Annotated in this window: 50 protein-coding genes, 2 pseudogenes and 1 riboswitch (1 of these 53 only partly in view); of the genes and pseudogenes, 26 read left to right on the top strand and 26 right to left on the bottom strand. The window is 65.7% G+C overall.

Features of this window, described 5'->3' with window-relative positions:
• Positions 1–125: 125 nt before the first annotated feature.
• The 3 genes from G4G28_RS04460 (at position 126) to G4G28_RS04470 (ending at position 2,862) form a co-directional block, all read left to right on the top strand.
• Positions 126–1,232 carry an S-(hydroxymethyl)glutathione dehydrogenase/class III alcohol dehydrogenase gene (locus tag G4G28_RS04460; protein WP_182990995.1) on the top strand — a complete coding sequence of 369 codons (1,107 nt, stop codon included), beginning with the start codon at positions 126–128 and terminating at the stop codon, positions 1,230–1,232.
• A 126-nt stretch (positions 1,233–1,358) separates the two neighbouring features.
• Entirely contained in the window at positions 1,359–1,991 is a 633-nt protein-coding gene (locus G4G28_RS04465; RefSeq protein WP_182990996.1) for a hypothetical protein, read from the top strand.
• Positions 1,992–2,568: 577 nt separating this feature from the next.
• Complete coding sequence (locus tag G4G28_RS04470) at positions 2,569–2,862, top strand: antibiotic biosynthesis monooxygenase (protein ID WP_182991716.1); 294 nt, start codon at positions 2,569–2,571, stop codon at positions 2,860–2,862.
• Between the two features lie 146 nt (positions 2,863–3,008).
• Here the strand turns inward: G4G28_RS04470 and G4G28_RS04475 are convergent, their stop codons facing one another.
• Both G4G28_RS04475 and G4G28_RS04480 read right to left on the bottom strand, forming a co-directional pair.
• On the bottom strand, positions 3,009–3,428 hold the full coding sequence (locus tag G4G28_RS04475) for a hypothetical protein (RefSeq protein WP_182990997.1): 420 nt from the start codon (positions 3,426–3,428) through the stop codon (positions 3,009–3,011).
• Between the two features lie 368 nt (positions 3,429–3,796).
• A complete protein-coding gene (locus G4G28_RS04480) occupies positions 3,797–5,602 on the bottom strand; it encodes a DUF885 domain-containing protein (protein ID WP_182990998.1) in 1,806 nt (601 codons plus the stop codon).
• A gap of 249 nt (positions 5,603–5,851) precedes the next feature.
• Here G4G28_RS04480 and G4G28_RS04485 point away from each other — a divergent pair, with 249 nt between their 5' ends.
• The gene (locus G4G28_RS04485; protein ID WP_182990999.1) at positions 5,852–7,210 is read left to right on the top strand and encodes a serine hydrolase; all 1,359 of its coding nucleotides are present in this window, start codon (positions 5,852–5,854) and stop codon (positions 7,208–7,210) included.
• 87 nt (positions 7,211–7,297) lie between these two features.
• Here G4G28_RS04485 and G4G28_RS04490 read toward each other — a convergent pair whose 3' ends face one another.
• Both G4G28_RS04490 and G4G28_RS04495 read right to left on the bottom strand, forming a co-directional pair.
• Complete coding sequence (locus G4G28_RS04490) at positions 7,298–7,687, bottom strand: hypothetical protein (RefSeq protein WP_182991000.1); 390 nt, start codon at positions 7,685–7,687, stop codon at positions 7,298–7,300.
• Between the two features lie 84 nt (positions 7,688–7,771).
• Complete coding sequence (locus G4G28_RS04495; RefSeq protein WP_182991001.1) at positions 7,772–7,936, bottom strand: hypothetical protein; 165 nt, start codon at positions 7,934–7,936, stop codon at positions 7,772–7,774.
• A gap of 474 nt (positions 7,937–8,410) precedes the next feature.
• Between G4G28_RS04495 and G4G28_RS04500 the strand changes: the two genes are divergently transcribed.
• The 3 genes from G4G28_RS04500 (at position 8,411) to G4G28_RS04510 (ending at position 15,171) form a co-directional block, all read left to right on the top strand.
• Positions 8,411–10,486: an outer membrane beta-barrel family protein gene (locus G4G28_RS04500; RefSeq protein WP_229507891.1), complete on the top strand. Its 2,076-nt coding sequence runs from the start codon at positions 8,411–8,413 to the stop codon at positions 10,484–10,486.
• Between the two features lie 338 nt (positions 10,487–10,824).
• The gene (locus G4G28_RS04505) at positions 10,825–12,978 is read left to right on the top strand and encodes a histone H1-like repetitive region-containing protein (RefSeq protein WP_183108083.1); all 2,154 of its coding nucleotides are present in this window, start codon (positions 10,825–10,827) and stop codon (positions 12,976–12,978) included.
• A 111-nt stretch (positions 12,979–13,089) separates the two neighbouring features.
• Positions 13,090–15,171, top strand: a complete 2,082-nt coding sequence (locus G4G28_RS04510) for a M13 family metallopeptidase (protein WP_182991003.1) — start codon at positions 13,090–13,092, stop codon at positions 15,169–15,171.
• 217 nt (positions 15,172–15,388) lie between these two features.
• Here G4G28_RS04510 and G4G28_RS04515 read toward each other — a convergent pair whose 3' ends face one another.
• Positions 15,389–16,042, bottom strand: coding sequence for a PEP-CTERM sorting domain-containing protein (locus G4G28_RS04515; RefSeq protein WP_182991004.1), 654 nt, complete (start codon positions 16,040–16,042; stop codon positions 15,389–15,391).
• Positions 16,043–16,542: 500 nt separating this feature from the next.
• The gene (locus tag G4G28_RS04520; protein ID WP_229425455.1) at positions 16,543–17,040 is read right to left on the bottom strand and encodes an SRPBCC family protein; all 498 of its coding nucleotides are present in this window, start codon (positions 17,038–17,040) and stop codon (positions 16,543–16,545) included.
• Between the two features lie 491 nt (positions 17,041–17,531).
• On the opposite strand from G4G28_RS04520, the gene G4G28_RS04525 reads away from it, so the two are divergent.
• On the top strand, positions 17,532–19,844 hold the full coding sequence (locus G4G28_RS04525; protein ID WP_182991006.1) for a UvrD-helicase domain-containing protein: 2,313 nt from the start codon (positions 17,532–17,534) through the stop codon (positions 19,842–19,844).
• A gap of 229 nt (positions 19,845–20,073) precedes the next feature.
• On the opposite strand, the gene G4G28_RS04530 is transcribed toward G4G28_RS04525, so the two are convergent.
• From G4G28_RS04530 to G4G28_RS04565, 8 genes and pseudogenes are all read right to left on the bottom strand, one after another.
• On the bottom strand, positions 20,074–20,799 hold the full coding sequence (locus tag G4G28_RS04530; RefSeq protein WP_182991007.1) for a DNA alkylation repair protein: 726 nt from the start codon (positions 20,797–20,799) through the stop codon (positions 20,074–20,076).
• Positions 20,796–21,305: a hypothetical protein gene (locus tag G4G28_RS04535; RefSeq protein WP_182991008.1), complete on the bottom strand. Its 510-nt coding sequence runs from the start codon at positions 21,303–21,305 to the stop codon at positions 20,796–20,798. Before G4G28_RS04535 ends, G4G28_RS04530 begins: the two co-directional genes overlap by 4 nt.
• 99 nt (positions 21,306–21,404) lie before the next feature.
• Positions 21,405–22,253: an ankyrin repeat domain-containing protein gene (locus G4G28_RS04540; RefSeq protein ID WP_182991009.1), complete on the bottom strand. Its 849-nt coding sequence runs from the start codon at positions 22,251–22,253 to the stop codon at positions 21,405–21,407.
• An 84-nt stretch (positions 22,254–22,337) separates the two neighbouring features.
• Entirely contained in the window at positions 22,338–22,763 is a 426-nt protein-coding gene (locus G4G28_RS04545; RefSeq protein WP_182991010.1) for a hypothetical protein, read from the bottom strand.
• A gap of 46 nt (positions 22,764–22,809) precedes the next feature.
• Positions 22,810–23,031, bottom strand: a complete 222-nt coding sequence (locus tag G4G28_RS04550) for a hypothetical protein (protein ID WP_182991011.1) — start codon at positions 23,029–23,031, stop codon at positions 22,810–22,812.
• A 16-nt stretch (positions 23,032–23,047) separates the two neighbouring features.
• Positions 23,048–23,818, bottom strand: coding sequence for a BPSS1780 family membrane protein (locus G4G28_RS04555; RefSeq protein ID WP_229425456.1), 771 nt, complete (start codon positions 23,816–23,818; stop codon positions 23,048–23,050).
• A 12-nt stretch (positions 23,819–23,830) separates the two neighbouring features.
• A pseudogene (locus G4G28_RS04560) lies at positions 23,831–24,788 on the bottom strand (homoserine kinase).
• Positions 24,789–24,899: 111 nt separating this feature from the next.
• A complete protein-coding gene (locus tag G4G28_RS04565; RefSeq protein WP_229507892.1) occupies positions 24,900–25,427 on the bottom strand; it encodes a DUF2782 domain-containing protein in 528 nt (175 codons plus the stop codon).
• A 200-nt stretch (positions 25,428–25,627) separates the two neighbouring features.
• Here G4G28_RS04565 and polA point away from each other — a divergent pair, with 200 nt between their 5' ends.
• Positions 25,628–28,372 (top strand): DNA polymerase I, encoded by a 2,745-nt coding sequence (polA, locus tag G4G28_RS04570; RefSeq protein ID WP_182991014.1) that lies wholly within the window; start codon positions 25,628–25,630, stop codon positions 28,370–28,372.
• Between the two features lie 56 nt (positions 28,373–28,428).
• Positions 28,429–28,821, top strand: a complete 393-nt coding sequence (locus G4G28_RS04575; RefSeq protein WP_182991015.1) for a VOC family protein — start codon at positions 28,429–28,431, stop codon at positions 28,819–28,821.
• Between the two features lie 68 nt (positions 28,822–28,889).
• Here the strand turns inward: G4G28_RS04575 and G4G28_RS04580 are convergent, their stop codons facing one another.
• The 3 genes from G4G28_RS04580 to G4G28_RS04590 all read right to left on the bottom strand — a co-directional run bounded on the left by G4G28_RS04580 (position 28,890) and on the right by G4G28_RS04590 (position 30,921).
• On the bottom strand, positions 28,890–29,672 hold the full coding sequence (locus G4G28_RS04580) for a VPLPA-CTERM sorting domain-containing protein (RefSeq protein WP_182991016.1): 783 nt from the start codon (positions 29,670–29,672) through the stop codon (positions 28,890–28,892).
• 145 nt (positions 29,673–29,817) lie between these two features.
• On the bottom strand, positions 29,818–30,006 hold the full coding sequence (locus G4G28_RS04585; protein ID WP_182991017.1) for a hypothetical protein: 189 nt from the start codon (positions 30,004–30,006) through the stop codon (positions 29,818–29,820).
• 21 nt (positions 30,007–30,027) lie between these two features.
• On the bottom strand, positions 30,028–30,921 hold the full coding sequence (locus G4G28_RS04590) for an SPFH domain-containing protein (RefSeq protein WP_182991018.1): 894 nt from the start codon (positions 30,919–30,921) through the stop codon (positions 30,028–30,030).
• 180 nt (positions 30,922–31,101) lie between these two features.
• Between G4G28_RS04590 and G4G28_RS04595 the strand changes: the two genes are divergently transcribed.
• The 4 genes from G4G28_RS04595 (at position 31,102) to G4G28_RS04610 (ending at position 34,760) form a co-directional block, all read left to right on the top strand.
• Entirely contained in the window at positions 31,102–32,190 is a 1,089-nt protein-coding gene (locus tag G4G28_RS04595) for a tartrate dehydrogenase (RefSeq protein WP_182991019.1), read from the top strand.
• Between the two features lie 116 nt (positions 32,191–32,306).
• Positions 32,307–32,930 (top strand): GIN domain-containing protein, encoded by a 624-nt coding sequence (locus tag G4G28_RS04600; protein WP_182991020.1) that lies wholly within the window; start codon positions 32,307–32,309, stop codon positions 32,928–32,930.
• A gap of 233 nt (positions 32,931–33,163) precedes the next feature.
• Positions 33,164–33,997 (top strand): dienelactone hydrolase family protein, encoded by an 834-nt coding sequence (locus G4G28_RS04605; protein WP_182991021.1) that lies wholly within the window; start codon positions 33,164–33,166, stop codon positions 33,995–33,997.
• 55 nt (positions 33,998–34,052) lie between these two features.
• Positions 34,053–34,760 (top strand): lipase secretion chaperone, encoded by a 708-nt coding sequence (locus G4G28_RS04610; protein WP_182991022.1) that lies wholly within the window; start codon positions 34,053–34,055, stop codon positions 34,758–34,760.
• A 16-nt stretch (positions 34,761–34,776) separates the two neighbouring features.
• On the opposite strand, the gene G4G28_RS04615 is transcribed toward G4G28_RS04610, so the two are convergent.
• A complete protein-coding gene (locus G4G28_RS04615) occupies positions 34,777–35,784 on the bottom strand; it encodes an AraC family transcriptional regulator (RefSeq protein ID WP_182991023.1) in 1,008 nt (335 codons plus the stop codon).
• Positions 35,785–36,229: 445 nt separating this feature from the next.
• Here G4G28_RS04615 and G4G28_RS04620 point away from each other — a divergent pair, with 445 nt between their 5' ends.
• A complete protein-coding gene (locus tag G4G28_RS04620; RefSeq protein ID WP_229507893.1) occupies positions 36,230–37,432 on the top strand; it encodes a DUF4382 domain-containing protein in 1,203 nt (400 codons plus the stop codon).
• Positions 37,433–37,527: 95 nt separating this feature from the next.
• Here the strand turns inward: G4G28_RS04620 and G4G28_RS24680 are convergent, their stop codons facing one another.
• A complete protein-coding gene (locus G4G28_RS24680; protein WP_202033872.1) occupies positions 37,528–38,160 on the bottom strand; it encodes a PEP-CTERM sorting domain-containing protein in 633 nt (210 codons plus the stop codon).
• Between the two features lie 250 nt (positions 38,161–38,410).
• On the opposite strand from G4G28_RS24680, the gene G4G28_RS04630 reads away from it, so the two are divergent.
• The 3 genes from G4G28_RS04630 to G4G28_RS04640 all read left to right on the top strand — a co-directional run bounded on the left by G4G28_RS04630 (position 38,411) and on the right by G4G28_RS04640 (position 40,783).
• Entirely contained in the window at positions 38,411–39,295 is an 885-nt protein-coding gene (locus G4G28_RS04630) for a dienelactone hydrolase family protein (protein ID WP_182991025.1), read from the top strand.
• A 161-nt stretch (positions 39,296–39,456) separates the two neighbouring features.
• Complete coding sequence (locus G4G28_RS04635; protein WP_182991718.1) at positions 39,457–40,191, top strand: ZIP family metal transporter; 735 nt, start codon at positions 39,457–39,459, stop codon at positions 40,189–40,191.
• Between the two features lie 49 nt (positions 40,192–40,240).
• A complete protein-coding gene (locus tag G4G28_RS04640; protein ID WP_183108085.1) occupies positions 40,241–40,783 on the top strand; it encodes a putative glycolipid-binding domain-containing protein in 543 nt (180 codons plus the stop codon).
• 194 nt (positions 40,784–40,977) lie between these two features.
• Here G4G28_RS04640 and G4G28_RS04645 read toward each other — a convergent pair whose 3' ends face one another.
• From G4G28_RS04645 to G4G28_RS04660, 4 genes are read right to left on the bottom strand one after another with little or no spacing between them, the layout of a single operon-like run.
• Entirely contained in the window at positions 40,978–41,838 is an 861-nt protein-coding gene (locus G4G28_RS04645; RefSeq protein ID WP_183108086.1) for a sulfurtransferase, read from the bottom strand.
• A 6-nt stretch (positions 41,839–41,844) separates the two neighbouring features.
• The gene (locus G4G28_RS04650) at positions 41,845–42,780 is read right to left on the bottom strand and encodes a DMT family transporter (protein WP_182991027.1); all 936 of its coding nucleotides are present in this window, start codon (positions 42,778–42,780) and stop codon (positions 41,845–41,847) included.
• Complete coding sequence (locus G4G28_RS04655) at positions 42,780–43,688, bottom strand: DMT family transporter (RefSeq protein WP_229508057.1); 909 nt, start codon at positions 43,686–43,688, stop codon at positions 42,780–42,782. The genes G4G28_RS04650 and G4G28_RS04655 overlap by 1 nt, the downstream gene beginning before the upstream one ends.
• 9 nt (positions 43,689–43,697) lie before the next feature.
• Positions 43,698–44,798 carry an aromatic ring-hydroxylating dioxygenase subunit alpha gene (locus tag G4G28_RS04660; protein ID WP_182991029.1) on the bottom strand — a complete coding sequence of 367 codons (1,101 nt, stop codon included), beginning with the start codon at positions 44,796–44,798 and terminating at the stop codon, positions 43,698–43,700.
• A gap of 458 nt (positions 44,799–45,256) precedes the next feature.
• Here G4G28_RS04660 and G4G28_RS04665 point away from each other — a divergent pair, with 458 nt between their 5' ends.
• From G4G28_RS04665 to dxs, 3 genes and pseudogenes are all read left to right on the top strand, one after another.
• On the top strand, positions 45,257–45,517 hold the full coding sequence (locus G4G28_RS04665; protein WP_182991030.1) for an exodeoxyribonuclease VII small subunit: 261 nt from the start codon (positions 45,257–45,259) through the stop codon (positions 45,515–45,517).
• Between the two features lie 5 nt (positions 45,518–45,522).
• Positions 45,523–46,406 (top strand): annotated as a pseudogene (locus G4G28_RS04670) (polyprenyl synthetase family protein).
• Complete coding sequence (gene dxs / locus G4G28_RS04675) at positions 46,407–48,281, top strand: 1-deoxy-D-xylulose-5-phosphate synthase (RefSeq protein ID WP_183108088.1); 1,875 nt, start codon at positions 46,407–46,409, stop codon at positions 48,279–48,281.
• A gap of 500 nt (positions 48,282–48,781) precedes the next feature.
• Here dxs and G4G28_RS04680 read toward each other — a convergent pair whose 3' ends face one another.
• From G4G28_RS04680 to G4G28_RS04690, 3 genes are all read right to left on the bottom strand, one after another.
• Positions 48,782–49,372: a C39 family peptidase gene (locus G4G28_RS04680; RefSeq protein WP_182991031.1), complete on the bottom strand. Its 591-nt coding sequence runs from the start codon at positions 49,370–49,372 to the stop codon at positions 48,782–48,784.
• Between the two features lie 42 nt (positions 49,373–49,414).
• Positions 49,415–50,161 carry a hypothetical protein gene (locus G4G28_RS04685; protein WP_183108089.1) on the bottom strand — a complete coding sequence of 249 codons (747 nt, stop codon included), beginning with the start codon at positions 50,159–50,161 and terminating at the stop codon, positions 49,415–49,417.
• A gap of 493 nt (positions 50,162–50,654) precedes the next feature.
• On the bottom strand, positions 50,655–51,356 hold the full coding sequence (locus G4G28_RS04690; protein WP_182991033.1) for a 2OG-Fe(II) oxygenase: 702 nt from the start codon (positions 51,354–51,356) through the stop codon (positions 50,655–50,657).
• A gap of 134 nt (positions 51,357–51,490) precedes the next feature.
• A riboswitch (cobalamin riboswitch) is annotated at positions 51,491–51,709 on the top strand.
• Positions 51,710–51,876: 167 nt separating this feature from the next.
• Between G4G28_RS04690 and G4G28_RS24685 the strand changes: the two genes are divergently transcribed.
• The 5 genes from G4G28_RS24685 to G4G28_RS04700 form a co-directional block, all read left to right on the top strand.
• The gene (locus tag G4G28_RS24685; RefSeq protein WP_202033720.1) at positions 51,877–52,065 is read left to right on the top strand and encodes a hypothetical protein; all 189 of its coding nucleotides are present in this window, start codon (positions 51,877–51,879) and stop codon (positions 52,063–52,065) included.
• Entirely contained in the window at positions 52,065–53,480 is a 1,416-nt protein-coding gene (locus tag G4G28_RS25270) for a cobaltochelatase subunit CobN (RefSeq protein ID WP_229507894.1), read from the top strand. Before G4G28_RS24685 ends, G4G28_RS25270 begins: the two co-directional genes overlap by 1 nt.
• Positions 53,481–53,698: 218 nt before the next feature.
• A complete protein-coding gene (locus G4G28_RS27400; protein ID WP_267875282.1) occupies positions 53,699–54,727 on the top strand; it encodes a cobaltochelatase subunit CobN in 1,029 nt (342 codons plus the stop codon).
• A complete protein-coding gene (locus G4G28_RS27405; RefSeq protein WP_267875271.1) occupies positions 54,727–56,250 on the top strand; it encodes a cobaltochelatase subunit CobN in 1,524 nt (507 codons plus the stop codon). Before G4G28_RS27400 ends, G4G28_RS27405 begins: the two co-directional genes overlap by 1 nt.
• A protein-coding gene (locus G4G28_RS04700; RefSeq protein ID WP_183108090.1) for a MotA/TolQ/ExbB proton channel family protein crosses the window boundary here: on the top strand, positions 56,247–56,279 show its 5' portion. 411 nt of this gene lie beyond the right edge of the window; 33 of the gene's 444 nt are visible here — the first part of the coding sequence; it begins with the start codon at positions 56,247–56,249; the stop codon falls past the right edge of the window. Before G4G28_RS27405 ends, G4G28_RS04700 begins: the two co-directional genes overlap by 4 nt.

Genomic DNA, 56,279 nt, shown 5'->3' on the forward strand with positions numbered 1-56,279 from the left:
TTTGTGCAAATGCAGCAATTCTTGCCTTGCGGGCAAGACTGCAGGGATCGTTCCGGCTTGGTATGATGGCAAACTCGCGCGGCGCCGTGCCGCGTCCATCCATCCCATGTCACAGGAAATCCCACATGAAAACCAAGGCAGCGATTGCATGGAAGGCGGGCCAGCCCTTGAGTATCGAAGAAGTCGATCTCGACGGCCCGCGTGTCGGCGAGGTGCTCGTCGAAGTCAAGGCGACCGGCATCTGCCATACCGATTACTACACGCTCTCGGGTGCCGATCCGGAAGGCCTGTTTCCCGCCATCCTCGGCCATGAAGGCGCGGGCGTGGTGGTCGACGTCGGGCCGGGCGTGACCAGCGTGAAGAAGGACGACCACGTCATCCCCCTCTACACCCCGGAATGCCGCCAGTGCAAATTCTGCCTGTCGCAAAAGACCAACCTGTGCCAGGCGATCCGCTCCACGCAGGGCCGTGGCCTGATGCCGGACGCCACCTCGCGCTTTTCGCTGGACGGCCAGCCGCTGTTCCACTACATGGGCACCTCGACCTTCTCGAACTACATCGTGGTTCCCGAGATCGCGCTGGCCAAGGTGCGCTCCGACGCGCCCTTCGACAAGATCTGCTACATCGGTTGCGGCGTCACCACCGGCATCGGCGCCGTGATCTTCACGGCCAAGGTGGAGGCGGGTGCGAATGTCGTCGTGTTCGGCCTGGGCGGAATCGGCCTGAACGTGATCCAGGCAGCAAAAATGGTCGGTGCCGACAAGATCATCGGCGTCGACATCAACCCGGCGCGGGAAAGCATGGCGCGCAAGTTCGGCATGACCCATTTCGTCAACCCCAAGGAAGTGCAGAACGTGGTGGACACGATCGTCCAGATCACCGACGGCGGCGCCGACTATTCCTTTGAATGCATCGGCAACGTCAACACCATGCGCCAGGCGCTGGAATGCTGCCACAAGGGCTGGGGCCAGTCGATCATCATCGGCGTGGCCGAAGCGGGCGCCGAGATCTCGACCCGTCCGTTCCAGCTGGTGACGGGACGCGAGTGGAAGGGTTCCGCTTTCGGCGGCGCGCGCGGCCGCACCGACGTGCCGAAGATCGTCGACTGGTACATGGAAAACAAGATCAACATCGACGACCTGATCACCCACCACCTGCCGCTCGAGCGCATCAACGAGGGCTTCGACCTGATGAAGTCGGGTGAGTCGATCCGCTCCGTCGTGGTCTACTGACTTACGCCGCTTTTCAAGTCGCACTGACGGCCTGTCCCGCGAAAGCGACCGTTTGTCGCACAGCGGGGGCAGGCGCCAGTCCCCTGTCTTACTCTTCTTCCATCGACAACCGTCCTGGAGAAGATCATGCAAGACACCCACCGCGCCTCACTTTCCCTCAAGCGCCCGCTGCTGCTGTGCGCCCTGGCCGCCGCCTGCGCGCTGCCCCTGCTGCCGGTCCAGGCGGGCGAAGGCATCCACGTGAGCCGCAGCCTGCAGGCCAGCGACGGCGGCGCACCCTACGCCGTGGTGCGCGGCAAGGACGACGTGGTGGCGGGCGAGCGCGCCGATAGCGCGCGCATCAAGGAACTCAGGCGCAGCATCAAGGGCGACTTCCTCTGGTTCCGCGACGGCGGCAAGGAATACGTCGTGCAGGACCCGGCCACGATGGGGCGCGTGCTCGCGGCCTGGGCGCCGCTGGAGGCGATCGGCGCGCGCATGGGCGGGCAGGGCGCCGAAATGGGCCGCCACGGCGCCGCCATGGGCTCGATCGGCGCGAAGATGGCGCTGGCGGCCATCACCTTCGACGGCGACAAGATGGAAGCACTCGGCAAGGAAATGGAAGCGGCGGGCAAGCCGATGGAAGCGGCCGGCAAGAAAATGGAAGAGCTGGGCAAGGAGATGGAGCGCGAACAGGACAAGGCCGAACGCGCCATGCGCGTCGAAATCCGCGATGCGCTCAGCAAAGGCACGGCCAGGCCGCTGCCGCTGCGCAGCTGACGACCCACCCAGCCGGAAGGCGGCCAGCATGCGCCGCCGTCCGTCCGGCGACACGGCCAGAGTGCGGCTGTCGAGATCCTGTGCCACCCAGCCCTTCCGCAGCGCCAGGCGCAGCAGCGCGGCACCCAGCGCACCGCCCAGGTGCGGACGGCGCTCGCTCCAGTCCAGGCAGGAACAGGCGAGGCGGCGCCGCTGCCGGCGCAAGCCTTCCACATCGATGCCGGCTTCCATGAACTGTGTCTCGCCTGCGGCCGACAAGGCATGGTTTCCGTTCGCATCCACACCCAGCCAATCCTGCTCGACGAAGTCGTCGTGCAGCGTCACCGCCAGTCTACCGGCCATGTGGTCGTAACAGGTGCGCGCTCGCCGTCGACGGGCTCACCTCCGCCACCACCGACGCGCTCGCACGCATGAACGATGGCGAGCACCACACGGCGCACAAGGCGGCGCTCAAACGGGCCCTGGATGCGGTCACGCAGGACGCGACCGCAGTGCGTGGCGCGGGTAGCGGTGCTGCTGGACGAGGGCGCGGGCGGCGCCGAGAACCGTTTCGTATGCCGATGGCCGGCAACGCTACCTGGACATTGCCGCCCAACTGAGACCTCGGCTGGAAGAAATCGACGGATTCGTATCGATCGAGCGCTTCCAGCGCCTGAGCGACCCTGCGAAAGTGCTGTCGCTCTCCTTCTTCCGCGACGAGGAGGCGGTCGCGCGCTGGCGCCGGCTGGACGCGCATCGCGCCGCGCAACGAGCAGGGCGCACCGAATTGTTCGCGGGCTACCGGCTGCGCATCGCCCATGTCGTGCGCGACTACGGGATGCACGACAGGGAACAGGTGCCGCCGTACAGCCGCGCAGGCGGGAGTGGATGAACGTGCCAACCACCGTTCGCAAGGACGCCGGCGTCGCCACGTAGGGTGGGCGCCCCGCGCCCACACAGCGATCGTTGTCGGCACCGACAACCTGGACCGATCATCTGGCTGCCAGCCCGCGCTACCGGGCGGGGAACCCACCGGCCTCAGCGTTGCGCCAGTGTCGACGAGATCACGATGACCTGGCCCAGCAGCGGGTTCGGCACATAGCTCATCACCATGTCCGTGCCGGAGCTGCCACGGTTGAATTCCATGGTCACGTTGCCGTCCCGTGAAACGAATTTGTCCGGCGAGACCGCGACCAGTCGAAGCGGGCGCTGGTTATCGATGCGCGCATTGATGTGGTCTGTACTGGTCTCCACGTTCAGGCGCCAGCCATTCGACATGGCATAGGCTCCCCCCACATTCTCTTCCTGCTCTGTCGTGAGCCAGACCGGCTTGATGGGCGCCGTCACCTGCACGGTCGACACCGGTGCCATTTCACGCGGATAGGGGAGATCCTGGGCGCCGGCACCGAAGGCCAGCCCGAGGAGCGAGGCGGAAAGCAGAAGAGGAAGGGGACGCATGATGATTCCTTTACAGAGCAGGAGGACGCTGTCACTTCCGGCGCGCCCAGGGCGGGCCGGGTCTCGACGAGTGCCGCGAAGCGGGCAGAGCGGATCGCGGGTTCCTCAGTCTAGGTCGCTTGATGGCCAGTACAAGCCAGGAAGGGACGACATCACGAAACAGTCTCGGTTTCGGAAAAAGCAGATCAAACGGACATGACACGGAAATGGCGGCATGGCCTCCCGTTTCGTATCATGCCGGCGTCCCGGCAGCCGGCAAAACAAAAGGCCGGGACACATGGCATCCCGGCCTTTCGACGCATGATGCCGGTTAGTGAGCGCTGATACCGACGTCAGCGATCACCACCGGGCTGGGGACCAGCCCGGCCTCAGCGCTGGGCGGAATGCGTACCCAGCAGCGACGGAACGAATTCCTCCATCACCGCCTTGCGCAACAGCTTCGGCGGCACCAGGCCCTGGGCCAGCACGAAGTCGTTGAATTTCTGGCGGTCGAATTTTTCGCGCAGTGCGACTTCCGCTGCCTGGCGCGTTTCCATCAGGCGCTGGTAGCCGTAGAAGTAGGAAGTCGCCTGGCCCGGCGCGCGGAAGGTGTAGCGCTGCATTTCCTGGGTCGCCATGCCTTCGGACAGGCCGACGTCGTTCATCAGGAAGCTCTTCACGCCGTCCGGGGTGATCTCGCCCAGGTTGACCATCGGGTCGAGGAAGGCGCGGGCGGCGCGCATTGCGCGGGCCTGCAGCGCGAACAGCTGGCCGTCGAGCGGCTCGTAGGGCTGCACTTCGGCCTCGGCATACAGCGCCCAGCCTTCGACGTTGACGCTGTTGAAAGCGAACACGGCGCGCGCGGTCGACACGCCGGTTTCGATCATCTTGGCGAACTGCAGTTCGTGGCCGGGACGCGCTTCGTGCGCCGTGATCGACCAGGTGCCCGACTGGTGGGTGAAGTCGTCGAACACCAGGCGCTTGCCGCTGGCGTCCGGCGGCATGCCGGTGGTCAGCACGAACTCGCCATATTCTCCGGTGTTGCCGATCAGGCGCGGTGGGCTCATGTGCGGCGCCGGCTGGGCCGCGTTCTCGGCCATCGAGGCCAGGCGGATCACGGCCTTGCGCTCTGGCAGGGTGACGATGCGCTGGGAGCGCGCCACGCCCTCGAGCGCGGCCAGGCGGTCGGCATACAGCGGCATCACCTGTTCGGTCGGGATCTGCTGTTTTTTCAGCTCGAGCATGACGGCGCGGTAGTCGGCATTCTTGAAGCCGCGTTCCTTCGCGATCAGATTGGCCGTGATCTGCATCTGGTTGCGGATCTCGGCGAACGAGGTCAGCGACTTGGCGATCAGCTCCTGCGGGCTGATGTCGACACCGAAGTTTTTCAGGTTGTCGGCATACACTTCCGGCGGCAGGCGGTGGTCGCTACGGGCGCGCGGCAGCATCTCCGTCTTCAGGCGCGCGTTGTAGGCGGTCAGCTGCTTTTCCAGCAGGTCGACACGGCTTTCCCAGCCCTTCAGTTCGCTCTTGGCGAACAGTTCGCGCATGCCCTTGATCAGGGTCGGGCCGTCGTTCAGCGCCTGTTCGACTTCGCCCTTGTAGGGCCCGATCAGGTTCTTGTTCGCCTTCAGGCGCTCCTGCAGGCGTTCCTGCGCCAGTTCCGTCACCGGGCGGTAGCCCTTGGCTTGTCCCGTGTACTTGTCGAGCCGGACCAGCAGCGCCTGCTGGCGCTCTTTCGGAATGCGCGGATCGAGCGTGGCGCGCACGACGCCGAACATCATGCGTGTCAGGTCAGTGAAGGGCATGAAGTACTTGCGCTCGAGCGCCGCGCTCTTCATCTGGTCTTGCGCCTTGTCGATCAGGATCTGCAAATCCTGCTTCACCTTCGGGTCGGTCTCGCTGCGCAGGCGCTTCTGCAGTTCGGCGACGGCCGCGCGCGTATCGCGGTTGATGGCGTCGAACTGGTCGCGCGACAGGTCGGTGATCTGTTCGTCGAAGCCGTCCACCCCGAGCGTGCTGGCCTCCTCGGGCGAATACCTGGCCATCACGTTCAGCAGCACTTTGGCGTTCGTGTTGCTCTTCGTGACCCAGGCCGGTTCGGCGGCGAAGGCGGGCAAGGACAGCGCGGCGGCCAGCAGGCCGGCGACGAGGGTACGGCTGAAGGGAAGGGTGCGGGGACGGGCGGGCAGCATGCGTTTCCTTTTGGTCGGGGCGTAGGGACAGGGCCGGACGCGCGGCGTACCGGCAGCGCGGCGCGTGGCGGCCGCGTGCATGAGTATGCCCTTTTTAGGAAAGTATTTGTGAATTCGCAAGCATGCCCGGGGAGTAGAGTCCATCCGCCAGCCAAGCCCTAACAAACGATTTGGCAAAAATGTTTGCTACGTTATAGTAAGTTTAATGCTAGAGTTCGGTAATCAAAATTACCATAGAAAGGAAGCTCCATGCGTTTGTTGGCCCTTGTATTGTCCTTGCTTGCCCTATGCACGCAGGCAAACGCCGATGAAGTGGATGACATCGTCAACGCCTACATGCAGCGCACCCATACGCCCGGGCTCAGCCTGGCGGTCGTGCGTGATGGCAAAATCATTCGCGAACAGGGCTATGGCCTGGCGAATGTCGAACACCAGGTGCCGGTGGGGCCCGACACCCTGTTCCAGTCCGGCTCGGTGGGCAAGCAGTTCACCGCCGCGCTTGTCATGTTGTTGGCCAGAGATGGAAAGCTGCAGCTCGACGCGCCGATTGCGCGCTACCTCCCGCATACCCCGAAGTCATGGAGCGCGATCACGGTGCGCCACCTGCTGACGCATACTTCCGGCGTGGGCGACCCGGAGAAGAAGGTCGACCTGCGCAAGGATTACACGGACACCCGGATGATCGCGCTGGCGGCCTCCATGCCCTTGCGTTTCCAGCCGGGCGCCAGATGGGAGTACAGCAATACCGGCTACCACCTGCTGGGCTATATCTGCAACCGGGCAGGCGGCAAGTTCTATGGCGACCAGCTGCGCGAACGCATCTTCGCCCCGCTCGGCATGAGCACGCGCATCATCAGCGAGCGCGACATCGTGCCGCACCGGGCCGCCGGTTACGAATGGCGCGATGGCCAGTTGACGAACCAGGAATGGGTGTCGCCGACGATGAACCGCACCGCCGACGGCAGCCTGTACCTGACGGCGCGCGACCTGGCCTTGTGGGACCTGGCACTGTATGACGACAAGATCCTCGATGCCGCCGCCAGGGAAGCGAGCTGGACACCGGTCAGGCTGAAGGACGGCGGCAGCTTCCCGTATGGCTTCGGCTGGGACCTGGCACCGGTGAACGGGCACCGGCGTATCGCCCACAACGGCTTGTGGCAGGGCTTTCGCAGCCAGTTCAGCCGCTTCGTCGACGACCGCCTGACCGTGGTCGTGCTGGGCAATTCGAGTTCGGCGCCGGCGGAAAAGATCGCCAGCCTGGTGGCGGCCCACTACCTGCCCGGCCTGGTGCCCCCGGTACTGCCCGATACCGACCCGGAAGCCAACGCACACGCTCGCGACATCGTGACGCACTTCGAACGTGGGGTGGCGCCGCCGCGCCTGTCGAAAGCGGCGCGCAAGCAGTTCACGCCGGAGTTCATGGCCATGGTCGCCCAGGACATGGGCGAGTTCGGCAAGATCGGCACAATCGAGCCGATCGAGCGCAAGGCCAAGGACAACTTGCGCCAGTATGCCTACCGCCTGCGTGGCGAGCACGATACGGCAGTCATGCGCTTTGCCGTGAACAAGGCCGGCGAAGTCGAGGCGATCGGCGTGTTCCCGGACTGAGGGCCAGCGCCGCCATGATTGCGGCACCTGTTTCAACCGCGGCCCGCGGCGTCCGGCACCGTCCACGCAGACGCGCGCGGCGCCGCCTCAGGTCGACGCGTAGGCCTGCAGCAGTTCGTCGCGGCGGCTGTGCGCCGAGATCTCGAGGAGGATGGTGCGCTCGAGCCTGACGGCGGGGTGGACCGCCAGGTTTTTCGCGTACCAGAACACCTCTTCCAGGGGCTTGTCGAGGTGCCAGGTGGTGACCACGAAGCCGTCGTCGGGAATCGCCTTGCCGCCGAAGCGCGCGATGTTGGCCCAGTCGACGGAGTTGTCCCAGGAGCTGCAGTCCGTGCCCCAGGCCAGCATGTACAGGCAGCCGGCGCGCACCAGCCACTGGCTCACCAGGGTCTGCCAGGCGGGCGTTACCTGCGCGTCGACGATGACGATGACGCGCGTCGGCACGTCGATCAGCGCGGGCGGCGGCGTTTCCGGCACCAGTGCAGGTAGCCGGTGGCGGGCGAGGCGAGGGGTGTGGCGCAGGTGGCTCGCATGGCGCGCACTCCGGGGCAGGCTGCCACTTTAGCGGCAGGCGTTGGCGCGCGCCAGCGACCGGGCGATCGAACAGGTAACAGCGAGCAGGGTGCCCGGCAAAGCGGATTTCATCATGCGCGAACCTCTGGAATTGGCAAACCTTGGCTTGATTTTACTGCTTGGAAACGCGCGAAAATTCACCAATTGTTTCATCTGCTTATGCAAAAAGGGTGTTGTGCGATACAAACCTGCCCCTTTCGAAACATTGCGTTACGAGAAATCGTTACCGTTCGGGGGTTAATTTGCGGCAAGTCCGTGCGACAATCCCTGTTGCTTAACACTCAGCATTCGCACGCCATCCATGCCGCATACACACCGTTCGCCGTCCCCGTCGCTTCGCGCTATCCCCCTGCTGCGCCCCTTGCCCTGCGCCGTTCTTGGCGCGCTGTTTTTGTCGGGCGCCGCATTGGCGCAGGAGGCGCCCGCTTCGGCGGTAGCGCCGGTGGCTCCGCAGGCCGGACGCCCGTATGCGCAGCGGCCGCCAGTTCGGGGCCTGGGCAGGCCACGACGACGGAGTGCGCCGCTGCCGCCACCCCGGCGGCGACAGCGGCCAACCCGGCGCCTGCCGCACCCGTCTCCACGGCAGCCACCCCGGCGCAACCCCGTGGCTCGCCCGACGGGCAGCCGGTGAACACGGTGTCGGTGACCGCCCAGCGGAGCGGCAACCGCACCGACCGCCAGGTCTATGACGTCAAGGCCGATCCGGCCACCGTGAGCGATACCGTCGCCGATACCCTCAACAAGGTGCCCTCGGTGGCGGTCGATGCCGATGGCGCCGTCACCCTGCGCGGCAAGACCAATGTCCAGATCTACGTCGACGGCAAGCCCTCGGCCATGATGCAGGGCGAGAACCGCGCCATGGCGATCAGTTCGATGCCGGCGGGGGACCTCGATTCGGTCGAGGTCATCAACAATCCGGGCGCCCAGTTCGGCAACGAGGGCGGCGGCGGTCCCATCATCAACCTGGTGATGCGGCGCGAGCGCCGGCCGGGCGGTTTCGGCAGCGTGACCGCCATCGCCGGCAGCGGCGGGCGGGCGGGCGTGAATGCCGCGGGCAGCTACACGACCGGGCGCATGAGCATCCAGGGCGGCGGCTACATCCGCAAGGAAGAGCGCCACGGCACCGGCGAAACCCGGCGCGAGCGCATCGATCCGCTGACCGGTGCGCGTGCGCACAGCAGCCAGGACACCTCCAGCGACGCGCGCCAGCAGACGGCCAGCCTGCAGGGCATGGTCAGCTACAACCTGGGCGACAAGGATGTGCTGGCCGCCGGCGCCAACTTCATGTCGCAATCGACCGAGGGCGTCTCGAGCGAGCGCTACCTCGGCACCAATACGGCCGGCCTGGTCGACAGCGACTATCTGCGTACCGGGGCGCGCGACGGGCGCAACCGCAATTACGGCGTCAGCGCACGCCTCGACCACAAGGGCGACGCGCCCAACGAAGTCATGAAATTCGACCTGCGCCTGTCCGGTGCGAGGATTGAGGGCGACGCGCGCTACGCCACCGACTACACGGTGCGCCCGCTGCGCGCGCAAGCCCCGCGCAGCCGCCTGGACAACCTGTCCGAGAACCGCATCGCCGACTTCACCGGCGACTATGAACTGCCGGGCGAGCACGGCACCTTCAGGGCCGGCTACAAGCTGGCGCGTACCAGCAATGTCTTCGACAACGCCTACTTCGACATCGACGCGCCGGGTGGGGCCGAACGCAGCAACACGGCACGCACCAACCGCTTCGAGCTCGACGAGACGACGGCCGCACTGTACGCCTCCTACCAGTGGCGCATCGACCGCGCGTGGAGCGTGAGCGGCGGCCTGCGCACCGAATACACCGACGTCGACATGTTCCAGGCGACGACGAACGTTCGCGCCGGCAACCACTACCTCGATGCGATCCCGAGCGCCTTCGTGACCTATGGCTGGTCGGACGACACCACGATCCGCCTGAACTATGCCAAGCGCATCCGTCGTCCGGGCGCGGGCGACCTGAACCCCTTCGTGGTCTATGTCGACGAGTTCAACGTTTCATCGGGCAACCCGAGCCTGCAGCCGAGCGATTCCCATTCGCTCGAGCTGGGCCTCGAGACCAAGCTCGGCAAGGTGGACACGACGGTGCGCCTGTACGGACGGCGCGAGACCGACCTGATCTCCGAGCGCCGCATTTTCATCGCCGACAACGTCCTGCTGACCACGCGCGAGAATGCCGGCAGCAGCCGCTCCGGCGGCCTGGAGTTCACGCTGGGCGGCAAGGCCACCGAAAAGCTCAACATCAGCGCCAGCGGCAACGTCGGCCATGCCGAACAGACGGTGCTGGGCAGGCAGGGCGATGCCACGCGCAGCGCGACCTCGATTACCGGGCGCGCACGCATCGCTTACCAGTACAACCGCGAGAACAACTTCAACCTGTCGCTCAACGCCCAGGGCAAGACCCTGTTCGGCGAAGGTTACCGCCAGCCGAGCTATACCGCCGACATCGGCTACCGCCGTAGCGTGACGCCGACATTGAGCCTGGTGGTCAACGTCAGCGACCTGTTCGATTCGCAGAAAACCGAAATCATCACCGAGACCGACCGCCTGCGCGAGTACAGCATCCGGCGCCCCGACGGCCGCCGCGTGATGGTTGCCCTGAGTTACCGCTTCGGCGGTTTCAGCGCCGGCGCAGGGCGTCCGGGCGGTCCCTGGTGGACCGGGCATGCGTGACCCCGGTGGTCCGGATGGTCCCCGCAGCCCTGGCGGCATGGGGGCATAGGTCCGATGGGCGGTGCGGGCGGGCCGGGAGGCTGAACCGGCGGCGGGCGGGCGGCCATCCCGCCCGCGGCCAGGGGCGCGCACGTTTCCTGAAATCTAGAAAACCTGCCCTTGTGATAGCATCGCCGAGTTCGTTGCCTCAATGGCATCTTTGTACTCGTCACCATGGCCAAATCGATCCAGTTCGCGCAGGGCAGAAGCAAGGCGGTCTTGCAAGACCTTGCCGCGCGCCTGCGCCGGGACGTTTCCGGCTGGGGAGGGCAGTCGTCGCCGGGCGCGGACCCGAGCGGATGCAGGCGGCGATGCTGCTGTCGCTGCTCGTGCATGGCTTGCTGCTGAGTATTTCCATCGGCGGCCAGGCCTTCGGGCTGCCCGGCATGCATTTTCCACGGGAAGAGCGGCGCCTGGGAGCGAACGAGTTGCGCATCCAGCTGGCGCCGGCCGTGCCGAAAGCCGCGCCCGCTGCGGCGGCGCCTGCACCTTCCGTTACGCCAGCGCCGCATCGAAATGACGTCAAGGCGGCGCCCGCGCCGCGCCCACGCACGGCGCCTCCTCCTGTACCAGTCAAACCTGCCGCGGTGGCCGAACCGGTCGCGCCTGTGGTGCCTGTGGCATCGGTCGCGCCCCTTCCAACGCCGGTGTCCACCGCGGAGCTATTGAAGGCGGCGCCCGGCTTCGTGGCAGGCCAGCAGGCGTCCGGGGAGGATGCCGAAGTAGGCAAGGCGGCAGCGCGGGAGGACGGCGCGCGGGCACGTGAACAGGAACGCGTCGAGAAAAAGGCGGCAGAGCGCAGGCGCCAGGCGGAACTGCTTGACGCCCAGCGCGAAGCGGCACGCCAGAAGCGCGAGCGCGCGGAGTCCGTCCGCGCCGAGCAGGAAGCCAGGAAAGAAACCGAGCGCCAGGAACTGGCCCGTGAGGCGCTGAAGCAGGAAGCGCTGAAACAGGATGCCTTGAAACAGGAAGCGCTGAAACAGGAAGCCTTGAAACAGGAAACGTTGAAGCAGGAGCAGGCGAGGCTGGCCGAGCAGCAGGAGGCGGCCCGCCAGGAGCAGCAGCGCCTCGACACCCTGCAGCTGGAAGCAACGCGCAAGGAAGCAGCACGGTTGGAGGCGGCACGCCGAACAGCTGCGCCAGGATGCTGCCCGCGCCGCGGAAGCAGCCAGGTCGAAACGGCGCGCGTGGAAGCGGAGCGCCAGCAAGGCCTGGCGCGCGAAGCGCTGCGGAGCGAGCAGGCGAAACAGGAACAGGCAAGGCAGGAACAGGCAAGGCTTGCCGAACTGACGCAAGCGGAAGCGGCCCGTCAGGAGAAGGCACGCGAGGAAGCAGCACGTCAGGAGACAGCGCGCCAGGAAGCAGCACGCCAGGACGCAGCACGCCAGGACGCAGCACGCCAGGACGCAGCACGCCAGGAAGCAGCACGCCAGGAAGCAGCACGCCAGGAAGCAGCACGCCAGGAAGCAATACGCCAGGAAGCAATACGTCAGGAAGCAGCACGCCGGGAAGCAACACGTCAGGAAGCGGCACGTCAGGAAGCGGCACGCCAGGAAGCAGCACGCCAGGAAGCAACACGTCAGGAAGCGGCACGCCAGGAAGTGGCACGTCAGGAGGCAGCCCGTCAGGAAGCGGCACGTCAGGAAGCAGTCCGCCAGGAAGCGGCACGTCAGGAAGCAACCCGTCAGGAAGCGGCACGCCAGGAAGCAGCCCGCCAGGAAGCGGCACGTCAGGAAGCGGCACGCCAGGAAACGGCACGTCAGGAAGCAGCCCGTCAGGAAGCAGCCCGCCAGGAAGCAGCCCGTCAGGAAGCGGCACGTCAGGAGGCCGCTCGTCAGGAAGCGGCACGTCAGGAAGCGGCACGTCAGGAAGCGGCACGTCAGGAAGCAGCCCGCCAGGAAGCGGCACGTCAGGAAGCAGCGCGCCAGGAAGCAGCCCGCCAGGAAGCAGCCCGCCAGGAAGCAGCGCGCCAGGAAGCGGCGCGTCAGGAACGCGCCGCCCAGGAGGCACAGCGCGAGGAGCGCCTGCGCGCAATTGGCAAGCAGCTCGACGAGGAGGCAAACAAGCGCGACGCCGCCAAGCTGCCGCCCACGACCAGCAGCCTGCGCCGCGGCTGGATGTTCGGCCGCGCCGACCCGAACGCCGAACTGGTCCAGTACGCGGCGGCGATGAGCCGCAAGATCGAAATGAACATGACCTTCGATACGGTGCGCGAACTGGTCAAGCAGACCCACGCCCAGCCGGTCGTGACGGTGGCCGTACGCGCCGACGGCTCGGTGGAGAAAGTGACTTTCGTCGTTTCCAGCGGCCTGCCCGCGCTCGATGAAGCGATCCGGCAAGTCGTGGCCAGCCAGGCGCCGTACGGGCGCTTCCCGCCGGCGCTTGCCAATCAGTACGACGTGGTCGAGATCCGCCGCACCTGGATCTTCGACATGGCGATCCGCCTCGAGTAAGCGGGAACGCGGCGCGGCGATGCCGCGACAGGGCAGCGCCGGCGGCTGGCTGATATTGCTTTAGCAACATTTGTATGTCAGCATGCTGGATCATTCCCTGGAAGCCCGTTCATGTCCCACATTACCCGCCTTGCCCTGTCGCTGGCGCTGGCAGGCAGCGCCGCTTTTGCCTGCGCCCAGAGCACCGAGCCGGAGCGTCCGGCCACGACTTTCCCCTATACCCCCGGTCTCGACGTCAACTCGATGGACAAGAGCGCCGACCCCTGCGTCGACTTCTACCAGTACGCCTGCGGCGGCTGGCTGAAGAACAACCCGGTGCCGGCCGACCAGGCTCGCTGGTCGGTGTACAGCAAGCTGGCGCAGGACAACCAGCGCTACCTGTGGGGCATCCTCGAAGGCCTGGCGCAGCAGAAGGCGGGGCGCAACGCCACCCAGCAGAAGATCGGCGATTATTTCGCTGCCTGCATGGACGAAGGCGCCATCGCCAAACGGGGCGGCGAACCGCTGGCGCCCTGGCTGCAGCAGATCGACGCGATGCGCTCGAGGAGCGAGCTGCCGCGCGTGCTCGCGGCCTTGCAACTGACCATGTCGAACACCGATTTCTTCTTTGGCTTCACGTCCAGCCAGGACTTCGCCGATTCCACCCGCGTCATCGCCTTTGCCAGCGCCGGCGGCCTGGGCCTGCCCGAGCGCGACTACTACCTGAAAACCGACAAGCGCTCGAAGGAAATCCGCGCCAAATATGTCGCCCACCTGGCAACCATGTTCGGCCTGATCGGCGAGGATCGGGGCAAGGCCCGGCGTTCGGCGGCAAGCGTGATGCGCATCGAGACGGCGCTGGCGCGGGCCTCGCTCGCTCCCGTCGAGAAGCGCGATCCCTATAAACTGTTCCACAAGACCGACCTGAAAGGTCTGCAGGCACACACCCGCGGCTTCGACTGGAAGCCTTTCCTTGCCGAGCTTGGCCAGCCGGACCTGAACAGCTTCAATGTCACCGAGCCAAAGTTCCTGCGCGCCTTTGCCGGGCAACTGCGCACGAAGAGCCTGGCCGACATCAAGACGTATTTGCGTGCGCATGTCCTGACGACGATGGCGCCAGTGCTGTCGCCGCAGTTCGACGAGCCGCATTTCGCCTTCTTCAGCAAGACCCTGCGCGGCGTCGAGCGCCAGCAGCCGCGCTGGAAGCGCTGCGTGCAGCTGGTCGACTACCAGCTCGGCGAAGCCCTCGGCCAGGAGTTCGTCAGCCGCGCCTTCTCGCCGGAACTGAAGGCCAAGTCGCTGCACATGACGCGCCAGGTGGAAGAGGCGATGGCGAAGGACATCGAGTCGCTCGACTGGATGAGTGCCGACACCAAGAAGCGCGCTCGCGAGAAACTCGACGCGATCGTCAACAAGATCGGCTACCCCGATACCTGGCGCGATTACTCGACGTATGAAGTGCGCGCCAATGATTTCGCCGGCAACGTCGTGCGCGGTTCGCTGTTCGAGAACCGGCGCCAGCTGGCCAAGATCGGCAAGCCGCTCGACCGCAGCGAATGGGGGATGACGCCGCCGACGGTGAACGCCTACTTCAATCCGCAGATGAATGACATCAACTTCCCGGCCGGCGTGCTGCAACCGCCGCTGTTCGACCCGAAAATGGATGATGCGCCAAACTACGGCAATACGGGCGGCACCATCGGCCACGAACTGACCCACGCCTTCGACGACGAGGGCCGCCAGTTCGATGCCAAGGGCAACCTCAAGGATTGGTGGACGAAGAAGGACAACAAGGCGTTCAACGAGCGCGCCCAGTGCATCGTCGACCAGTATGCCAAATACACCGTGGTGGACAACATCAAGATCAACAGCCGCCTGACCCTGGGCGAGGATGTGGCCGACCTGGGCGGCTTGATCCTGGGCTGGATGGCATGGAAGACGCAGATGGCCAGCATGCCGCAACAGGCCCAGCCGAAGGGCAGCGCGCTACGTGATGGCCTGAGCCCGGAGCAGCGCTTCTTCGTCGGTTTCGCACAATGGGCCTGCGAAAACAACCGTCCGGAAAGCCTGCGCGTGTCGGCCACGACGGACCCGCACTCGCCGGGCAAGTACCGGATCAATGGCGTGGTCATCAACATGCCGGAGTTCGAAAAGGCCTTCGCGTGCAAGCCGGGCCAGCCGATGGCGCCGGTCAAGCGTTGCCGCGTCTGGTAAGAGCCTATCCCGGTAGTCCGGAGTCGCTGCTGGCGCGCCTGACAAACGCGTGCTGCGTTGCTCGTCGTTGCATGGCCAGCCATGCGGCCTCCTCGCGCCTTGCCCGCGCTTGCCATGCATCGCCACCAGCTTTCCCCGGACTACCGGGATAGGCTCTAAGAAGAAGACTGCGTGCCATCCCCAGCCGGTCTGCAGCCGGGGCATGGCAGGCGAACGCTCAGCTGCGGCGCCGCCGTCCGAGGGCAAGCATGCCCAGGCCGCCGGCGAGCAGGGCATAGCTGCCGGGTTCAGGCACTTGTGCCGGGAGTGGCGCGAAGGTCGGGAACAGGCCCGAGATCGACCCATTCTCCAGCGTGGTCAAGTCGTAGGAGGCAGTACGGCCATAACGGATCGCATTCGTGTCCAGGAACATGAAGTTGCTGCCGGCACCCGGCCCGAGCGTTCCGCCTCCGGCGGCGCCGAACAGGAAATTCAGGTTCGGTGTATCGAAACGCAGGACGCTGTCGGGTGCCACCTCGCCGATGCCGTCGATCCGGTAGTCGCCGTTGTAGATGCCGGTCACGAAGTTCCCAATACGAAAACTCGTGATCGCGCCGCTCGAGTTCGGATCATTGACCACGCGCCAATAAAAATCGAGGGTGCCGTCGACGCTCGAACGTACGACGCGCGACTGCACGGTGCCGGAGACGGTACCGCCATAAGCCGCAAAGCTGAAAGCCATCACATCGTCTTCGAGGACGACGCCGGCAAGTTGCGGACTCTCGTCAACGGTGGTGCCATCGAGTGGCGTGGTGCCGACAGGCAGGATGACGGCCTGGGCACCCGTGCTCAGTGTCAGGGCAATGGCCAGCGCAAGGGTAATACGTTTCATGGGAACTCCTTGTAAATGGGCGGCACCGGGCCTCCCGCGGTTGATGAGCAGGACAACAACTCTTTACTAGGGAACAAATGATTCGTTGCAATATGCGCAACGGATGAAATTATATGCACTGTAAATACAGTCGCAAGATAAACTTTGTAAAAGTAGAATAGCTACCAAAAAACAACCCAGCAGTATCGCGTCCTGCTCGGGTGCGGGGCGGAAGGGTATGTTGCTGTGGCAGGGGCAAAGAGCGCCTGATAAACCGCCATTGCTGCGTTACAGCGTCTCGCCGTACAGGCGTACTGTCTTCGCGCTTCGCCGATGCGACGCTGCGCCTTGCACTGACGGTGTTGTCAGGCGCTCCAAGTCGGCGATACGACCGGAGGCGATCGCCTCGATCGGATGGGCTGGGCGTGCACTTTCGCCAGGCAAAATAAAAGCCCGCAGGCGAGTGGCCCCGGGCTTTGACATCGACCGCTTTTACGCGGCGGAGACCGCCGCGACTGTCATCAGTGCTGGCTGATCTTGCCGCGCCATGCGCCCGTTTCCGAGCCGCGCTTTTCCAGCATTTCCTTGTAGTTCGACAGGTTCGCACGCGTTTCCATGCGCACCGCGCCCAGGGCGTCGCCGAGGGTTTCCAGCACGCCTTCCGGCTGGTAGTCCATCTGCAGCGTCACGCGGGTGACAGAGTCGGAAATCTTGTGGAAGGTGACGACACCGCCGTTCGGCACGCCGCCGATGCTGCGCCAGGCGATGCGCTTGTCCGGGATCTGCTCGGTGATCTCGGCATCCCACTCCTTCTCTTCGCCGGCCACATTGGCTTTCCAGTGCAGGCGCTTGTCATCGAGCTGGCGGATTTCATGCACGCTCTTCATGAACTGCGGGAAATCCTCGAACTGCGTGAACTGGTTGTAGGCGGTGCGCACAGGCACGTTCACTTCGATCGATTCGATGATCGAGGAACCCATGTTCGAACCACGGTTCTTCTTCATTTGTTTCGACAACATCATTCCGCCGACTGCGAGTGCGGCGACAGTAACCACTCGATTTAGCATGTGACTCTCCTTTGACAAATAGACGGCCTGCACGCAAAAACGCTATGAGCCCGACCCCATGGGCGTGCAGGACTCGACCGGATATGGCTGGGTCGTACCGGGCCACGCGATAGTTCGCGCATTTGCGATTAAGTTAAGCGAATTTCTGAACAGGGGGCGCGCGGGAGAAAATGCATGACGATACTGCTGAGTTGGAAGACGTTACCTGAAGATAATGAGAGGCGTTTAACTTTTTGTGAGGAAATTATTGTAACCGGGGCGGGTAATGGATGAGCAATGCAGGATGCACGGCGAATGAGCGGGACAAGCTCGACGGAAAAAATTGACTACGATTGAAATCCTGTTTCAATTTTCGATGCCGGATGAAATATCCTTTCAAACACCCATGAGCACCCGGCGACGCTGGATGGGCATACAGTAAATCCCGGCGGTATAATGGCCGCATGAATCTCCTTCACAACCTGAACCCTGAACAATTGGCCGCCGTTACGTTGCCTCCCCAAAGCGCACTCATCCTTGCCGGCGCCGGTTCGGGGAAGACTCGCGTCCTCACTACCCGCATCGCCTGGCTGATCCAGACCGGACAGGTCTCGCCCGCCGGCATCATGGCCGTGACGTTTACCAATAAGGCGGCGAAGGAGATGCTCACGCGCCTGTCAACCATGCTGCCGGTGAATACCCGTGGCATGTGGATCGGTACCTTCCACGGCCTGTGCAACCGCTTGCTGCGTACCCATTACCGCGACGCCGCGCTGCCGCAATCCTTCCAGATCCTCGATTCGCAAGACCAGCTGTCGATGATCAAGCGCATGCTGAAGGCGGCGAATGTCGACGATGAAAAATATCCGGCCAAGAACCTGATGTATTTCATCAATAACGCCAAGGACAATGGCCTGCGTGCCGGCCAGGTCGAGGCCTACGATCCGATCGAACGCAAGATGGTCGAGCTCTACGAGCTCTACGACCAGCAATGCCAGCGCGAAGGCGTGGTCGATTTCGCGGAATTGCTGCTGCGCTCGTACGAGCTGCTGTCGCGCAACGCGCCGCTGCGCCAGCACTACCAGATGCGCTTCAAGCACGTGCTGGTCGACGAGTTCCAGGATACCAACGACCTGCAATACAACCTGTTGAAACTGCTGGCCGGCCATGGCGAGGGTAGCGGCGGGGCGATCTTCGCCGTCGGCGACGACGACCAGAGCATCTATGCGTTCCGCGGCGCCAACGTCGGCAACATGCAGGCCTTCGAGCGCGACTTCCAGGTCAAGAACCTGATCAAGCTCGAGCAGAACTACCGCTCGCACGGCCACATCCTCGACAGTGCCAACTTCCTGATCGCCAACAACACCAAGCGCCTCGGTAAAAACCTGCGCACCGACGCCGGCCAGGGCGAACCGGTCCGCGTCTACGAGGCCTCGTCCGACCTGGAAGAGGCGCAGTGGATCATCGAGGAAGCAAAAAGCCTGATGGCCGAAGGCCTGGAGCGCAAGGAAATCGCCATCCTCTACCGCTCGAACGCGCAAAGCCGCGTCATCGAGCATGCGCTGTTCGCGGCCGGCATTCCCTACACCGTCTATGGCGGCCTGCGCTACTTCCAGCGCGCCGAGGTCAAGCACGCGATCGCCTACCTGCAGCTGATGGACAACCCGCACAACGATTCGGCCTTCTTGCGCGTGGTGAATTTCCCGACGCGCGGCATCGGCGTGCGCTCGATCGAGCAACTCCAGATGGCGGCCGATACCTATGGCGTTTCGCTGTACGCGGCCGTGCCCTACATGACCGGCAAGGCGGGGACCTCGCTGGGCGGCTTCGTGAAACTGATCGAAGGCGCGCGTTTCGAGACCCAGCAACTGGCGCTGCCGGAAATGGTGCGCGTCGTGCTCGAGCGCAGCAACCTGCTGACCCACTACGCCAACGAGAAGGAAGGCGCCGACCGCATCGAAAACCTCGAGCAGATGGTCAACGCCGCCACCCAGTTCGTGCAGGAAGAAGGTTTTGGGCAGTTCGCGCCGGCCCACCTCGGCCCGCCAGCCCAGGCCCAGGCCGGCGAGGCCGTCGTCTACCAGGACGGCATCGACATCCTCGAAGCCGACGCGCCACTGCCGTCGGTCATGTCGCCCTTGTCCGCCTTCCTTGCCCACGCCTCGCTGGAAGCAGGCGATGCGCAAGCCCAGGCCGGCCAGGACGCCATGCAGCTGATGACGGTGCACTCGGCCAAGGGCCTGGAATTCGACGCCGTATTCATCACCGGTCTGGAAGAGGGCCTGTTCCCGCACGAAACCAGCGCGCGCGAGGCGGACGGCGTGGACGAGGAACGGCGCCTGATGTACGTGGCGATCACCCGCGCCCGGAAGCGCCTCTACATGAGCTTTACCCAGCAGCGCATGCTGCACGGCCAGACCCGCTTCAACATGAAGTCGCGCTTCTTCGACGAGTTGCCCGAGGAAGCCCTGAAATGGCTGTCGCCGCGCGTGCAGAGCCACTGGTTCGCCAACAAGAAAGCCGCCACCGCCTGGGACGACGCTGCCTTCCGCAACGCCGGCAGCGACAATAAAATCGCCGCCCAGATCACCCAGAAGTCCGCCGGCAGCTCCGGCTGGCGCATTGGCGAGTCGGTCGCCCACGCCAAGTTCGGTGAAGGCGTGATCGTCAACATCGAAGGCGGCGCCGGCGCCGCCCGCGCCCAGATCAACTTCGGTGCGGCGGGCATGAAAGTGCTCGACCTGTCGGTGGCCAAGCTCGAGCGCATTTCACGCTAGCGCGAATGCGGCCGGTAAATGAGGCCGGGGCCTCATTCACGAAGCCGAAGGTTTCATTCACAAGGCCGGGCCCCCATGCACACGCCCGTAGGGTGGGCGGGGCCGCCGAGGCACCCGTGCTCGTGCCGCATGGTACGCATGAATATTCGGGAAGCTCCGCTTTGCCTGCGCTGGCAAATGGTGGTCTGGCGCCGTGCCGGACAAACAGGTTTTCTGGCGAATCCCCGCATCAGGCGTGCATGAATGTCCGCTGCACATCGGCAGGCAGGTTCTCGATCGCATAGCGCACGGTCGCGCGCTCCATTGATGCCAGGTGCTGGCGCAGGAAGGCCACTACCAGTCCCGGTTCGTATTTGCCGGCGACCTTCAGCACCCAGCCAATTCCCTTTTGCACGTAGGGGTCGCGATCGGCCAGCAGGCGCGCGCAGTTGGCGAATACACAGTCAAGATCGACATGCGCGCTACGGCCCACGAACTTGACGAGCGCAACGTTCGACGCGCGCCGGCACCACGGGCTGCTTGACTGTCCCCATGGGTAGATACGCTCCACGAGATGAGGGTGGCGCTTGAGGTAGGCATGGAGCGGCTTGATGCACAGGTCGTCGCATTGCGCCCAGTTGCCGACCGCGTTCTCGAGCCATGCCTGCACCCGTTCCAGCAGGCGCCCCTCATCGTCCAGGCGGGGCGCTAGCTTCGCGACCAGCGCCGACGCCAGCATGAGATGTTCGTGATACGCCTGCGATCGCGCGAAATGCTCCGCCAGCGCCAGCCAGTCGTCCGCCGACAGCGTCCGATGGCGCGCGAACGCCTGCGCGGCGATCCCGGTCACGCAGGCATTGGAGACGCCGAGCGCAGTGACCGGCGTGGGAAAGTAGCGCTGCAGGGACTGCGCCAGCTCCTCCGATGCGGCGGCCCGCAGTGCGCATTCGAGCTCGGCGACGATGACGTCGCTCATGCGACGGGCAATTCGGTTGCGCCACCCCCTGGCCGGGCAGGCGGACGCGCCAGCGCCAACCGCGCCAGGTAGCACAGGTTGGCAAGCACGAAGGGACCGAACACGAAAAGCATCAGGCCGGGACGGCTGGCCAGTATCGCCAGTTGCACGCGCGAGGTCTCGATCAGGTTCGGCTCCTGGTGCAGCGACATCGGTACCCCGGCCGCGAGTGCGTAGCCATAGTGCAGCGCGAACAGGATGAGCCCGGCACGCCGCATGCCCGCCAGCGCCACATAGGTATAGACACAGTACATGCCGACGGAAACGACGACAGCAATGAGGGGCGACAGGAAGGCCGTGATTGGCCCATAGCTGAAGAAGACCGCCGCCACCAGGTTGTTGCCCATGTTGTAGTGCCCCGGCATGTGCCCCGCGGGCGGAATCGACAATATCGCGATCAGGAGATAGGGTGTGAACAGGCATCCCGCAACGAGCGAGATGATTTTTCGCTTCGAATCACTGCGCATGGTGTCGCTCCATCGGGTCCCTTCGTGTGGCTGCGCCACATTCTCATGCCGGTGCCGGTGCTGGCCTGGACGGCAGCGCCCCAGGCATGTTATTCCGGCCTAGCCGCCGGCGTCCTCAAGCAGCTTGGCCAGTTCCTGGTAATCGTGTTGCCGCGCTATTTCCGACGCGCTGCGCCCTGTCCTGGCCTCAATGACCCTTGCCTTGGCGCCGCTCGCGATCAGTGCACGCGCAATGTCGCGCCCCTGCGTATCGCACACCTGCCGCGTCTGGGCGCAGCCGTCGGCCACGGTCAGCAGGACGCTCCTGATGCCGCCGTTGGGATCGACGCCGCGCTGCAGCAGCAAGCTGGCGACGTCAGCGCGCGCGTTGATCGCCGCAGAGTGAAGGAGAAACACCGCACCGGGATCGTTGGGGTCAAGTGGTCCGCGCGCGTCGAGCAGGGCTGTCAGCAGTTCGGGCAGGCGCTCGTGCGTCATGTGCATGCTGATATACGCCAGGTTGACGTCCGAGGCCACCGCTCCCCTGGCGATGAGATAGGCGATCACCTCGGTCGAGGTGGCGGCGCCCAGCGCACGGCTATGGTCGGCGGTTGGCGATGCGCCCGCTTCGACCAGCAAGCGGGTCATGGCGAGATTGCCCGTGGCCGCCGCATTCACCAGGAGGCCGTGCCCGATGTCCGGATCGCGTGCCAGGTCGGGCTTTGCGCGCAAGAGCCGCTCCAGTTCGGCGACTTTTCCCTGATGGACATACAAGGCCGCCTGATCCTTTGGCGGCTTGGTCAGCTCGTCGATCGCGACGCGTCCGAGCAGGTAGGGCACCGCAACAACCAGGCAGAGCGGGTTGCCGTCACAAAGCACCTTGTCGGCGCGCGCGGGGGCGGATACGAGCAGCGCGGCGGCCATGAGTGCAACCAGCCACGACGCTTTCAACTGTTTGTTTGCTTTCACGATCTTCCTGTCCGGTGGCGGTGTGCGGTCGACAGCAACATGGTCCGCGGCCACCTGGCGCGTGACCAGCGTTTCCGATCCAGCCTACATCCCGTCGATGCGCCTGGCCCGGTCACGCAACAACAGCATCGCCGTGCCGGCGTCGCGCACCCACAGGTAGGACTTGTCGTTCTCGCTCCGGTGCACATGGAGCTGCCCAGGATTGCAGCCGTGCCGCTTTGCGAAATCGTGCTTGTCGAAACCAGGCGGAACATGGGCGACGTCCTTGCGCGGCGCGCCATCCTTTTCGAAACGGTACAGGCAGGCGAAGGGCTCCTTCGCTCCCCACAGGTCCGCCTTCATCTGGCCGACCCAGACATCGCCCCAGTAGATGCGCAGGGTCTTGCGCTCGCGCGCTACCGGCCCCTGTGGTGTCGTGGCGACCCTGAACCGTTCGGCTTCGAGTGTGCGCACGAACTGCGTTGCGAATGCGTTCAGCGGGGCACCGGTGTAGTTCGACAGGTCAGGCATGTAATCTTGCGTTCGTAAAAGTGCACACAGTATATTTCGAACCGTTCTACCCTTGGCCGTGGCCGGCAGGTCCGGCCTTGCGATACCGTAGCCATCCGCCCACGCTCAGCAGCAGCGCCGTGAGCGCGCACATCGCGCCGCTCGCCAGCCTTTGCTGGCGATCCGTCAGCGCGCTGAAGATATCCAGCAAGGCATTGCTGCCGAAGACGGTGAGGTACAGCGCCCCGAGAGTCAGCAGCAGGGCAAGGGCGAGGACGAGAATGCGCATGGGTTTTCCGGGAGCCTTATTTACTGAGGTCGACGGGCCTGGAAGCGCCGTCCACCGGTTTGCCGAAAATCTGCCGGTACCCCGCATACATCGCGCACTGCAGCAGCAGGACGAACAGGAAGATCAGCCACATCAGCAGCACGCGTCCCAGTACCGAGCCGCCCATCAGGAGGGCGATCAGGAAGCAGAACAGCAGCAACAGCCCGAACCAGGCCAGCAGCAGCACCACGAACACGCGCGCACTCTTGAGTACGGCGAAGAAGCTGTAGAAGATGGCCTTGCCCGGCCCCATCTGCTGCCAGTAGATCAGCGGCGCGGCGAAGGACAGCGCGATCAGGACGCTCACGTTCAGGCTCGACAGCGCGAACATCTTGACGAGCTCCCACACCGCCACCTGCGGCACGTTCTTCGGGTCGACCGGCTGCGCGACCTGGCGCATCAGGTCGAGGTCGATGGCGGCGCGCGCAAGCAGGGTCAGCAGGATCGAGGCGGCCAGGTAGACCAGGCCGATCTTGCACAGCTGCCCCAGCACCGGCCAGCGAAAGCCGGTCAGCAGCACGGCCGGGGTGACGCGTTCGCCTTCCTCGATCATCAGGCAAGCCTTCATGAAGGCCATCGAGAACGAGGGCACCAGCACGATGGCGAGCAAGGGGCCGAGCAGCGGCACGGCACTGACCAGGATGCTGATCAGGATGTTCGCGAACAGCAGGGTGGTCAGCGCGGCGGGTTGTTTGCGGAACAGGCCGGTGCCCTGCTTGAGCCAGGTCCAGCCGGTGATTGCGGGCATGTTGTTCATTATCTAGGCCGCCAGGCTCGGGGCCGGGCTGGCAATACGGTCGCGCACGATGCGCTCGAATTGGGTGGGGTCGTGCGGCGTCAGCAATTGCGCCGCGCGCGGGGCGTGCAGGTCGTACAGGCGCGACAGCCAGAAACGCAGCGCCGCCGCGCGCAGCATCGCCTGCCAGGCGGCGCTTTCCGCCTCGGTGAAGGGGCGCACGGCGCGGTAGGCCGCCAGCAGGGCGTGCACGCGCGCCTCGTCGAGCCGGCTGCCGTCGGCGGCAATGCACCAGTCGTTGACGGTGACGGCCAGGTCGAACAGCCAGGTGTCGACGCCGGCGAAATAGAAATCGAAGCAGCCCGTCAGGCGTTCGCCGACGAACATCACGTTGTTGCGGAACAGGTCGGCATGCACGGGGCCGCGCGGTAGTTGCGCATAGCGCTCGGTGCCGGCAAAGTCGGCCTGGTACGCGACCTCGTCCTGCAGCAGGCGCGCCGTGTCTGCCGGCAAGTGCGGCAGCACCGGGCGCGGTGGCTTGCCACCAGTCGAGGCCGCGCAAATTCGGTTGCGCCAGCGGGAAGTCGCGCGCCGCCAGGTGCATGCGCGCGAGCATGGTGCCGACTTCGGCGCAGTGGACCGGCTGCGGATCCATCTGCGAGCTGCCGGCGAGTTTGCTGACGATGGCGGCCGGCTTGCCCTGCAGCGGCACGACCAGTTCGCCCTCGGCATTCGCGACCGGGGCCGGCACGGGAATGCCGCGCTCGGCCAGGTGGCGCATGAGCTGCACGTAGAAGGGCAGCTGGGAAAAATCCAGGTTTTCGAAGACGGTCAGCACGAACTCGCCGCGCTCGGTCGTCAGGAAAAAATTACTGTTGTCGATGCCGGAGGCGATGCCTTGCAGCGCCAGCGCCTGGCCAAGGGGAAACTGCTTGATCCACTGGGTGAGGTGCTCCAGTGTGACCGCGGTGAAAACTGCCATTATGGAAGTACAGGTTAAGGGTCGGACTGGCAGGCGCCAGGCGCCCGCGATTGGCAGCTTACTGCTGGGTAGATGGCAGCGGCGGCGGTGGCGGAACGTCGGCCGGCTTGCTCATCGGCACGGTGGCCGGCGGCACCTTGCCGGCGGGTGCGCCGCTGGCCGGGGTGCGCGGGGCCGCCGATGCGCCGGCCGGAGCCGCGCCAGGCGCCGTCGTGCCTGCCGCAGCGGCCGCCGCGTCGGCATCGGCCTTGGCTTTTTCTTCGCGTTGAGGTCGAATTCCATCACCTGCCATTGCGGCGCACGGAAGGCGCTGCTCTGGGCATCGCCCGCCTGCGCGTTGCCGGCTGCCTGGTTCGGACGCATGATGTAGTGACTCTTGCCGCTACGCACTTCGACTTCGGTGACCTGGCCGTTGTTGCGCTTTTCCTTGATCTGGGTACCGCGGCGCGGTTCGATGCGGGTGGCCGGCTCGTCGCTGCCACGCTCGATGGGCTCGGTTCCCGGCGGCTGGCCCGCCTGCTGGGCGCCTGCGGTGGCGGGCGTGGCAGTCGTCGGGTTGCCGGTCTGTGCGGCGGCCGTGCCGGCGCCGGCGAGCAGGGCGATCGTCAGGAGGCTCAAGCGGGGAAATGTGCGCAGCATGGTGGTCACCTTGTGTCGTTTAGACCATTGTAACAAACGGATACCGTTCCCTGTGAAAAGTGTCTGTTATTGACGCGGTCCAGCCCCACATACGGACTGTACAGGGAGTGCCCGCGTGCGCAGCCCTTGCACTTTCACCATGCCGGATTCTGCGATAATGCAGCCACCCTGGCTCGCCGCCGGCTCACCCATTTATTCCTATGCAAAATACCCTGCTGCTCGTTGACGGTTCCAGCTATCTTTATCGCGCCTTCCACGCGCTGCCCGACCTGCGCGGCCCCGACGGCCACCCGACCGGCGCGATGCACGGCATGGTCAACATGCTGCGCCGCCTGCGCGCCGACTTCCCGGCGGCCTATATCGCCTGCGTGTTCGATGCCAAGGGCAAAACGTTCCGCGACGACATGTACCCCGAGTACAAGGCGACGCGGGCATCGATGCCGGACGACCTGAGGAAGCAGATCGAGCCGATCCACGAAGTGGTGCGCCACATGGGCTGGCCGATCCTGACGGTCGAGGGTGTCGAGGCCGACGACGTGATCGGCACGCTCGCCGTGCAGGCCGCCGCCAAGGGCATGAACACGATTATTTCGACCGGCGACAAGGACCTGGCCCAGCTCGTCAACGACAAGGTCACGCTCATCAATACGATGAGCAACGAAAAACTCGACGAAGCCGGCGTGGTCGCGAAATTCGGCGTGCCGCCGAACCGCATCATCGATTACCTGACCCTGATCGGCGACACGGTCGACAACGTGCCGGGCGTGAACAAGTGCGGCCCGAAGACGGCGCTGAAATGGCTGGCGCTGCACGGCTCGCTCGACGGCGTGATCGAGAACGCCCATACCATTGGCGGCGCGGTCGGCGAGAACCTGCGCACGGCGCTGGAATGGCTGCCCCAGGGCCGTCAACTGATCACCGTCAAAACCGACTGCAACCTGATGGGCCATCTCGTGACGATCGAGGAAAGCCTGGTCGGCCGTCCGGAAGACAAGGATGCGCTGCGCGACTTCTTCCAGCGCTATGGCTTCAAGACCATGTTGCGCGAGCTGGGCAACCCGGCCCCCGGCACACCGGTACTGAATTCCCCGGAAGGCGCCCAGCGCTCGGACGATACGCTACCCGGCATGCCGATCATCAAGGGAGAATACGAGCTCGTGACCACCTGGGAGCAGCTCGACAAATGGCTGGCGCTGGCCGAGGCCGCCGAACTCACCTCGGTCGACACCGAAACGACCTCGCTCGACCCGATGACGGCGCAGATGGTCGGCATCTCCCTATCCGTGGAGGCGGGCAAGGGCGCCTACATCCCGGTGGCGCACCGCTACGCCGGCGTGCCGGAGCAATTGCCGCGTGAAGAGGTACTGGAACGCATGCGCGGCTGGCTGGAGAATCCGAGCAAACCCAAGCTGGGCCAGAACCTGAAGTACGACATGCACATCTTTAATAACCACGGCGTGACCCTGCGCGGCATCGTCCACGACACGCTCTTGCAGTCCTACGTGTTCGAGTCGCACAAGCCGCACGACATGGACACGATGGCGATGCGCCACCTCGGCTACACGACCATTCCCTTCGTGGACGTCTGCGGCAAGGGCGCGAGCATGATCTGCTTCGACCAGGTGGAACTGAACCGCGCCACCGAATACGCGGCCGAGGATTCCGACATCACGCTGCGCCTGCACCAGACCATGCTGCCGCACGTTCTGGAAGATGCCGGCCTGACCTATATCTACGAAAAAATCGAGCTGCCGACCCAGATCGTGCTGCAAACGATCGAGCGCAACGGCGTGCTGATCGACAGCGAAAAATTGCAGGCCCAATCGCGCGAGATCGGCGCGCGCCTGGTGGAACTGGAAGCGCAGGCCTATGAACTGGCCGGGGGCCCCTTCAACCTCGGTTCGCCGAAGCAGATCGGCGAGATCTTCTTCGGCAAGCTCGGCCTGCCGGTGATCAAGAAGACGGCCACCGGCGCGCCTTCCACCGACGAGGAAGTGCTGCAGAAGCTGGCCGAAGACTTCCCCCTGCCGAAAGTGCTGCTGGAACACCGCGGCCTGTCGAAGCTGAAGTCCACCTACACCGACAAGTTGCCGACGATGGTCAACCCGGCGACCGGCCGCGTGCACACCAATTATGCGCAGGCCGTGGCCATTACCGGCCGCCTGGCCTCGAACGACCCGAACCTGCAGAACATCCCGGTGCGGACAAGCGAAGGCCGGCGCATCCGCGAAGCCTTCATTGCCGCTCCGGGCAAGGTGATCGTCTCGGCCGACTACTCGCAGATCGAGCTGCGCATCATGGCCCATATCTCGGGCGACGAAGCCATGCTGCGCGCCTTTGCCGAGGGCGAGGACATCCACCGCGCCACCGCCGCCGAAGTGTTCGGCGTCGCGCCCGACGAAGTCGACAACCAGCAGCGCAGCTATGCCAAGGCGATCAACTTCGGCCTGATCTATGGCATGAGCGCCTTTGGCCTGGCGGCGCGCCTGGGGATCGAGCGCGCCGCTGCCGCCAGCTATATCGACCGCTATTTCGCCCGCTTCTCGGGCGTGAAGCAGTACATGGACGAAACGCGCCTGCAGGCCAAGGCGCGCGGCTATGTCGAAACCGTCTTCGGCCGCCGCCTGTGGCTGCCCGAGATCAATTCGCCGAACGGCCCGCGCCGCGCCGGTGCCGAACGCGCGGCGATCAACGCGCCGATGCAGGGCACGGCGGCCGACCTGATCAAGCTGGCGATGATCGCGGTGCAGGACTGGCTGGAGAGCGAAAAACTGGCCACGCGCATGGTCATGCAGGTGCACGATGAACTGGTGCTGGAAGTGCCGGAAGGCGAACTGGAACTGGTCAAGGGCAAGCTGCCGGAACTGATGGCGGGCGTGGCCCGGCTGAAGGTGCCGCTGGTGGCCGAGACCGGCGTGGGCAGCAACTGGGAAGAAGCGCACTAAAACGATAGCATCATCAATGCGGCAGTTGCCGCCAACTTGGGAAAAGGAGAGACAGGATGTTCAATCACGTCGTGATCGGGTCCAACGACATCGAACGCTCGAAACGCTTCTACGATGCGGTACTGGGCGTACTTGGAGCGGGCGAGGGAATGCGCAACCAGGCGCCGACCGGCCAGAGCCGGCTGTTCTACCGCCATGACGGCAACAGCCTCGGCATCACCCTGCCGATCAACGGCGAAGCGGCCACCTGCGCCAATGGCGCGACCATCGGCTTCAAATGCCAGTCGCCCGAGCAGGTCAGGCAGTTCCACGACACGGCTGTCGCCCATGGCGGCATCTCGATCGAAGATCCGCCGGGCCTGCGCGAGGGCAGCCTCGGCGCCATGCACCTGGCCTATGTGCGCGACCCGGACGGCAACAAGCTGTGCGCGGTGTACCGCGTGAAGTAAGCCCCAAAGAAAAGCCGGCGCCGTCTATGGGACGGGCGCCGGCTGCGCGAATCAAACGATGAGGGGAATCAGCGGCGGCGGCGGGCCATGCCCAGCGCGGCCAGCCCCAGCGCCATCAGGGGCAGCGCACCCGGCAGCGGTACCGGTACCGGCATGTCGACCTGCCCCTCGATCACGTCGTTCTGGCAGGTTTCGCCCCAGTGCAGCGCGTACGACGAGTAGCGCGCCAACTCGACCGACGAGAGCATGATGGTGAATTCCAGCGCCGCGTTCGGCGTGACCGTCCAGGTGCCCACCAGGCCCGTGTCCGTCACGGTGTTTGATGCCGTGTTCACGGCCGTCGCCTGGCCGTTGCGGTAGTAGCAGCTCACGCCCAGGCCGCAGCTCATGAAGGCTTCCGAACCCTTGGTGTTGGCGGCGTTCGTCGCGCCGTTCAGCTGGTAGAGCTTGAAGCTGCCGCCGGTGTTGCTGAAACGGTTGTCGAGGTGGAAGCCATAGGACCACAGCGTGCCATTCGCCGAATTGCTGCCTGCATGGTTCGCGTCGCCGCCGTAGGGGTTCCAGGTTTCGGCCAGGAACAGGTCGCCGTAAGCGATGCCGCCCTGGGCTGCCCAGGTATCCACGCCCGCGTGGCCGGCGAAATTGGTGGCGATGGCGATTTTCAGCTCGTTGCCGTTGCGCTCGATGGTGGCGCCATGGATGTCGAAGGTGCTGTTGCCGATGACGTCGCCGTAGCCGTGGGCGTCGCCGCCCCAGAAGGCACCGGCGCCGGTGTCGTTAATGACGCCCGCTTGCGCGCTGCCGGCGCAGAGAGCAATGGCAGCCAGCGCCGTCGTGATGATCTGTTTCATGATTTCCCTGGAATGTGATTTTTATAATCACTATTTCAAGCAGGAATCATGCCAATAATAAAGATTTGTTATAGATCAGGCACTTGCTTCCGGTTTCGTGCTTGGACAGGCCGCGACTGTAAAGTTTACCGTCACGGCGCCGCCTTCATGCTTCGCCCTCTTCCCCAGGCTGGGTAGGCGCAATGCGGATGCCGCGCCGTGCCAGGGCTTCGCGCAGCAGGAACTCGATTTCCGCGTTCACGCTGCGCAGGTCGTTCGCGGCCAGGCGCTGCAGTTGCTCCCACAGGTTGGGATCGATGCGCAGCGGGAAGGCCTTCTTGCCGGGACTTGCCATCAGGTTCTCGGTTCGGGGGCGTCAGTTGTACAGCGTGCCCGTATTGATGATGGGCTGTGCGTTCTGGTCGGAGCACAGCACGACCAGCAGGTTGCTGACCATTGCCGCCTTGCGCTCGGCGTCGAGCTCGACGATGTCGCGCTCGGCCAGCCTTTTCAAGGCGTCTTCGACCATCGCGACGGCGCCGTGGACGATGCGGGCGCGGGCGCTGATGATGGCCTGCGCCTGCTGGCGGCGCAGCATGACCTGGGCGATTTCCGGTGCGTAGGCCAGGTGGGTCAGCTTGGCGTCGACCGTTTCCACGCCGGCCGCTTCGAAGCGCGCCGTCAATTCGTTCATCAGGGCGTGCGCCACTTCGGCGGCACCGCCGCGCAGGGTCATTTCGTCGTCCTTCAAATCCTCGCCTTCGTCGTAAGCGTATTGCGCCGCCAGGTGACGCAGGGCCGCTTCCGCCTGGACAGCCACATAACGCTCGAAATCGTCGACCTCGAACATGGCCTGGGCGGTATCGCGCACGCGCCAGACGACGGCGGCGGCGATTTCGACCGGATTACCACGCTTGTCGTTCACTTTCTGCATCGGCATGTTCAGGTTGCGTGCCCGTACGGTGAGTTTGTGTTTGCGATAGAAGGGAAACGCCCAGCGCAGGCCTTCGCTGCGGTCGGTGCCGATGTAGCGGCCGAACAGGGTCAGCACGGCCGTTTCGTTCGGCTGCAGCATGTACAGGCCCGTGCACGCAAAAATACCGGCTGCAATCAGCACGATACCAGCAATGGAGGCCATGAAAGGGAGGGCCTGCTTTACTACCAGGACATTGAGCGAGAATCCGGCTGCGATGGCGAGCAGGCCACCGGCCAGGGCCAGATAGCCATTCACGGACGAAACGTGCACTTCCTGCCTGACATGCGTGGTCATGGTGGTGGACTCCCTATGTATATTAAAGTGATATCACTTTAAGATCATCGGGGCGATGTGTCAAGCAGGAAACTTCAACGGCTGTCACTGCCTGGCCGCCGTCGCAATCCAGGAGCGGATGATGCGCGCTCCTGGATTCGTTTATGCTGATTCTTTGCATGCGTGTCAGGAAGAGCAACCATGAAAACCCACAAGATCGCCGTGATCGCCGGCGACGGCATCGGCAAGGAAGTCATGCCCGAAGGCCTGCGTGCATTGCGCGCGGCAGCGGCCCGCTTCGGTATCGGGCTGGAATTGACCACCTTCGCCTGGGCCGATTGCGACTACTATGCGCGCCACGGCAAGATGATGCCGGACGACTGGAAGGAGCAGCTATCCGGCTTCGAGGCGATCTTCTTCGGCGCCGTCGGCTGGCCGGATACGGTGCCGGACCACATCTCGCTATGGGGCTCGCTGCTGAAATTCCGGCGCGAGTTCGACCAGTACGTCAACCTGCGCCCTGTGCGCCTGATGCCCGGCGTGCCATGCCCGCTGGCCAACAAGCAGCCGGGCGACATCGACTTTTATGTGGTGCGCGAAAACACCGAGGGCGAATACTCGTCGGTCGGCGGACGCATGTTCGAAGGCACCGAGCGCGAGCTGGTGCTGCAGGAAGCGGTGTTCACCCGCCATGGCGTCGACCGCATCCTGAAGTATGCCTTCGAGCTGGCGCGGCGCCGTCCGAAAAGGCACCTGACCGCGGCGACCAAGTCGAACGGCATCGCCATTTCGATGCCCTACTGGGACGAGCGCGTGGCCGCCATGGGCGAGCAGTACCCCGACGTCGAATGGGACAAGTACCACGTCGACATCCTGGCCGCGCGCTTCGTACTGTCTCCCGAGCGCTTCGACGTGGTGGTGGCCTCGAACCTGTTCGGCGACATCCTGTCCGACCTGGGCCCGGCCTGCGCCGGCACGATCGGCATCGCGCCTTCGGCCAACCTGAACCCCGAGCGCCGCTTCCCCTCGCTGTTCGAACCGGTCCACGGGTCCGCGCCCGACATCTACGGCAGGAACATCGCCAACCCGATCGCCATGATCTGGTCGGGCGCGATGATGTTCGAGTTCCTGGGGCAGGGCGACGAACGGTACACGCAGGCGCACGACGCCATCCTGCGGGCGATGGAACGCTGCCTGACCGGCGGGCCGCGCACGCCCGACATGGGCGGCAATGCCAGCACGACGGAGGTGGGCGAGGCGATTGCCGCCTACCTGGTGGCGGCGAGCTGAAGGTGCAGGCCGCCTCCGCTGGTCCGGCGAATCGTGCAGTTCGTCGCAAAAGGCGGCGGCGCCATGAAGCGCCTGCCTACAATGATTTCATTGTCCAACACTACCGGGAATTCATCATGCGCCGCCTTGCCCTCGTCCTTGCCTTGTCCCTTTCCTGCGCTGCCGCCTGCGCCGCCGAGCAGGTGCGTGCAGCCGCGCCCTTCACCTCGATCAGCGTGCAGGGGCCGATCAGCGTCACCGTGGATGCCGGCAAGGCGCAGACGATATTGGTGCGCGGCAACGACCGTTTCGTCAGTGGTCTCACCAGCGAAGTCGTGAATGGCGAGCTGCGCCTGGGCATGCGCGACAAGAACCTCTCCGCCGGCAAGGGCGAGCAGCGCGTGCTCGTCACGGTGCCGGCGCTGCGCGCCTTCAAGGCCGAAGGCGCGGGCGAAACCCTGCTCAACAACATACGCGGCGAGCGTTTCGACCTGAGCTACCGCGGCGCCGGGCGCCTGGTGATCAATGGCCAGGTCAAGTCGCTGAAGATGCGGGCCGAGGGCGTGGGCGAGGTCGATGCCAAGGCCCTGGTCGCGAACGAGGCCGACGTCCGCTTCCAGGGCATCGGCGACGTCAAGGTCCACGCGAAGGACAGGCTCGACACCGTCGTGCAAGGCATGGGCACGCTCACCTACTACGGCAAGCCGCGCAACATCAACAATTCTGTGCAGGGCATTGGCAGCGTCGATGCCGGCGACTGAGGGCGTTCGAAGACGTCCGCGGCAAGGACGATTGGACGCCCAAGGCCACTAATTTGTCCACGCGCGCCACTACCGCGCACCTCTCCCTGATTGACAATATTTTACGTAAAGGCGGCACAGCCGAAAGCGCTACGCAGTCGCGTCACGCCTGGCAGCTGGCCGTTTCTTTACGTAGCAGGATCCAGGGGCCGGTCGGCCGGGCGATCCATTCCAAGCCAATCCAGGAGACTTCAATGCAACGACTAAACAAAACGCGTTCATGCTGTGCCGCCTTGCTGCTGGCATGTGCCGGCCTTGCCGTATCAAACCAGGTACTTGCCGTCGAAAACGGTCCAGCCCCCAGCCTGGCGAGCATCCAGGCCGACGGGCCCTATGCCGTCTCCACCCAGACCGTGAGCGGCAGCGGCTTCGGCGGGGGCACCGTGTATTCGCCGAATACCGCCGGCAAGTACGCGGTCGTTGCGGTCTGCCCGGGCTTTACCGCCACCCAGTCCTCGATCGCCGCCATCAGCCGGCGCCTGGCAACCCATGGCTTCGTCGTCGTGACGATCAATACCACCAGCGTGTACGATTTCCCGTCCAGCCGCGCCAACCAGCTGCTGGCCGCGCTGCGCACCGTCACGGCGCTGGCGACCGGTCCGGTCGCGGGCAAGATGGACACGACCCGGCAAGGCGTTGCGGGCTGGTCGATGGGCGGCGGCGGCGCCATGCTGGCGGCGGGCATGACGCCGGGCCTGAAGGGAGGTGTCGCGTTTGCTCCCTGGAGCCAGTCCAACAACGTGAGCCGCTCGGCCGTGCCGATGGCCTACCTGGCCGGCACCGCCGATACCGTCGCCCCGGCCGGCAGCCACGCCAGCGTGTTCTACAACGCCACCCCGGCCACGACGAAGAAGCTGCTGGGCGTGATCACGGGCGCCGACCACAACTTCCCGAAAACGGCCAGCCAGCCGGCAAGCTATACCCAGGTCGCTTGGATGAAGCGCTTCCTCGACGGCGATACGCGCTATGCCCAGTTCCTGAAGGGCGATACGCGCTTCACGACCTTCCGCTCGACCGGGCCGTTCTGAGCCGGCGGCACGCGGCGCTGTCAATCCCAAGGCAAGCTGTCATACTGGAGCGAACATGACGAAGTCGAAGAAGTGGGTCGCTGCCGCGCTGGGCGTGGCGGCTTGCCTGGGGCTGGTCTTCCTGCTGGCGACTTTTGTCGCCGACAAGCCGGCCGCGCCTGCCGTGGCAAGCGTGGCCGGCAAAGGCCAGGTGCCGGTCGACGGCACCATGTACGGCCAGGCCTTGCCGGCCCCGGCAGCCTCGTGGCCCGATCTTCCCGGAGGCCAGCCAGCCATGGAGTCGCCGCTGAGCACGATGTCGCCGCCCCGGTTCGCCGCCGACAGGCAGGGCAGGCTGGTGTTTGACGCCGATACCCATGCCAATCTCGAGAAATTCCTGCTCGAACTGGATCCGAAGAGGAGGCAGGCGAACCTGGAGCGCATCGTGCAAGGCTTGCCCCCGCAGGCCGCCGGCGAGCTGAAAGTACTGCTGGGCCAGTTCGAGCAATACAGCAAAGCACTCGCCCATACCATCCCGCCCGATAACGCGCCGGAAACCGAGCAGGCCGGGCTCAAGCTGCTCGACCAACTGCATGCGCTGCGCGTGTCCTACCTGGGAGCGGACGCGGCCCAGGCCATGTTCGGCGCGGAGGAGGCAACGGCGCGCCGGCTGATCGCGCTGATGGCGGCGCAGGACGATCCGAACCTGACGCAGCAGCAGAAGGCGGAGCGGGCGCAGGAGCTCTTGCGCATGCAGAGTCCACCGGCTCCTCCGCCGCGCTGAGGGCGGACCTCCGGGCTCAGGCCTCGTAGCGGGCCTGGTACTGCTTGGGCGAAACGTCGAACCAGCGCCGGCAGGCACGGAACAGCGTGCCCTGGTCGGCGAACCCCAGCATGTAGGCGATTTCCCCGACCGAATAGCGGCGCTGCGCAAAATATTGCCGGGCCAGTTCGCGCCGGGTCTCGTCGAGTATCTTCTTGAAGGACGTGCCCTCGTCCTCCAGGCGGCGGCGCAAGGTGCGGTCGCCCAGGCACAGCAGCCTGGCAATGTCTTCGCGCCGGGGTTCGCAGCCGAGCAGCTTGCCGGCGATCAGGTCGCTCACCTTGCGGCTGATGCGCCGGTTGTCCAGGCGAATCAGGCGCTGGCCGGCGAACTGGGCATGGAACTTTTCCAGTGCCGGGTTATGCGTCGGCAGCGGCAGGCGCAGGTCGGCGGCGGACAAGACCAGCCGGTTGGCGGCGGCATCGAAGCGCACGGGGCTCTGGAAGGCTTCCTCGTAACGCCGCGGGTGCGCCGGTGGCGGGTAGTCGAACTCGACAAAGCGGGGCAGGATATCCCGTTGCGAAATCCAGCGCAGGAAAGACAGCAAGGTCAGCGTATCGAATTCGTAGCGCTGCCGCGGCACGCTGTCGCCGCCGCCGCACAGTGTCATCTCGATCGACACCGCGTCTCCTTCCTCGCGCAGCACCAGCGTCGCCGCTTCGCTGACGACGCGCAGGTAACGCACCAGGCATTCGAGGCTGGCCAGCAGGTTGGGGCAGGACATCATGGCATAGCCAATGACATCGAAGTTGGCGAGCGAAGAGGACGGGGGCCTGGACAAGGCGATCATGCAATTGCGGGAACGCTGCACCGCCAGGTTCCACAAACGGCTCACCTTTTCGGTTGGGCAGCGCATGTCGGGATTGTCCAGGTCCGCCAGGCACATCCCGGCCTCGCCGAACAAGTCCTGCACATCGAGTCCTTCGTGCTCGAACAATCCGCAGATGCCTTTGACCCAGGCTGCGGACGTGGTGCGATTGCTCATGTCCGTTCATTCGTCCAATCTGATCGTCATCGCGTCCGCCGGAATGGTCCGGTGGGGCGGTCACGCACCCTAGGCGGGTCGGTTAAGAACTCGTTAGCGACAGGCTCGCGAGGATCTTGCTGGAACCTTCGGGCACCGGAGACGTCAGGCGGGCGAGCGTGCCTGACACAGCGGTTGCGGCTCGAAAATATAGCGCATCGGGACTGAAAAAAGGACGGTCGTTTGTAAAAAAACCATGCACACGATCTGTTCGGCCGAAATCGATGCGCCCCGCATATTCGTACTCCTGCTGGGCAGTCATTCGTGAAGTTGCGCAAAGGCAACAGTAAACCGTTTCAGTTGTAATGAAACGTTTCAATGTACGCTGCTTAACTTATAAGTTGCCATGCGGAATGTTAGGATCTTTTCGACGCCGTGACAGGCGAAACATTTTGAAAGGTATCCCGTGCGTATTACCCCACTCCGTTCTACTCTCCTCCTCGGCGCGATCGCTGCGGCAACCCTGAGCGCCTGCGGCGGCGGTGGCGACAGCGGTAGCACGACGCCAACTCCGGTGTCGACCATGGGCACGCTCAAGGTCGGCCTGACCGACGCCCCGGCTTGCGGCTTCGACGCAGTCAATGTCAGCGTCAGCAAGGTACGCGTCAACAAGAGCGCCACCGCCGGCGAACTTGATGCCGGCTGGACCGAGATCGCCCTGGCGACGCCGAAGAAGATCAACCTGCTGAACCTGACCAACGGCGTGCTCGAGAACCTGGGCCAGACCACCCTCGAGGCCGGCCAATACAACCAGCTGCGCCTGGTGCTCGATACGGCGGCGAATGCCAACACGGTCGTGCCGACCGGCGGCACCGGCGAAAAGCCGCTCGAGACCCCGAGTGCGCTGCAAAGCGGCATCAAACTGGTGGGCGCCTTCAACGTGGAAGCCGGCCAGACCGCGGACGTCGTGATCGACTTCGACGCCTGCAAATCGGTCGTTACCCGTGGCGGCAAGGGCACCTACGCACTCAAGCCGGTCATCAAGATGCTGCCGGCCCTGGTCAACGGCATCGGCGGCTTTGTCAGCCCGGCGCTGCTGGCGCAAAACGTGACGGTATCGGCCCAGCAGAACGGCAGCATCGTCAGCGCGACCACGCCGAACGCGACCACGGGCGAATTCCTGCTCTCGCGCCTGGCGCCGGGCAACTACGATGTCGTCATCACCGCCGACAACAGCGCCGCAGCCGTGGTGGGCGCCGTGCCGGTTGCCTCGACCACCGGCAAGACCAACCTGAGCACCGCGGCCGCGCCCATCACGCTGGCGACCAGCACCATGGGCAGCATCGGCGGCACCGTCACCATGACGCCGCCGAGCAGCACTGAAGCCGCGTATGTGGCGGCCAAGCAGAGCTTCGGCACCGGTACCCCGGTGACCATCAAGTACCGGGCGCGGACCTGGCGACCGGTGCCTACACCATCGCCAACCTGCCGGTCGCCGCTCCCCGGTACGCGGCCTACAGCGCCACGCTGCCGCTGGCTTTCGAACCGGCTGCGAACGTCACCGCCGGTACCTACCGCGTGGACGCATCGGCGACCGGCTACACGGCCAAGTCGGTCGACGCCGTCAGCATCGCTACCGCCAACGCGACTGGCGTCAACTTCACGCTGACCCCGTAAATCAGGTCGGTAATAAAACAGCGCCCCGGCTGCCATTGCAGGCAGCCGGGGCGCTGTCGTTTGCGTTCCCAGCGGTCGAGCGGTGGCTCAGCGTTGCTTGCGGCGCCGCGTGGCAGCGGCGGCCAGCACGCCCAGGCCGAGCAGGGCCAGCGAGGCCGGTTCCGGGACTTCGCCTGCCGGGACCGTGGGCGTGATCCCGGTCTGGCGCAGGTAGCCCGAGGCGCCGCCGCACTCGACGTCGGTGGTCCAGCCGCAGCCGGCGCCGCCCATGCCGGCGTCGCTGTTGGCGGTGAAGACCGTGAACAGGCTGCCGCTCGAATCGAGGCCGACATGGTGTTCGGTGTCGTTCGCGTAGATGTAGCCGGACAGCAGGCCATCGCTTCCGAAGCGCAGGTCCAGTTCCAGCAGCGCGTCGGGTCCGTACCCGCTGTCGAAGCCGGTCCTGGACGAGTAGGACATCAGGCCGTCGCCGTTCTCGGCATCGAAGCTGTACGTCAGGCTGAGCAGGCCCTGCCGCGGGCGCTTGTGCGCGCCAAGGTAGTCGGCCAGGTTGAAGCTGAAGGCGCCGCTATTGACCGTGGCTTCGTCGAATTCGAGCTGCAGCGTGATGCCGCGCGGCGTTTCTTCGTTGGTCGGCTGCCATTCGTAGATGACGCCGGCGTGGCTGCTTGCGCAGAAAAGGCTGAGGCTGGCAGCGGCCAGCAAGGATTTGATGTTCATGGTATGGACTCCCGTTGTGGACAGGAATCGTTCTAGCAATTCCCGCGCCACCTGTCCGTACACCCTGGATTGCCGGGCTGTCTTGTTTGTCAACTGTTTATGACAACTGCCAGTTGTAAAGAATGTCGACAGTGCAACTTGCAGAGCGCCGAGGCAAATCTGCTGCCGGGCCAGGCCAGCCTTGCGGACGCACGATCGCTGCCTCGCTGTTAAGATAGTCAGCCTTACAACCTTGGACTGGAGGGATGCAATGAAGGATCTCGTACAGGATGGCGACAGCCTGCTCGCCGCCAGCAGTTTCGAAGACGGCGTCGACCGCCGCGTGTTCCTGAAAGCCGCCGTCGGCACCGGTTTTGCCGCCGCGGTGCTGCCGGTGGAAGCGCAAACCCTGGTCAAGACCGATACCGCCGGCCTGTCCGCCGCGGACCACATCATCGTCATCAACGGCCAGGACGTCCCCGTCTACCGCGCCCAGCCCGAGGGCAAGGAGAACCCGCCGGTCATCCTCGTCATTTCCGAGATCTTCGGCGTGCACGAGCACATCAAGGACGTTGCGCGCCGCTTCGCCAGGCAGGGCTACATGGCCGTCGCACCCGACCTGTTCGTGCGCGCGGGGGACGCCGGCAAGGTGCCGAACATCGCCGACCTGATGAAGAACATCGTGTCGCAGACGCCGGACGCGCAGGTGATGTCGGACCTCGACACCGTCGTTACCTGGGCAAGGCAGCGCGGCGGCAATACCGAGAAGCTCGGCATCACCGGCTTTTGCTGGGGCGGACGCATCACCTGGCTGTATGCAAGCCATAACCCGAAGGTCAAGGCGGGCGTGGCCTGGTACGGCCGCCTGGTAGGCGAGGCCACGGCCAACTCGCCGAAACACCCGATCGACATCGCGCAGAACCTGAAGGTGCCGGTGCTGGGCCTGTACGGCGCCAGGGACACCGGCATTCCACTGGAATCGGTCGAGCGCATGAAGGCGGCACTGGCCAAGGGCAACAGCAAGTCCGAGTTCGTGGTCTACCCGGATGCCGGACACGCGTTCCATGCCGACTACCGTCCGAGCTTCGTCGAGGCAGACGCGAAGGATGGCTGGCGGCGTGCGCTGGACTGGTTCAAGGGGCACGGCGTCGTGTAATCGAGCCCGCGTAGCGGCCTGGAGCGGTACAATGCCCGGTTTGCCACACGACGCACGATCCGGCGATCCCCGGAAAACCGACGCGCAGCAGGTTTGCCGGGGTTTGCAAAGTTAGAGGTTTCCAAATCGACCCGATTCTCATTTCCATCCTGCTGGCGACCCTGATCGCCGGCGTCGTCAGCATCTCGGCCGCGGCTGTCTTCAGTTTCACGCTGCTCTCCAAAATGGTGGAGCGGCTGGTGAGCCTGTCCGTCGGGATCATGCTGTCGACCTCCCTGCTGCATGCCTTGCCCGAGGCCTTCGAGTCCGGCGCCAGCCCGCACAAGCTGTTCGCGACGCTGCTGGCCGGGCTGCTGGTCTTCTTCATGCTGGAGAAGCTGGCGCTGCTGCGCCATTCGCACCACCACGAGGGCGATGGCCACCACCACGCCCACGGCCACGATGCGCGGGAAGCGGGCAAGTCGGGCTGGATGATCCTGATCGGCGACGGCATGCACAACTTCACGGACGGCATCCTGATCGCAGCGGCCTTCCTCGCCAACCCGGAACTGGGCATCGTCACCGCGCTGGCCATCGTCGCCCACGAAATCCCGACCGAGATCGGCGACTTCATCGTGCTGCTCAATGCCGGCTTCTCGCGCATGCGGGCGTATGTCTTCAACCTGCTGTGCAGCCTGCTGGCGGTGGCCGGCGGCCTGCTCGGCTACTACACCCTCGACCGCGCCAGCGGCCTGATTCCCTACGTGCTGGTATTCGCCTCGTCGGGCTTCATCTACATCGCCGTGAGCGACCTGATGCCGCAGATGCAGAGGAGGGCGACGGTGAAGGAGTCGATTCCGCAGGTGCTGCTGATCGGACTTGGCGTTATCATCGTGCTGTTCCTGACCGGGCACTAAGGGCTGTCGTTCCACGCTGCTCCGGTCGTGCCGACGAGAGGAGCGTGCCATGCACAGCTATCGCTGGATGCCCGAATCGGGTACTGGACTGGAGCACCTCGTCGTGCGCCGCGATGGCGACACGATCACCGCCCAGGGCGTGGTGATCGGCAGCGAGGGCGGCGCCAATTTTGGCGCACGCTATGCCATCGAATGCGATGGCGAATGGCGGGTGCGCCATGCCGTCATCGAGGTCGCCGGCGGCGCGCGCCTGGCGCTGTTTGCCGACGGTGCCGGCCACTGGCGCGGCCAGGATGGCGCGACCACGGCGGCGCTGGACGGTTGCATCGACATCGACCTGACCGCCAGCTGCTTTACCAATACCTTGCCGATCCGCCGCCTCGGCGCCGCGCTGACCGAACGGCAGCCGATCGACGTCGCCTGGGTCTGGATACCGGAGCTGCGGGTGGAAAAGGCCCGCCAGGCCTACACCCGCCTGGACGACGCGCGGGTGCGCTTCGAGAGCGTCGGAACGGGTTTCCAGGCCGACCTGACGGTCGACGGGGACGGGTTTGTGCTTGATTACCCTGGATTGTTCCGGCGCACCGGGTGACGTCCACATGCCAAGGCATTGCCGTTGGTATGGCTCCGCGTGGCAGTGCGGCATGCGACCGTACGACCGCGTGGGCTCAAGAGCCCACCCTGCCTATCGCCGAACTCCATACGTGAGGTGCGCATACCACCGCCCGTAGGGTGGGCTCTCGAGCCCACGCGGTACGGCATTCGATCAGTCGAAACCGATGAAAATCATCGATCCCCGGTCGCTACCGGCCGCCCCGGATCGCTGCACCACTCGCTCCACGACCCCGGATACAGGGCCGCTCCCGGCATCCCCGCCACTTCCAGCGCCAGCAGATTGTGGCAAGCCGTCACCCCCGACCCGCACTGCATGATCGCGTCCTTCGGGTCGCTGATCACGGCACCGAACTCCTCGCGCAGCTGCTCTGGTGCCTTGAAACGGCCGTCGCCCTGCAGGTTGTCCTTGAAGAAGCGGTTACGCGCGCCCGGGATATGCCCGCCGACCGGATCGATGGTCTCGTTCTCGCCGCGAAAACGGTCGGCCGCGCGGGCGTCGATCACGGTGCGTTTCGCGCTCTCGATGTTCTCCAGCACCTCGGCCACCGTCACCGTCGGTACGAAGGGCGCGCGCGCCGCGATGCCGCCGGCGGCGCGCGGTTCGGGCGGATCGTTCGACAGCGGGTGTCCCAGCGCCTGCCAGGCCGGCAGGCCGCCGCCATCGAGCACGGCCGAGGCCTCGTGGCCGATCCAGCGCAGCAGCCACCACAGGCGCGCCGCGTACATGCCGCCGTGGGCGTCGTAGGCGACGACCTGCGTCGTGTCGCCCACGCCCCAGCGGCGCAGCGTCGACACGAAAGCGTCCTTGTCAGGCAGCGGGTGGCGTCCGCGGAAGACGCCGTCCTCGCCGCGCTTGGGGCCGGCCAGTTCCGTCTCCATGTCGGCGAACAGGGCATGGGGCAGGTGGCCGGCGGCATAGGCGGCGCGGCCGGCGGTCAGGTTGACGAGGTCATGGCGGCAGTCCACCAGGACCCAGTCCGGGTCGTCGATGTGCTGTGCCAGGTCTGAAGCGGAGATCAGAGTGGTGTACATGTGGCCTCACAGTTCGCTTGCGATCGGATCGGTCTTTTCCAGGACGGCGCCGCGCGCCGTCCTGCGCGTATTGTAGAACGTGGCGGCGATGCCCGAGGCAAGGATCACGGTGATGCCCAGCCAGACGTGCCAGTCGAAGCGGTCGCCCCACAGGGCCAGGCCCCACAGGCTGGAAAACACGACGCCGGTGTACTGCAGGTTCGCCACCACCAGCACCTTGCCGACACGGTAGGCGCGCGTCATCGCCATCTGCGCCATCAGCGCGGCCACGCCGATCCCGAGCAGCAGCAGGGCGCCGCCCTGGGTGTGCTCGTGGAAGGGAAGGCCGACCGGTTTGCCGTCGCCGCTCACTACGCCTACCAGGCCGGCAATGGCCGTCGTCAGCGAAAAATAGAACACGACGCGGTATTCGGGTTCGCCCATCTGCCCCAGTTTGCGCACCTGCATGTAGGCCATCGCCGAGATCACCGACGAGCACACACCGGCCAGGCCGCCCAGCCACTGCTGGGTTTCGATGGCCGGCTGCAGCACCAGGATCACCCCAACGAAGCTGGCGCCGACCGCCACGACGAGCGGCCACTCGACAGTATTGGCGCCGGTTGCCGCGCGCGACCACCAGCCGGCCAGGAACATCCCGGCCGCGATCCAGATCGGCGCCATGTAGTTCAGCGTCATGGCCGTGGCCAGCGGCAGTTTGCCGATCGCGAAGAACCACAGCCAGAGCGAAGTCACGCCGACCAGGCTGCGCCAGAGGTGGGCTTTCGGGAAGGGGGTGCGGAAGCTCCCGCCCTGGTGGCGCACGATGGCCAGCAGCACGAGCGAGCCGATGATGCCGCGGTAGAACAGGAGTTCGGAGGTGGTATAGAACTCGGAAGCGAGCTTCACGCCTGCGCCCATGGCGGCAAAGGCGAAGCTGGCGAACAACATCCACAGTGAGGGCATTACTTTCCTACGATGATGAAACCAGGGTAGACGATACAGCAGCTTGCGCCGGCGCGCCTGGCGCCACAGTGCGGCGCCCGATCACGCTGGCCGCAATGCAGGAGGCGAGGATGACGGCGATGCCGGCCCAGACCGTCCAGTGGAAAGCGTCGCCCCAGATCCAGCCGCCCAGCAGGCTGGAAAAGACGATGCCGCTGTACTGCAGGTTGGCCACCACCGGGGTGCGGCCCAGGCGGTAGGCGCGGGTCAGGGCCAGCTGGCCGGCGGTACCGGTCAGGCCCACCAAGCAGCAGCAGCGCGCCCCGCCAGTCGGGCGCATGCGAGCCGGAGGAGGGAAAGGCGAGCGTGCCCGCCAGGCCGGCGACGACATTGAGCAGCGAAAAATAGAACACGACCCGGTATTCGGGCTCGCCCTTGCGGCTCAGGCGCCGCACCATCAGGTAGGCCAGCGCCGCCAGCGCGCCGGAAGCGAGCGCCATCAGTCCGCCCAGCCACTGGTTGGCGGCGAAGGCGGGACGGAGCACCAGCACCACGCCGCCAAAGCTGGCCAGGATGGCAGCCAGCAGCGCCCACGGGAAGCGCCGCTCGCCGCGCCAGAGGGCGGCAACGATCAGGGCCACGGCGGTCCAGATCGGCGACAGGTAGTTCAGGGTGACGGCCGTCGCCAGCGGCAGGCGGGCGATCGCCGCGAACCAGAGCCAGAGCGAGGCCACGCCCAGCAGGCCGCGCCACAGGTGGGCCAGCGGTTCAGGGGTGGCGAGGGATCGGCCCTTGATACGGGCCAGGAAAAAGAGCAGCGCGACCCCGACGAGGCCGCGCACCAGCACGATCTCGGCGATCGAGTACCGGGTCGACGCCAGCTTCACGCAGGTGCCCATCAGGGCAAAGGCGAAGCTGGCGAAGAGCATCCACACGGCTTACAGCGCGATCTTGCTACGGTACCACTCGTGGAAGTGCTGCATGCCGTCTTCCATCGGCGACTGGTAGGGTCCCACTTCGTTGACGCCGCGCTCGACCAGGATCTTGCGGCCGGCGTCCATGCGCTGGGCGATCTCGTCGTCCTCGACGCAGGTCTCCATGTAGGCGGCGCGTTCGGCCTCGACCAGTTCGCGCTCGAACAGCGCGATCTCTTCGGGGTAGTAGAACTCGACCACGTTGCGCGTCTTTTGCGGACCCAGCGGCCACAGGGTGGACACGACCAGCACGTTCGGATACCACTCGACCATGATGTTCGGGTACAGGGTCAGCCAGATGGCGCCTTGCTTCGGTTCCTTGCCGCCATTGAACTTCAGTACCTGCTCCTGCCACTTTTTATACGTCGGCGAGCCGGCCTTCTGCAGGCCGCGGTTCACGCCCACGGTCTGCACGCTGAAGTCGCGGCCGAATTCCCATTTCAGGTCTTCGCAGGAGACGAAGTTGCCCAGGCCCGGATGGAAGGGCTCGACGTGGTAATCCTCGAGATAGACCTCGATGAAGGTCTTCCAGTTGTAGTCGACCTCGTGGATCTCGACGTGGTCGAACAGGTAGCCGGAGAAGTCGAGGTCCTTCGAGACCGACATCGCCTTCAGCTGCTGCATGACGTCGTAGCCGTTCTGCTCGAACAGCAGGCCGTTCCAGCTTTGCAGCGGCGATTTCGCCAGGTTGAGGCAGGGCGTTTCCGCGAAGTGCGGCGCGCCGATCAGCTCTCCCTTGAGGTCGTAAGTCCAGCGGTGCAGCGGGCAGACGATGTTCTTCGCGTTGCCGCGGCCATTGAACATCAGCGCCTGGCGATGGCGGCAGACGTTGGACAGCACCTCGATGCCGTTGGCATTGCGCACGAGCATGCGGCCTTCGTTTTCGGAAGGCAGGGTCGCGAAGTCGCCCGTTTCCGGCACCATCAGTTCGTGACCGACGTAGCGCGGGCCCTTCTGGAACAGTTGCTGGATTTCCCGCTGCAACAGTGCGTCGTCAAAATAAACATTTACCGGAAGCTGCGCGCACGAGCGCGCCAGCTTGGCGTGGGTAGCCAGATCGGACATCCCAACCCCCCTTATAGAAGCAGCGTGCCAAAGAGAAGAAAGAATCCAAAGACCAGTATTTTTCGCTGAGGAAATACGGTAATTCGGACAGAACCGGAGATTATAGCGTGTTACGAGCTCAACCGGGATGGATAAGCTGTTGCGCGTTGGATTGTTGTCCCGTCCGCCGAATTGGCGCGGTGAAGGGGGCATGGCGATCGCGTGCTGCTCGCGCCGGTTGGCGTTCAGGGGTGCGGGCCGTCGCGGGACTGCGGGGCGGAATGGCGCAGAAAGTGCCAGAAGGGCATGGTTTTCATGAAGTTGCGGGGGCTGGCGCTTCCGACGAACCCTTCTAGACTGAGCTCGGCAATCGCGCAAGACCACCCCAAGGGTGTGTATTGTTTTAAAATACGCGATTCAAGTCCCGCGCGGCGCACCCGATGCGCATGACGGGATCGCTGGCCCAACAAGAAGACACTATGGCAATCAATGCAAACGCGGGAGCGACGACGGCTCCGGCCTCGTTCGAGGAAGCAATGGCCGAGCTGGCCCAGCTCGTCACCCAGATGGAAGGCGGCCAGCTGCCGCTGGAAGCCTCGGTAGCCGCCTATGCGCGCGGCTCCGAGCTGGTGAAGTATTGCGCGGGGCAGCTCGACAAGGTCGAGTCGCAGGTGAAAGTCCTCGAAGGCGACATGTTGAAACCCTTCAGTGCCGACGGCGTCGGCGAGGGTAGTCAATGAGCGCGCTGTCCTTTTCCAGCTGGATGGGCGGCGTCCAGGCCGAGGTCGAGGAGGCGCTGTCGCGCTTCCTGCCCGCGGCCACGAGCGTGCCGACCAAGCTGCACGAAGCCATGCGCTACACGGTGCTCGGTGGCGGCAAGCGCGTGCGTCCCTTGCTGGTGTACGCCAGCGGCGCCCTGTTCGGCGCCGACCCGGCGGCACTGGCGCGCGCCGCCTGCGCCCGGAAATGATCCACGCCTATTCGCTGGTGCACGACGACATGCCCTGCATGGACGACGACGACCTGCGCCGCGGCAAACCCACGGTGCATGTGGCCTATGACGAAGCGACGGCGCTGCTGGTCGGCGATGCCCTGCAGGCCCAGGCCTTCGGCGTACTGGCAGGCGCCGATACGCTGCCCCCGGCACGGCTGGTCGCCATGCTGCGCCTGCTGGCCGAAGCGGCGGGGTCAAGCGGCATGTGCGGCGGCCAGGCCATCGATCTCGACAGTGTCGGCCTTGCGCTCGACCAGGACCAGCTCGAACGCATGCACCAGCTGAAAACCGGTGCGCTGCTGCGCGCCTCGGTGCTGCTGGGCGCGCTGTGCGGCAAGGACCTGAACCAGACGGAGCTCGAAGCCCTGGGTGCCTACTCGAAAGCGGTCGGGCTGGCCTTCCAGGTCGTCGACGACGTGCTCGACGCGACGGCCGATTCGGCCACGCTCGGCAAGACGGCGGGCAAGGATGCGGCCGACAACAAGCCGACCTATGTCTCGATCCTGGGCCTGGACCAGTCGAAGGCATTGGCGGAGCAATTGCGGCGCGAGGCGATCGATGCGCTGGCGCCATTTGGAGAACCAGCACTGCGGCTGCGCGAACTCGCGGATCTGATCGTGCAGCGGAAGGCATAAATGAACCTGTTAGAAACCATCAACGACCCCTCGGACCTGCGCCAACTGCCGCGCACCCAGCTCACGCCCCTGGCGAACGAGCTGCGCCAGTTCCTGCTCGAGTCGGTCGCGAAGACGGGGGGCCACCTGTCCTCGAACCTGGGCACGGTCGAACTGACCATCGCGCTGCATTATGTCTTCGAGACGCCGCACGACCGCATCGTCTGGGACGTCGGCCACCAGACCTATTCGCACAAGATCCTCACCGGCCGCCGCGGCCGCATGGACACGCTGCGCCAGCTCAATGGCCTGTCGGGCTTCCCGAAGCGCGACGAAAGCGAATACGACACCTTCGGCACCGCGCACTCGTCGACGTCGATTTCGGCAGCGCTGGGCATGGCTGCGGCCGCGAAGATCAAGGGCGAACACCGCCACGCGATTGCCGTCATCGGCGACGGCTCGATGACCGCGGGCATGGCTTTCGAGGCCCTGAACAATGCCGGCGTCGAGGAAGACTGCAACCTGCTGGTGGTCCTGAACGACAACGACATGTCGATCTCGCCGCCGGTCGGCGCGCTGAACCGCTACCTGGCGCGCCTGATGTCCGGCCAGTTCTACGCCGCCGCCAAGAGCGTGGGCAAGACCGTGCTGCCGGGCCCCGTGCTGGGCCTCGCGCGCAAGCTGGAGGAACACGCCAAGGGCATGGTGGTGCCAGCCACGATGTTCGAGGAATTCGGCTTCAACTACATCGGCCCGATCGACGGCCACGACCTCGACTCGCTGATCCCGACGCTGGAAAACATCAAGAAGCTCAAGGGGCCGCAGTTCCTCCACGTTGTGACGAAGAAGGGCCAGGGCTACAAGCTGGCCGAGGCCGAGCCGATCCTGTACCACGGCACGGGTAAATTCAATCCGACCGAGGGCATCAAGCCGGCCACGGCGCCCGCCAAGATGACCTATACCGAAGTCTTCGGCAACTGGCTGTGCGACATGGCAGCCGTCGATTCGCGCCTGGTCGGCATCACGCCGGCGATGCGCGAGGGCTCGGGCATGGTGCGCTTCCACCAGCAGTACCCGGAGCGCTATTTCGACGTCGGCATCGCCGAGCAGCACTCGGTGACCTTCGGCGCGGGCCTGGCGACCGAAGGCCTGAAGCCCGTGGTGGCGATCTATTCGACTTTCCTGCAGCGCGCCTACGACCAGCTGATCCACGACGTGGCGCTGCAGAACCTGGACGTGACCTTCGCATTGGACCGCGCGGGCCTGGTCGGCGCCGACGGCGCCACCCACGCGGGCAACTACGACCTGCCTTACCTGCGCTGCATCCCGAACATGGTGGTCATGGCGCCGTCGGATGAAAACGAATGCCGCCAGATGCTGACGACGGCTTACCACTATCCGGGCCCGGCCGCGGTGCGCTACCCGCGCGGCGCCGGTATCGGTGCGCCGTTGCAGGAGGAGCTGACCTCGATCGCCATCGGCAAGGGCGACATCAAGCGCCAGGGCGAGAAGATCGCCATCCTCGCCTTCGGTTCGATGGTGGCGCCGAGCATGGGCGCGGCAGCTGACCTGAACGCGACGGTCGCCAACATGCGTTTCGTGAAGCCGCTCGACGCCGCGCTGGTGGAGCAGCTGGCCGCCAGCCACGACTACCTGGTGACGGTGGAAGAGGGCGCGACCATGGGCGGCGCCGGCAGCGCCGTGGCCGAAGCGATGGCCGCCGCCGGCATCGTCAAGCCCCTGCTGATCCTCGGCCTGCCCGATAAATTCATCGACCAGGGCGACCCGGCCGCGCTGCTGGCCTCCGTCGGCCTGGACGCGAAAGGCATCGCCGCCTCGATCCGCACCCGCTTCGGCGCGGCGGGCGAGCCGCGGCTGGTGGTGAACAACACCTGATTCAATTGGATGAAACGAAGAAGCGGCGCCGAGGCGCCGCTTTTTTTTCCCGCTTCGTCGACCGTAGGGTGGACGGCTATACCCGACGGCTGGTACACCCGCGGCCTTGCTGCCGTCCACGCGTTCAACCTGTATACGCATCGTCGCGGCGTATCGGCCGCTGCTTGAACGCGTGGACGGCATCGGCGTCGCATGAACACGGCCGTCCCGGTAGAGCCGTCCACCCTACGGGTATGTTGCCTGGGGCGTAGCGTGGGCTCTCCAGACCCGTGGGGTGAGCGCCCGAGCCCACGCGGGACTGCGGCGTCCATTATCGTGCCTACCGCGTGGGCACAGGGCGCCCACCCTGCTGACTGACGTTCATCCGCTGCGTATGCGTCCACCAATGGACGTACGCCGACACCGCCGAATTGTCGATGCGGTAGGTCAGACTCCGTAGGGTGGGCGCCCCGAGCCCACCGTCCACGACACGCATGAACGCAAGGCTCCGAGACAACCAATCAAAACGCGCTGACGTTCATGCGCTGCGTATGCGTCCAGCGGTGATCCGATGCCGCCACCGCCGAATTGTAGGTACGGTAGGTCAGCCCCTCGCCCGGCCATGGATCCATCATGTAGATGTAGTTCACGCCGTTGTAGCTCTGGTAGCCGCGGCCGGCCATGATGTGTCCACCGCCGTTGGTCCAGCCATAGCGGATCACGAAGGGGCGATTCGCGTTGATGTCCCACACCACGCTGCTCCACGACGAAGCCGAGTTGTAGGCCGTATTCGGCACGCCCCAGGCATTGAGGATGTTCTGGACGCTGCCCGCCGTGCCATACATGCTGTTGGGCTGGTTGGCGTAGCTGTTCCAGTTGAAGGTGCCATTCCCGCAGGCGTAGTTCAGGCCAAAGGCCCAGTTCACGATCTGGCACTGGCTGGGCGTGCGCTGGTAGACGGCGAGGATGGCCTTGCTGGTGGCGGACCAGCACCACTGGCTGTGTTCCTGGGTCGTCAGCGGAACGTTCAGCGCGCGCGCTTGCGCGAACGCGGCGGGCAGGGCGGCGGCAAGCGCCAGGCCGAGCACGAGTTGAGTGACATTCTTCTTCATAGGGGTCTCCGTAAGCTGCATGTTGTAGTTGTGGGGATCGTCTTAGCGGTGCTGGTCCAGGTTGCCCTTCACCGCCACGCGCAGCGCCGGCAGGATCTCGGCATCGTCGAGCAGGGGCGCGACCGCTTTGGCGTCATTCACCGTCCCCTTCGCCATCGACAGCGAGGTGCGCGCCGACAGCAGCGGGGCGAAACGGGCGCTGCCGCCGACGCCGCTCACTTCCAGCAGGTCCGAGCGCGCCTGGTAGATGCGCACCAGGCGCAGGTTCGAGCGGTCCGCATTGCCGTGCTGGGCAACGAGCCTGTCGAGGTCCTTCGACAGCACGGCGGCGCCATAGGCGACGGTTTCGAAGCGGCCGTTCTGGCGCTCGACGGTGGCCATGCCGACCGGACGCTCGCCTGCCATGACGACGAAACGCCACTGGTTCGCATGGCGCGCCATGTCCTTCATCTTGCCCTTCGCGCCCAGGATCTTGTCCGGATCGATCGTGTAGACCGGGAAGCCGTAGCCGATGCGGGCGTCCTTCAGTTCGCTGACATCCTTGACGTCGAGCGGGAAGTCGGCCAGCGGGCTGCCGGCGCGCTGCTGCAGCAGCTGGTTGATGAAGGTGCTCAGGTCGCGCTGCGCGGCGGCCAGGGCGGCGCCGTTGCTGGCGCTGGCCTGCTGCGCCGCCGTGTGGTCGGCCGCTTGCGGGCCGGCCTGCGCGCTGCCGAAGGCGAGACTCACGCCGAGTGCCAGGGCGCCGAGCGCGTGTCGATAGGTCAGGTGCTGCCGATGTGGGTGTTGCATGGATGCTGACTCCTCAAATGTTGAAGCGAAACCCGCCTGTCCGGACGGGCGCGGAGGTGCTGCGACAAACATGCACGCGGGCTGCGTGCAGGACATCGGGTGCTGGCCACGGCGCGGGGCACCGGACCGGCGGTGAGCGATGATGCAAGGAGCGAGGCGGCGGCTATACGGATGCGGCGGGTATGGCCGGTCCTGCCCGAAGCAGGCGAAACAAATGGAGCGCGTGGTGACGACAGGGAGTGCCGCAGGACCCGGGGTCCGGCAAAGTCGCGCCCTGGAAGGTCCGGAACGGTCTTGTGGACGTTCCGGGCAGAAGTCCGGCCGGCGTCATTCGCCAGGCGGGCAGGATGCGGGGCGCTTGTATAGACAAGAGCCGTGGGATGCGTCGTATTGTAGTGAAGACAATCTCACTACTCAACAAATTTTTTGTTATCGGGGCGGGCGAAAGCATGTCCATCCGGCTATCGGCCGAACGGCAGCAGGCGCCGTCTTGTCAGCGGCCCTGTCCGAACAACTCCTCGGCGCGCCGGAACAGGATCCAGGAGGTCGCGATCAGCTTGTCGCCGCTGACCGGCACGTGGCCTTTATGCGTATGGGTGAAGCCCGCCGGCGCGATGATCAGGCGGCCCTTGCGCGCTTCGATCTTGCGGTCCTGGTAGAGGAACTCGGTTTCGCCCCCCTCGGCCACGTCGTTCAGGTAGAACTGGAACAGCAGCACCCGGTGCAGGGTTTCGCAACTGGCGTTCTGCGGATAGATCTCGGAATGCCAATGGTGGTAGCCGCCCGTCCCCTGCAGGTACTTCTGCAGGTTGATCGGGCCGCAGCGGTACATCGCCTGCAGCAGGGCGGGCAGGTGCGGACTGCCGCATTCGTCGAAGTTCGCCAGCGACAGCGCCACCGGCTCGCCCGTGCGCGGATGCGCCACCATGGGCGCGAGCGCGCCCAGCACGAGGGCGCGGTAGCGGTCGATGTAGCTCGCCAGGTGCTGGGCCACGGCCGCCATCATCAGGTTGCCGATGTCATGCCATTCCTTGTGCGGGCCGATGGTGAGATCCCAGCTGTCCTTCTTGTTCGTGTCGACGCCGTTGCCGGTGCGTCCGCGCACGACCTTGTCGCTGGCATGGAAGCGCGCCACGATGGCGTCGCATTGTTCGGGGCTGAGGGCGTTGTCGTAGATGCCGATGAAGTCGTCCAAGGTCGTCTCTTTTCCGTGATGGGGTGATTGTTTTTTTGTGCCAGTGTACCGCGCCATGCCAGGGCTGCGCACCCCCGTATCCGGGCAGGGTAGGGGCCATGGCGATGTGACAACACGGCAGGGTGCATGTAGAATTCGCCCTTTACGCGATTGGTGCCCTCCTGCTTGTCTGCCGGAGGGTGAAACGGGAAGCCGGTGACGCGCGGGATAGCCATCCCCCGCCAGTCCGGCGCAGCCCCCGCTGCTGTAGGCCTGACGACCCTGGCCATACGCCACTGTGCATCGCACGGGAAGGCAAGGACAGGGAAGGACGAAGGCAAGCCAGAAGACCGGCCAGTCGTGCAGTACTTTGCAGCGCCCGGGGTGTGGCGTTGCCGGTTGGCTGTCCGTTTTCCTTCGTTCCGGTCATGAGCTCGTGCGCGCCCGTTGCGGCGCGCTGCTGCGCGCAAGCGACTTCCCGCGAAGGGCATGGGTAGCCTGGTTTTCATGCGCGCCCCGCGTGCCTTACCCGTCGACGTCGATGAGTGCCCGTCTATCTTCCCGCGTCCTTGCGATGCTGCTGTGCTGCCTGGCGCTGCTGCCCGCGCGCGCCGCCACCCTGTTCGCCGCCGTTACCGAACGCGCCGCCCCGGCCGCCGTCGATGCCGCCCACCGCCACCGGAAGCGCATCCGCACGACCGCATCGTCTTGCGCACGACGGCGCAGCTGATGGCGGCGAGCGAACGCGACCTGGGACGCTGGATCGGCCAGGCCGACAGCGTGCTGGCCGTCGCCGTTTTCGGCGACCCGGCGCGGCGCCTGAAGGATGCCCCGGGCCGCCACGCGCGTCCCGCCACTGCCATCCTCGCCTTCAACGGCGAGGCGACCCTCAGCCTGTCGACGCGAGGGCGGCATGGCCGCTTGCACGATTTTTCGCCGGAGACCCTGCGCCAGCTCGCCGCCGAGGCGCCGCCGGAGGCCGCGCTGGCGGCGGCGCAGGCCCACGCGTCCGCGGCCTACTGGCTGGCTGCGCGGCGCCTGTGGCAGGCCGGCGGGGGCGACAACCTGGCTGCGTTGCTGGACGGTTTGCTGGATGCGCAGCCGGACCGTGCCGGTGCGCTGCCCGCGCCGCAGCCGGAACCGACGCTGCGCCTGCGCGTCGGCGCACGCGAGCTGGCCGATGCCGGCGCCTGGGGCCATGCCGCCAGCCTGGGCCTGAAGGAGCGGCCGACGGTCGTCGTGCTCGATCTGGCGAACATGGACCAGGAGGTCCCGGCCGCGCTGTGCCGGCGCATCGAGGCGCACGGCCAGGCTTGCGTGCAGCTGGCGGCGCGCTGGGGCGGCGCCTCGCGCGAGGCCCTCGAGCGCCTGCCGGAACTGATCGCGCCGGCGCGGCCCGCGGCACTCGTCGTGCTGCAGGATTTCGTGGTCGGCGCGGCCGAGGGCCGCGAGGCGGTGGAGGCTGCCTTCAAGCGGCTCGACATCCCGGTGTTCAAGGCGATCCGCCTGATGGATCGCAGTGCCGTGCAATGGCGCCTCTCGCCCGACGGCCTCACGCCCGATTCGGTGCAGTACCGGGTGGCGCTGCCCGAGCTGCAGGGGATCGGCCAGCCGATCGTGGTGGCGGCGCTGGGGCAGCCGCGCCACGATCCGCTGACCGGCATCGAACACCGGCCGCCGGTCGTGCTGGCGCCGGAAGCGGAGCGGGTCGCCGCCCGTGTGAGCCGCTGGCTGGCCCTGCGCGCCAAGCCGAACCGCGACAAGCGCGTCGCCCTCATCTATTACAACCATCCGCCGGGACGCCAGAACATCGGCGCCGACAACCTCGACGTGCCGGCCTCGCTGTTCGACATGCTGGTCGCACTGAAGGCGGCCGGCTATACGGTCGGCGAGCTGCCGGCCTCGCCGAAGCGCTGCTTGACCGCATCATGGCGCAGGGCGTCAACCTGCCGGAGGACCGCACGGCGCTGCGCGAACTGGCAGACAAGGTCGCCGGCGTCGAATCCGCCGACTATGCGCGCTGGTTCGGCGCACTGCCGCCGCGCGTGCAGGGCGAGATGCAAAGCGGCCTGCTCGGGCGCCTGCAGACCGACGTGCTGGAAGCGGAAGCTTCCGGAGAACAGGCGCTGGGACGCAAGCAGGTGAATGTCGTCATCAAGGAACTGCTGCACCTGGTCGAAGGCGCCGACCACCCGCAGCGGGCGCTGGCACTGCGCGACCTGGCGGCGCTGGAAGCGGGTTATACCGCTTGTCTCGACGAGCGCGCCCAACGCCCCTGCCGGTCTTTGGGCCCCCTGCAGCGGCGCCTGGCCGGCTACGGCATCGAAGGCTTGCGCGGCTGGGGACCGGTGCCGGGCAAGGTGATGGTCGAGGGCGGCCGGCTGCTGGTGCCGGGCATCGTGTTCGGCAACGTGTTCATCGGCCCGCAGCCGCCGCGCGGCTGGGAAGTGGACGAAGAGCTGCTGCATGCGAACACCAGCATCACGCCGCCGCACCAGTACCTGGCCTTTTATCACTGGCTGCGCGACCGCTTCAAGGCCGACGCCCTGGTCCATGTCGGGCGCCATTCGACCTATGAATTCTTGCCGGGCAAAGCCGTCGGCCTGGCGGCGGACGACTACCCCAGCCTGATCGCCGGCGACCTGCCGGGCATCTACCCGTACATCGTCGACGGCGTGGGCGAGGGCACCCAGGCCAAGCGGCGCGGCCTGGCCGTGATGGTCGACCACCTGACGCCACCGCTGGCGGCCACGCCCCTGTACGACGAGCTGCTGGCGCTGCGCCAGGTGGTCGAGAGCTACGAGGCGGCCAGCTCCGAGACGCTGAAAACGCAGGCCGCGGCGGTGATGCGCGAGCGCGTGACCAAACTGAACCTGCGCGCCGAACTGGAAGCCTCGATGGCCGATGTGCTCAAGGTGCGCGGCATCGGTTTCGACGCCGCCGACGACGACCTGCTGGCGCATGAAGTGGGCCACTACCTGACCAAGCTGCAGGAAAAGTTCATGCCCTACGGCCTGCACGTGTTCGGGCGCCCATGGGAACGCCAGTCGCTCGACCTGATGCTCGATTCCATGCGCAAGGGCGGCATCCTCGACCTTGACGTCGAGCGCAAGCTGGTGGACTCCCCGCGTCTCGAGATGGCGGGCCTGCTGGCCGGCCTGGACGGACGCTACATCGAGCCGGGCAAGGGCAACGACCCGCTGCGTTCGCCCGAGGCGCTGCCTACCGGGCGCAACTTCCATGCGGTCGATGGCGACATCCTGCCGACGCGGCTGGGCTATGGCCTGGGCGAGCGGCTGGCGACAAAGGCGGCCGCGCGCGCGAACGGCAAGGAGGGGGCAGCGAGGGCATCATCCTGTGGGCCTCCGACGCGGTGCGCGACGAGGGCGTAATGGTCGCCTTTGCGCTGGCGATGATGGGCGCCGAGCCGGTGTGGAATGCGCGCGGCATCGTGACCGATGTGCGCCTGAAGCCCGGGGCACCACGGCGCGATGCCATCGTCACCACCTCGGGACTGTTCCGCGACCTGTATCCGAACCTGATCCGCCTGATCGACCGCGCCGGCAGGCTGGCGCTGGCCGCATCGGCCGCCACCACGGTGGAAGAGGACCCCCAGCTGCGCGAGCCGCTGACGGCGGCACTGGCGCCGCTGCCGGGCGCGAGCTGGGGCCACGAAACGCTGGCGGACAACCGCGTGGCAGCCGGGTGGCTGGCGCGCACCAGGACCCTGCGCAGCGGCGGCATGCCGCTGGTGGACGCCGGCACGGCCGCGGCGCAGCGGGTCTTCGGCGATGCGCCTGGCGCCTATGGCACCGGCGTGAATCGCCTGACCGAGCGCTCCGGCGCCTGGCGCGAACGCGAGGAGCTCGGGCGCGCCTACCGCAACCGCATGGGCCATGCCTATGGCCTGGACGCGAGCGGCGAGGCGAACCACGCCGCCTTCGACGTCGCACTAAGCGGTATCGCGCGCACCTATCACGGCCGTGCCAGCAATCTCTACGGCCTGCTCGACAACAACGATGCCTTCGACTACCCGGGCGGCCTGTCGCTTGCTGTCGAGACGCGCACCGGGCGGGTGCCGGACGCGATGATCCTGCAGCACGGCCAGCCCGGCCAGGCCGATGTCGAGCCGCTGGCCTCCGCCCTGCTGGGCGAGCTGCGCGGGCGCTTCCTCAATCCCGCCTGGCTCAAGCCCCTGATGGGACACGGCTATGCCGGCGCGCGCACGATGGGCCAGGAATTCGTCGAGAATTTGTGGGGCTGGCAGGTGACGCGCCCCGACCTGGTCAAGAGCTGGGCGTGGGACGAGGTCAAGGCGGTTTACTTCGACGACGCCCATGGCCTCCAGTTGCCGCAATTCTTGGGCGAGCGCCACAACGTGCACGTGAAGGCGCACATGCTGGCGGTGTTCATGGTGGCGGCCGAGAAGGGCTACTGGAAGACCGACCGCGCCACCGTCCGCCGCATGGGCGGCGAGCTGGCGCGCCTGGTGGCCGCCAACGGGCTGCCCGGCAGCGGGCATACCTCGCCCGCGCATCCGATGTGGCAGTGGCTGGCGCCGCAGCTGGAGGACGCCGACGCGCGCCTGCTGGGCGTGGCTTTGGCACGCGCGCGCGGCGAGGCAGGGCTGCCTGCGCCACCGACCCCTCGGGCCACCGCGCATGCTGGGGCAGCGGCGACTGCGCCGCTGTCGGCGCGGCGCACGGCTGGCGCCACGCCTGCGCCCACGCCCGCGCCGGCGCCGGCGCCCGTGCGTGCCTATGAACTGCTGGCGTCGCCCGACGCGCCCGCACCTGTCGGCCTGCGTGTCGCCGGTGTACTTGGCGCACTCGCCTGTGCCTGCGTCCTGTTCGCGCTCGGCGTGCGCCGCGGCGCTCGACCGATTCTTCCTCAACCTTCCGGGAGCATTCCATGATCGACTTCTTTTCCTTCGCCTGGCTGCAC

Origin of the sequence: Massilia sp. Dwa41.01b, assembly GCF_014171775.1 — a bacterium.
In the GTDB taxonomy this organism is placed as follows: domain Bacteria; phylum Pseudomonadota; class Gammaproteobacteria; order Burkholderiales; family Burkholderiaceae_D; genus Telluria.

What these genes read in the sequence shown, in the direction of transcription:
- G4G28_RS04460 (WP_182990995.1), top strand. Translation starts at nt 126, where the DNA reads ATGAAAACCAAGGCAGCGATTGCATGGAAGGCGGGCCAGCCCTTGAGT.
- G4G28_RS04465 (WP_182990996.1), top strand. Translation starts at nt 1,359, where the DNA reads ATGCAAGACACCCACCGCGCCTCACTTTCCCTCAAGCGCCCGCTGCTG.
- G4G28_RS04475 (WP_182990997.1), bottom strand. Translation starts at nt 3,428, where the DNA reads ATGCGTCCCCTTCCTCTTCTGCTTTCCGCCTCGCTCCTCGGGCTGGCC.
- G4G28_RS04480 (WP_182990998.1), bottom strand. Translation starts at nt 5,602, where the DNA reads ATGCTGCCCGCCCGTCCCCGCACCCTTCCCTTCAGCCGTACCCTCGTC.
- G4G28_RS04485 (WP_182990999.1), top strand. Translation starts at nt 5,852, where the DNA reads ATGCGTTTGTTGGCCCTTGTATTGTCCTTGCTTGCCCTATGCACGCAG.
- G4G28_RS04495 (WP_182991001.1), bottom strand. Translation starts at nt 7,936, where the DNA reads ATGAAACAATTGGTGAATTTTCGCGCGTTTCCAAGCAGTAAAATCAAG.
- G4G28_RS04505 (WP_183108083.1), top strand. Translation starts at nt 10,825, where the DNA reads ATGCAGGCGGCGATGCTGCTGTCGCTGCTCGTGCATGGCTTGCTGCTG.
- G4G28_RS04510 (WP_182991003.1), top strand. Translation starts at nt 13,090, where the DNA reads ATGTCCCACATTACCCGCCTTGCCCTGTCGCTGGCGCTGGCAGGCAGC.
- G4G28_RS04515 (WP_182991004.1), bottom strand. Translation starts at nt 16,042, where the DNA reads ATGAAACGTATTACCCTTGCGCTGGCCATTGCCCTGACACTGAGCACG.
- G4G28_RS04520 (WP_229425455.1), bottom strand. Translation starts at nt 17,040, where the DNA reads ATGTTGTCGAAACAAATGAAGAAGAACCGTGGTTCGAACATGGGTTCC.
- G4G28_RS04525 (WP_182991006.1), top strand. Translation starts at nt 17,532, where the DNA reads ATGAATCTCCTTCACAACCTGAACCCTGAACAATTGGCCGCCGTTACG.
- G4G28_RS04530 (WP_182991007.1), bottom strand. Translation starts at nt 20,799, where the DNA reads ATGAGCGACGTCATCGTCGCCGAGCTCGAATGCGCACTGCGGGCCGCC.
- G4G28_RS04535 (WP_182991008.1), bottom strand. Translation starts at nt 21,305, where the DNA reads ATGCGCAGTGATTCGAAGCGAAAAATCATCTCGCTCGTTGCGGGATGC.
- G4G28_RS04545 (WP_182991010.1), bottom strand. Translation starts at nt 22,763, where the DNA reads ATGCCTGACCTGTCGAACTACACCGGTGCCCCGCTGAACGCATTCGCA.
- G4G28_RS04550 (WP_182991011.1), bottom strand. Translation starts at nt 23,031, where the DNA reads ATGCGCATTCTCGTCCTCGCCCTTGCCCTGCTGCTGACTCTCGGGGCG.
- G4G28_RS04555 (WP_229425456.1), bottom strand. Translation starts at nt 23,818, where the DNA reads ATGCCCGCAATCACCGGCTGGACCTGGCTCAAGCAGGGCACCGGCCTG.
- G4G28_RS04565 (WP_229507892.1), bottom strand. Translation starts at nt 25,427, where the DNA reads ATGCTGCGCACATTTCCCCGCTTGAGCCTCCTGACGATCGCCCTGCTC.
- polA (WP_182991014.1), top strand. Translation starts at nt 25,628, where the DNA reads ATGCAAAATACCCTGCTGCTCGTTGACGGTTCCAGCTATCTTTATCGC.
- G4G28_RS04575 (WP_182991015.1), top strand. Translation starts at nt 28,429, where the DNA reads ATGTTCAATCACGTCGTGATCGGGTCCAACGACATCGAACGCTCGAAA.
- G4G28_RS04580 (WP_182991016.1), bottom strand. Translation starts at nt 29,672, where the DNA reads ATGAAACAGATCATCACGACGGCGCTGGCTGCCATTGCTCTCTGCGCC.
- G4G28_RS04585 (WP_182991017.1), bottom strand. Translation starts at nt 30,006, where the DNA reads ATGGCAAGTCCCGGCAAGAAGGCCTTCCCGCTGCGCATCGATCCCAAC.
- G4G28_RS04590 (WP_182991018.1), bottom strand. Translation starts at nt 30,921, where the DNA reads ATGACCACGCATGTCAGGCAGGAAGTGCACGTTTCGTCCGTGAATGGC.
- G4G28_RS04595 (WP_182991019.1), top strand. Translation starts at nt 31,102, where the DNA reads ATGAAAACCCACAAGATCGCCGTGATCGCCGGCGACGGCATCGGCAAG.
- G4G28_RS04600 (WP_182991020.1), top strand. Translation starts at nt 32,307, where the DNA reads ATGCGCCGCCTTGCCCTCGTCCTTGCCTTGTCCCTTTCCTGCGCTGCC.
- G4G28_RS04605 (WP_182991021.1), top strand. Translation starts at nt 33,164, where the DNA reads ATGCAACGACTAAACAAAACGCGTTCATGCTGTGCCGCCTTGCTGCTG.
- G4G28_RS04610 (WP_182991022.1), top strand. Translation starts at nt 34,053, where the DNA reads ATGACGAAGTCGAAGAAGTGGGTCGCTGCCGCGCTGGGCGTGGCGGCT.
- G4G28_RS04615 (WP_182991023.1), bottom strand. Translation starts at nt 35,784, where the DNA reads ATGAGCAATCGCACCACGTCCGCAGCCTGGGTCAAAGGCATCTGCGGA.
- G4G28_RS24680 (WP_202033872.1), bottom strand. Translation starts at nt 38,160, where the DNA reads ATGAACATCAAATCCTTGCTGGCCGCTGCCAGCCTCAGCCTTTTCTGC.
- G4G28_RS04630 (WP_182991025.1), top strand. Translation starts at nt 38,411, where the DNA reads ATGAAGGATCTCGTACAGGATGGCGACAGCCTGCTCGCCGCCAGCAGT.
- G4G28_RS04640 (WP_183108085.1), top strand. Translation starts at nt 40,241, where the DNA reads ATGCACAGCTATCGCTGGATGCCCGAATCGGGTACTGGACTGGAGCAC.
- G4G28_RS04645 (WP_183108086.1), bottom strand. Translation starts at nt 41,838, where the DNA reads ATGTACACCACTCTGATCTCCGCTTCAGACCTGGCACAGCACATCGAC.
- G4G28_RS04650 (WP_182991027.1), bottom strand. Translation starts at nt 42,780, where the DNA reads ATGCCCTCACTGTGGATGTTGTTCGCCAGCTTCGCCTTTGCCGCCATG.
- G4G28_RS04655 (WP_229508057.1), bottom strand. Translation starts at nt 43,688, where the DNA reads ATGCTCTTCGCCAGCTTCGCCTTTGCCCTGATGGGCACCTGCGTGAAG.
- G4G28_RS04660 (WP_182991029.1), bottom strand. Translation starts at nt 44,798, where the DNA reads ATGTCCGATCTGGCTACCCACGCCAAGCTGGCGCGCTCGTGCGCGCAG.
- G4G28_RS04665 (WP_182991030.1), top strand. Translation starts at nt 45,257, where the DNA reads ATGGCAATCAATGCAAACGCGGGAGCGACGACGGCTCCGGCCTCGTTC.
- dxs (WP_183108088.1), top strand. Translation starts at nt 46,407, where the DNA reads ATGAACCTGTTAGAAACCATCAACGACCCCTCGGACCTGCGCCAACTG.
- G4G28_RS04680 (WP_182991031.1), bottom strand. Translation starts at nt 49,372, where the DNA reads ATGAAGAAGAATGTCACTCAACTCGTGCTCGGCCTGGCGCTTGCCGCC.
- G4G28_RS04685 (WP_183108089.1), bottom strand. Translation starts at nt 50,161, where the DNA reads ATGCAACACCCACATCGGCAGCACCTGACCTATCGACACGCGCTCGGC.
- G4G28_RS24685 (WP_202033720.1), top strand. Translation starts at nt 51,877, where the DNA reads ATGAGTGCCCGTCTATCTTCCCGCGTCCTTGCGATGCTGCTGTGCTGC.
- G4G28_RS25270 (WP_229507894.1), top strand. Translation starts at nt 52,065, where the DNA reads ATGGCGGCGAGCGAACGCGACCTGGGACGCTGGATCGGCCAGGCCGAC.
- G4G28_RS27400 (WP_267875282.1), top strand. Translation starts at nt 53,699, where the DNA reads ATGGTCGAGGGCGGCCGGCTGCTGGTGCCGGGCATCGTGTTCGGCAAC.
- G4G28_RS27405 (WP_267875271.1), top strand. Translation starts at nt 54,727, where the DNA reads ATGGTCGCCTTTGCGCTGGCGATGATGGGCGCCGAGCCGGTGTGGAAT.